The sequence below is a fragment of the Marinoscillum furvescens DSM 4134 genome (assembly GCF_003386095.1).
GTDB lineage: Bacteria > Bacteroidota > Bacteroidia > Cytophagales > Cyclobacteriaceae > Marinoscillum > Marinoscillum furvescens.
On record NZ_QREG01000004.1, the window covers coordinates 230,399 to 288,069 of the forward strand.

Consider the following 57,671-nt stretch of genomic DNA (forward strand, 5'->3'; position numbering starts at 1 on the left):
TCGATGAGACCGCCACGGTCATTCGTAAGCTGGAGGAGGCCGGGGCTGTGCTGGTGGCAAAGCTTTCACTCGGTGCGCTTGCCTGGGGTGATGTGTGGTTTGGTGGGGTGACTAAAAATCCATGGAATTTGGAGCAGGGAAGTAGCGGTTCGTCGGCCGGATCTGCATCCGCTACGGCTGCAGGGTTGGTGCCGTTTGCCATTGGTAGCGAAACCTGGGGATCTATCGTGTCACCCTCTACCAGATGTGGCACTTCCGGGCTGCGGCCTACCCACGGAAGGGTGAGTAAGTATGGAGCCATGGCGTTGAGCTGGACGATGGACAAGCTAGGGCCTATCACCCGAAGTGCTCAGGATCTGGCTATGGTGTTTGATGCGATATATGGTCCTGATGGGAAGGATATAGAAGTGCGACGTGATGTACCTTTTAATTATGTATACGATGAAGAAAAGGCTAAAAAATTACGAGTAGGGTATTTGAAATCATTTGAAACCAATGACTTTAACCCCAAAAATGACTCTACGGCCTTGAGTACGCTCCGTGCGAGTGGTGTGGAGCTGATTGAGAAGGAATTAAAAACAGGTGTGCCACCCTATGCCTTGAGTTTTATTCTTTCTGCGGAAGCTGCTGCCGCTTTTGATGACCTTACCCGTAGTAATCTGGATGATGACCTTACCCGCCAGATTATCAACTCCTGGCCTAATGTCTTTAGAAGTGCGCGGTTTATACCTGCAGTGGAGTATATACAGGCCAACAGGTTGCGGTATCAGCTGGTGCAGGATTTTAATGCCATGATGGCTGATGTAGATGTGTTGATTGCGCCGAGCTTTAGCGATCAGCTATTGATTACGAACCTGACAGGACACCCCTGTGTGGTAGTGCCCAATGGGTCCTATGCCGGTGGCACTCCGGGTTCCATTACCTTTCTCGGGAATCATTTTGATGAGGAGTCGGTTTTGCTATTTGCCAGGTACTTTCAGTCCATTACGGATTTTGATGAGGAGCATCCCGAGCTTTTTGTGAAGTAGGTCTAAAGTCCCAGGTAGATTCGGAGAGTGTGCTTGACGAGCAGAAGATCTTCGTTTGATAGGTTTCCGAGTAATCCTGATGCTATTGACTTACTAAGCGTAGCGATTTTCCCCACCCTTATGATGGATGGCTTTTTTAGTCCATTTTCAGTAGAAGGTGTGACTTTTAAGTCAAGTGTTGTGTTCCAGTGTGTTTTGGAAGAGATGAAACATACAGTGATGTCTGTGTTGTTGTTAGCTAAAACCAGGGCGGGTCTTTCTTTTACACCTGTAAGGTCAGTGAAAGGAAAAGGTATAAGTATTAAATCACCCGGCTTCATCTAGTAGCGTTCCTTTAGGTCATTTTTGGTGTAGATGTCTTCTTCATCGTTGAGAAACTCAAGGCTTTGTTCGCTTAGTTTCTCTATTCCCTTAGTTAGGATAACATTTTCTGATTTTCGAAGTAGGAAATCAGCGAAATCAGCAATTTCTTGCACTTTTTCCGGGGGCAATTGATGTAATGTGTTGAGGGTTTTATTTATTAGTTGCTCCTTTTCCATGAGACTAAATTTACTAAATAAACCATAAAAAAACCCAGCGCATTCGCACTGGGTTCGGTTTTACTGTTTTATATCAATCTTGCTTATGCAAGCTGCTTGTCAAGCTTTTCGCTAAGTGCAGTTTTAGGTACAGCACCTACTTGCTTGTCTACAATTTCTCCGTTTTTGAACACCAAAAGCGTAGGAATAGAACGAATGCCAAACTTCGCTGATACTTCAGGGTTTGAGTCTACATCTACTTTTGCGATCACTGCTTTGCCGTCATAATCTGCGGCCAATTCTTCTACTACAGGGGCGATCATCTTACAAGGTCCGCACCACTCTGCCCAAAAGTCTACAAGTACGGGTTTATCTGTGTTAATTACTTCCTCGAAGTTTTGATCAGTCAATTCTAATGGTTGTGCCATCGCTTATCTATCGTTTAAAAATTTACTTGTCAACAGAATAACGGCAAAGATACGTTTTTTGTTGATGCTCAGCCGCTATAGTGTTTCAATTGTTTGCTGAAGGACAAACCGCCGTTTTATGCCGTAAGTACGCGGTACTGTACCTCTTCTAGTAAGTCCAGTTCTTTGATCAGTTCATCAGTAAGTTCTATTTGGTGCTTACGGCTCATCATCTCTAGATTGATCATGCGATCTTCAAACGCACCTACCACGCTGATTTTGATCGGACACTTGCCTGGATATTTTCTACCAAAACCTTCGAGCTCGTTGATGAGTACTGGATTTACATCCGAAAGGCGCATCTGCAGCTCTATTCCCTTGGTCATTTTCTCACGGATTTCTCCGAGGGGCTCCATATTATTGATTTTGAGCTCCAGCTCGGTACCACTCCAGCGCTCTTGTACGATCCCAGAGATGTAGATAAACCAGCCGCTTTCGAGCATGGGCTTAAACTGAATGTAGTCCTGCCCAAACAAAAAGAAGCTGTGACTGTCTGAAAAGTCTTCCAATGTAAACTGCCCAAAAGGCTTGCCGCGCTTAGTCATCCGGTGGGCCACACTGCTGATTACACCGCCTATGCGCATCTCTCGTCCTTTGTGCTTTTCCAGGTCTTTGAGATCTGTGAGGGTAGCGTTGGTGAGGTAGTCCATCTCAAACTTATACTGATCCAGCGGGTGGCCAGAGATGTAAAGGCCTACCATCTCGCGCTCGATATTGAGCTCTTCAATTTTGCCGTAGGGCTCGATCTTGCCAATGCGCGGGCGCATCACCACCTGTCCGTCACCACCACCTCCAAAGAGTGAAGCCTGAGAGCTGTCTGCCTCCTGCTGCATTTTGTTGGCATAGCGGATGGATTTTTCAATGAGCGAAGCACCTTCTTCATCGGGCTCTACATACTGGCGTCTATGAAACTCATCAAAGCAATCAAAACCTCCAGCCTTGGCCAGACTTTCGAATGATTTCTTATTGACCGCTCGTAGGTTTACGCGTGTGGCAAAGTCGAAAATATCTTGAAAAGGCCCGTTTTCGTTTCGCTCCTCTATGATGGCAATCACTGCTGATTCGCCAGTACCTTTGATTGCACCAAGCCCAAATCGGATTTCTCCTTCTGCGTTTACCTCAAAGTTGAGCCCCGATTCGTTCACGTGAGGGCCCAATACCTTGATGCCCTGATTTCTACACTCTTCCATAAAGAAGCTGATCTTCTCTATGTTGTTTTGGTTGTGTGTAAGGACAGAGGCCATGTACTCGGCCGGGTAGTTGGCCTTAAGGTAGCCTGTATGATAGGCCACCACAGAGTAGCAGGTACTGTGCGATTTGTTGAAGGCATAGGCAGCAAAGGCTTCCCAGTCTTTCCAGATTTTCTCCAGTTTGTCCTGAGGGTGGCCCTTTTCCATGGCCTGCTCCACAAACTTGGGCTTCATCTTGTCTAGAACGTCCCGCTTTTTCTTACCCATGGCCTTACGGAGTACATCCGCTTCACCTTTGGTAAACCCGGCCAGTTTTTGCGAAAGCAACATCACCTGCTCCTGATAGACGGTGATGCCGTAGGTTTCTGCCAGGTATTCCTCCATGTCAGGGAGGTCATAGGTGATCTCTTTGCGGCCATGCTTTCGGTCGATAAACTCAGGAATGTACTCCATCGGCCCTGGTCGGTAGAGGGCGTTCATGGCGATGAGGTCTTCCAGCTTATCTGGCTTGAGTGCTCGCAAGTGCTTCTGCATACCCGGGGACTCAAACTGGAACGTACCGTTTGTGGCTCCTTTTTGATACAGCTCGTAAGTAACCGGATCGTCTAACGGAACTTCGTCTATGTCGATCTCAATGCCGTGGCGTTTTTTGACGTTTTCAATCGCTGTTTTGATGATGGATAGGGTTTTTAGTCCCAAAAAGTCCATCTTCAGCATGCCGGCATCCTCTACTACGCTGTTGTCAAACTGCGTGACGAGCAGGTCTGAGTCTTTAGCTCGGGCCAAAGGCACAAACTTCGTCATATCGTCTGGAGTGATGATCACCCCACAGGCATGTACGCCCGTGTTTCGCATGGACCCTTCCAGCACTACAGCCTGATTGAGTACCTGTGAGGGTAGGTCTCTGCCTCGACGCATTTGCTCCAGCTCGGGTACTTCACCCCAGATTTTCGAAAACTTCGCCCCCGGTTTTTCGGGGATCAGTTTGGCAATGGCATCTGTGTCAGGGAGAGGAAGCTCCATCACCCGTCCGGCATCACGAATGGCCGACTTGGGTGCCATGGTGCCGTAGGTAATGATCTGTGCTACCTGCGTTTCGCCGTATTTGTTTACTACGTAGTTGATCACGCGCTCGCGGCCTTCATTGTCAAAGTCTATATCAATATCGGGGAGTGATACCCGATCTGGATTTAGAAAACGCTCAAATAGGAGATCGTAGGCAATGGGGTCTACATTGGTGATACCTATGCAATAGGCCACTGCTGATCCAGCTGCCGACCCACGTCCTGGCCCTACAGATACGCCCATTTCCCGAGCCTTACTGGTGAAATCCTGTACAATGAGGAAATACCCCGGATAGCCCGTGTTTTCGATGGTGGCCAGCTCAAAGTCTAGCCGTTCGCGAATCTCGTCAGTTATTTCTTCATAGCGTTTTTTGGCCCCTTCGTAGGTGAGGTGACGCAGAAATGCATTTTCTCCGCGTTTACCTCCATCTTTTTCGTCATCAGGGTGTTTAAATTCATCCGGTATCTCAAAAGCGGGGAGCAATACATCGCGCTCAAGCTTATACTCCTCCACCTTGTCGATCACCTCCTGGATGTTTTCGATAGCCTCCGGCAGATCCGTAAAGGCTTCTTTCATCTCTTGCTGCGTCTTGAAGTAGTATTTGGCGTTTTTCAGACCAGGCCTAAAGCCCCTTCCACGCCCGATAGGAGTGCTTTTCTTTTCGTTTTCTTTGATGCATATGAGTACATCGTGAGCAGTCGAGTCTTTTTCATCGAGGTAAAAGAGCTCGTTCGCCGCGATCATTTTCACATTGTATTTTCGAGCAAAACCGATCAATACTTCGTTGAGGTGATTTTCCTCGTCCAGGCCGTGTCGGTTGATCTCAAGGTAAAAGTCCTCACCAAAGAGATCCAGCCACCATTGTAGGGCTTCCTCGGCCTGATGTTCGCCTACGTTTAGTACCAGGTTTGGTATTTCTCCGGCTAGTCCGCCACTTGTGGCGATTACGCCTTCCTTATATTGGGCAATAAGTTCTTTGTCGATACGTGGGTAGAGCCCATACAGTCCTTCGATGTATGCCAGCGAGCTCAGCTTGATCAGGTTGTGATATCCCGTTTTGTTTTTGGCCATCAGCACCTGCTGAAACCTGCGATCGGGGTTGTCTTTGGTAAACTGAAGCTTTTTACGCTCCTCAGCTACAAAATACTCACATCCCACGATGGGTTTGATGCCTTCGGCCAGGGCGGCACGCACAAACTTGAATGCCCCAAACATATTGCCCAGATCGGTGAGCGCCACTGCCGGCATGTCATATTCTTTGGCTTTCGCTACGATGGACTGTACATCTGGGGTTGCCTGTAAGATGGAGCACTGCGAGTGCACATGCAGGTGACAAAACGGGCCCTTGATGTCTTCTACAGCTACTTTTTCGCCACCAGTCCCTGTGGTGGACTTTTCTCGTGCCCAGGCAAAGTTGGCTGCTTCCAGGTCTGGGGCCTCATAGGTGATACTTCCCGGGTCTGTATCATCATGCGTTGGTATTACCTTTCTGCGCAGACACTCTATGAATGCCTGAGCCGTGGCATCTACATCATATGCTGCATCGTGCGCATCATCAAAGGGTTTGCCAAAGAGCTTTTCATAGAGCTCGATGAGTTTGGGCATCTTGATGCGCCCATTACCCATTACAATGTTGCAGTACTCTTTGGTGGCCTCACCAGTGTCTATATTGGCATAGCCATCGATGAGGTTTTCCTGACCCGTTCGGAGAAATTCCGCTCCGATGATCTTGTTGTCAAACTCAATGTTGTGACCCACAAGCACCTCGGCTTTTGTAACATCCTCATAGAAGATGTCCAGCACTTCGCGAAGGTCTTTTCCCACTTCGAGGGCCCTCTCTGTGGAGATGCCGTGTACTTTTTGTGAGTTAAACGGGATCGTGAATCCTTCGGGCTTTACGATGTGGTTGCCATTGGAGATCAGCTTACCATCCGGTCCATGGAGCTGCCAGGCGAGCTGAACTAGCCTGGGCCAGTTGTCAAAATCGGTAAGCGGAGCATTTTTATTCTTGGGTAAACCAGTGGTTTCCGTATCAAAGATTAAGTACATGCAGGGTGGTCTTTCTTAGCCAAACAAACTAACCTACAAAGTAACAAAAAAGGAGCTTTGATTGGTGCCCATTTTCCGGGCGTGTTCTAATAATTTTTTCCACAAGGCTGACGATCAGGAATGCAAATCAGCTATTCGTTGCGAAGTGAGTTTACGGGGTTTGCTCTGGCGGCTTTCCAGGATTGGACCCCCATGGTAAGCCAGGCGATAGTTGCTGCAGCTAGTCCAGCAGCCACAAATACCCACCAATGAATTTGCGTGCGGTATTCAAAATCCTGCAACCATCGATTCATGGCGATGTAGGCCAGCGGAGTAGCAATGAAAAATGATAAGCCCACCAGACGTATGAAGTTCCACGAAAGCTTATTGACAATGTGACTTACGGAAGCGCCCATTACTTTGCGAATCCCGATTTCTTTTTTGCGCTGCTCTGCAGTGAAGGCAGCCAGCCCAAATAGCCCGAGGCATGCGATGAATATGGCTAAAAAGGCAAATACGCCAAAGATTTTGCCAATCTGCTGCTCAGCCTTGTACAGGTTGTTGAAACGCTGGTTCAGGAAACTGTAAGCAAACGGTTGCCCTGGTGCGAAATCGTCCCACAAGGTGCGTAAGTAGTCGATAGTAGTAGCAGGGTTTTCGGCGGATACTTTGAAGGCGATGTAGCCAGTACTTTCCCCAAGGTGTAGTACCAGCGGTTCTATGTGGTCTCGAAGGGTCTTGTAGTGAAAATCTTCCACCACGCCTATGACTTTGTAGCTCGCAACTTCTACTGAGTCAAAGTTATTGCCAGCATAAGTGGAAACGTATTGCCCAGAGATGTCTGCTTCAAAACCCATCTGGCGTGCAGCCACTTCGTTGAGAATCACTGCGGTACTGTCGCTTGGGAAGTCTTTGGAAAACCAACGTCCTGTTTTCATCGTGAGTCCTAATGTGGACAGGTAGTCATGGTCCACCCAGTGATTGTTGATCACGTGTGAGTTGTCTCCGCTTACCGTTTTTCCAGGAAAGTAGATGTTGTTGTTATTCGAAGTGTTTACCGGTAGAAAACCTGAAACAGTGCCCTGTTGAATTCTCGAATCACGCAAGGCCTCTGCTTTGTATGCTTTTACTTTTTTGTCCAGTATCCAGGCATCATGAATCATGATGATATGGTCCTTATCAAAGCCGAGCTTTTTGTTTTGGATATAAGATAGCTGATCAAAAACAATAGCCGTACCTACGATCATCATAATCGAAACGGTAAACTGTAGCACCACCAGTGTGCTTCGTATACCTCCACTTTTTAGCCCTAGCGTAAGCTTTCCCTTGAGGGTTTGGGCAGGCTGAAAGGCTGACAGATAGAATGCCGGATAACTACCAGCCAGCAGCCCAACTACGATGAGTATGACAAGTGCTGTGATGCCAAAAGCAGGAGTAAGTAAATTTTGAAAGGCAAGTGTCTTGCCAGAGAGCTCATTAAAAGCAGGCAATAGCAGGTATACAAAGCCTATGGCTAAAACCGTGGATATGAAGGAAAGCAAGATGGCTTCACTAAGAAACTGTCGGATGAGCTGTGGGCGGATGGCACCAAGGACTTTTCGGATGCCCACTTCTTTTGCCCGGTTTGCAGAGCGGGCAGTGGCCAAATTCATAAAATTGATGCAGGCCAGTAGTAAAATGAAAAGAGCAATAGCTGTGAAGATGTAGACATATTTGATGTCTCCGTTTCCTGAAAGGTCACCCAGTTTGTCGGAGTGGAGGTGAATGTCAGTTAGTGGGATGAGGCTGATCCCGGCTTTGTTGCCGAGGCTTGAGAAATCCTCCAGGGACATGTTCATGTACTTTTGGATCTCAGGTCCCATTTTTGATTCGATCAGCTGTGGAAATTTAGCTTCTAAAGCTTGATGGTTTGCTTGCGGGTCTAGTTTCAGGTAAGTGTTGAAGTTGAAGCTCATCCATACTGGCGATTCTGCATCTTCCCGATCTAGCATGGTCAGGAGAATATTGTGCTGAAAGTGACTGTTATCAGGAAGGTCTTCATACACACCCGTTACTTCATAGTCGAGGTGGTTGTCAAGCACCACCATTTCACCTACAGGGTTAGTGTCACCAAAGATCTTGGTGGCAGTGGTGCGGTCCATGACCAGTGTGCGAGGACGCGACAGGCAGGTTTCAGGGTCGCCGTAGATTAGAGGGATGCCCCAAAAAGTGAAGAAGTTCGGATCTGCATTGATTACGTTTTCTTCTTTAAACGTAGTTTGTTCTCCTTGTCGTTTGACAAACCAGTTGCCCGTGGTTCTGAAGCGAAAGGCGTCTTCTACTTCCGGGTAGTCGGCTTTCATGGCGGCTGCACCCGGTGCACACATGAGGGCGGTGATGAATTCATTGCCATTGATGGTGCCGCTGAAGTCCATTCTGTAGATGCGTTCCGCATCGGCGTGATGTTGGTCATAGCTTACTTCGTGCGAGACAAAAAGCATAATGAGTAGAAAGCACGTAAGGCCTGTGGATAGGCCCAGGATATTGATGAGTGTATAGAACTTTTGCTTTCTAAGGTTGCGCAATGCGACGATCAGGTAGTTGGTGAGCATGGTTTCGGTAGGTTTTTAATTAGTAGATGCGTGCGTGACTTGAAGGGTTGCTTTATACACGTATTATCACTACCATATAATGACGAGTAGTAGGCAATGCAAGGTTGTGGTGTTTATTCTAAGCGGCGCTTTTTTGCTTTGACTGGCATTTTAGTTTTGGAGTCGGAGCTTTTGGCTTAGAAATTCCACCATTGATTTGATGGATTCTTCTTCCTTAGAGCGGGAGATTATGCTCAAAAACTTTTGTTTTTCCTTTCCTACCAAAAGATTAAAGGTGTAGATGAAATCTTGATAGCCATCCTTGAAAGGGCTGACATCACTTGTTACCACTGCTTCATCTACTTGCAAGCTGCTGATGTCGTTAAACCGGAGAGATTTATGAAAGGTGAGACCTCCGTTTAGCTCAATTTTATCTTCATTTTGATCAATTGTGATTTTGGAGGGGTATTTCCAGCGTTCATAGATAAAGGGAACTCCTATGAAGAACAGCCCTGAAATTACTGTGGCGTAGTGAAGACCGAAGTACATTCCAAACGTAAGGATGAGAATGCCAATGACTATCAGAATGATGGAGAAAGTTTTGCCGGATTGTACGCTTTTACGCAGTACCAGCTGGTTAGGGCGTTCTTCCAGTGCATAGCCATTGTCCGATAGGAGAGGCCATGTTGGGGTTTTAGATGAGGCAGACATGAATTTTAGGCGACAGTTAATCTTTCGTTAAAATAAAAAATCCCGACGTAAATCGGGATTTTTTTCGTTGAAAGCTGTCGGAAGGAATTATTCCAGGGTGACTTTTCTGGTAACTCTGTTGAACGGACCAGGAATAAAATTCCCGTCAGCGTCGACTAATTCCAATTCAATGGTGACTACTCCTTTGTCTAGTCCCTCTATATAGTAAGGCGCCCATTCAGTAATCAAATGTGTTTCACCGTTGATAGTAGCCTTTACTTTATTGCCATCAGGACTGATGGATGTGTTTACCAAAAAGAAGTCCAACATGAGCTTTTCAGTATCTGCACCTTTATAGGTTCCTTTTGGGCGGCTATAAAACAGGTGCTGTCCATTTGGGTCAAACTCAAGTGGGTTTTCTGGACTTCCTACCGTAAACTGCTGTACCACATGAGACTTGCCGTTTTTCACAGATTCGTGGTAGGACCTTGACAAGAAGGCTAGCACCACATGATTCCCTACAGGAAGGTTTTTGGTGAAAGTAGGCTCATAGTGTGCGCTGTAGGGGTCATTGTTAAGGATAAAATGAATGTGCTGTCCTTTGCCGGAGTTCGCAATGCCTCGTTCTGCTGCATCCGCGGTTTGTGCACCCAGTTCATAATTGGCCACCTCAAATTCAAACTGGGTATCTCCAGTGTCAAGTAGGGTTTGGGGTGCGGTTAGTTTTAAGGAAGCATCTGCATACTCAGGAGATGGAGGTGCTTTGTAAACAGTATATTTTTTCTCACCTAAAGCTTGTGCTGCTTCATCGATTTTTTCTTCGGCATTTTCATTATTTCCACTTTTTGGTGAGTTGCATGCAGCTATGCATAGAATTAAACTCAGGGGAATAATAAGTTTGAACGTGTGGTTTTTCATGGTTTAGAATTTTTGTGAGTGTATGTCAAAGTTAGCCTTTTGGTATGATTTACAAAGTGCATTGTAAGCTAACTGTTGTGAACAACAACACGCATTCAGGAAGGTTTTTTCTTAAAAGATGGTCGGGGTTTTAATTGCTAACATTGGGTAAAAAAATTTTTTTAATATATTCATAATTATGTGATCGTATGTGAATTCAATTTTAAGATTTGATAAAATAATCCTTCAGTTTTTGTGAACTGCATATTTTATTTTGTGAATACCCAAAATTGGGTATAGGCTTCGGTTTAGATTTTTCATAGGTTTGATGTAAGGTTAATGTAACCGCTTAAAATTTTACTAACCAAATTATGATTACTATGAAACAACTTACCATGGTTTTGGTGGGAGTTTTCCTATCAGTTGGTACGCTGTATGCTCAGGATGATGACCTGGGTAGCGGTGGTTCGCTGGATGGAGGAGACTTACTCATTGAGATCACAGCTAGTCCATTCAATGGAGATGGATGGGGAGACCAGCTACTGCATTTCGGGGCATTTCGAGCTCGCTATGCGGTGACTGACGTATTGGTGCCCAGATTAGGGGTTACCATGGATTTGAACAATACGCAGAGCACACCGGACGAGGTGTTGACTTACGGTCAATACGAGGTGATGCCGGGTTTGGAGTACCATTTGCGTATTGATGGAGCATTTCGCTCTTATGCAGCGCTAGATCTGATTTTTGGTCAGCGTAATGTTAGTTTAGAGTCTTCTACGGGCTCTTCTGTAGATGGTGCCAGCGAGGTGCCTACTTCTGCGAATTATAACTTTTCTGACAGAGGCTTTCTACGGTATGGTGTAAATCTCGGCTTTGGTGCTGAGTATCATTTAGGTTCCAGATTTTACATCGGTACCGAAATTGGATTCAAGCTCTACCAGGACAATATGGTAGAAGTGATGGTAGATGGTGAGAAGTTTCAGGATAGCGTAAAAGACAGCTATGCTAAGCTTAATACCATGAATGCTATTCGAATTGGATTCAAGCTACTCTAATTTAATTCCGCTAACAATGAAAAATATTTACATGAAATCACTAATGCTAAACATTAGAGCGATGATGCTGGCCATGATGGCGGGCTTTTTCGCGTTTACAGCAAGTGGGCAATCGTTAACAAAGGAAATATATCCTAATACCTTGACCACCAAATATGTAGGTGAAGACACACTCTACACTTTCAATGCCACAGGTTTTGATGCAGGTACAAAGTTTTTACTTTACAATGCAGCCAGTGGAAATTTTGACGTAAATGACTCTCAAAGTGAAGATAATGTGCTTGGAAGCTCGACTACCCAGGACGCTGATGTTACCTTTAATTTTGAATGGTCTACTTCAGGAACTTATAACCTGAATTTCCTAGCAATTACAGGGGATAACTATTCTGACTTACTGGAGACTATTGATGTAGCCAATAATGAGACGGTACAAATCGGATCCAGTGGGTCTGGTACTTTCAACCGAGCTGGAGCTCGTTCATTAACTACAAACTCTATTGATCTGGATAAATCAGATACTGTAACTCTTCAGTTGTGGTTCAATGAATATGATGGATTAGATATTGATTCTTCCAGAGTAGTAAAGGTTTATTATTCAACTGATGGTAGTTCCTATACCTCATTAGAGTCATCCTCCGGTTCTGATACTATTTCTTTTTCTAATGGATGGAAATATTTTGGTTTACCGGATGCAGCAAAAACTGCATCTACCAAATTTAAAATAGAACAAACAGGTGCTGATACACTCGATCTAAATGAGCGTTATTGGGCTGTTTCGAATATTTCATTTTCTGTGGGAGAATCTTATTCTGTAGTAGCAGATTCGGTTTATACCTACACAGTAATGAATCCATCTATCACCATAGATAGTGTGGAAAATGCAGGAGGGGACAATGTTACAATGCTTTATCCTGGAGATGATATTACAGTTTATGCAACTGTGAATGGTCCTGCAAACCTGGACGACTATAATTATGGCGCTGCTTTGTTTGATGGGCCAGATGTATTCACCAATTTGTCAAGCCAAGTAATTACAACAACAGGTTCAGCACTTAGTATTTCTGCTACTATTCCATTAGATGTTGAGTATGGAAACACCGATGAGTTGAGGGTATATGCTTATGAGTCAGCTGATGCTGCCTTGTTTAAATCAGGCGGATACAAACCTAATTTTAGTGATGACGATGACATGATGGAAATCACGCTGGCAGGTGGAATGGAAACTGGAGGCTATTTGCAGTTTGATGAAAGTGGAGATCGTAGTGTTACTTTTCCGGAAATGGATTTCACCTCATTTTCTAGTGATGCAATCTATTTTACCATGGCCAGAAAAAACGATGCGTTAAGTCTCGATGCCACAGGTGTAGTTTTCGAATACTCTACCGGAGGTGATTACATGCCTATTGACACGATCATGCTGAATGAGCTGCCAGTTTATGGGTCTACCCAATCGTATGAATTAGAAGAGGCGAATTATGGAGGTTTGGTGAGTGCCAATACCACACTTCGTTTTAGACAACTTTCAAACAATGGAGTGAACTTAGATGCCTGGATATTAACTGCTTTTGAAGTTTCCAGTGATGACAACTCAATAGATTTTATTGATTATGGAAGCGTAGGGTTTTCCGTGCCAAGACCTTCGATTACATCCAATCCTTTGTCTATTTCGACAAGTAATTTGCCTTACCCGATGACTGAGCTCACTTTCACTTATTCTATTGATGAAGGAGCGTTTCCGACAGGAGTAGAGGCTGCATTGATGATGGATAGGCCAAATAATTATGATTTGATCTTAGCCAGCATTGCAGATGTAACAGCTGGATCAGTGACCTTTAAGGTGCCTCCAATAGAAGCAGGAGATTACAATATTTTCCTTGAAATTAATGGAGAATCTTATACCAACGTTTCACTTCCGGTTTATGATCTGGATTTGAGCATTACGAATGTGTCATACGAAAACCCTGTGAGTGTACTGGGAGAGGACCATGGTATCATTGGTTCTAGCATTACCGCGGAGTATACGATAGCAGGAACTCCCGGCACGGGGGCAGAACTCATTCTAAGTGTATATGATAATGATGAATCTGAATATGTCCAGATTGGAGCTACAGAGACCTTTGATGGGTCCATTACTGCGACCCTCCCAACAGAGATCAATTATGGAGCTAGCCCTTCATTGCAGCTTACCATAGGTTCGGGTACTGTCTTCGATAATGGAGGCATTTACGGGCAAGAACTCTTAAACAATACTTTTAGTTCTACTGAAAAACTCGATGAATACATTGTAAGCTCTGAGGGACTTGGTGATTATGGTAGCTATGTGCAGGCGTTCACGGGTTCAGGAGCTAGAAATATTGTATCTAATGCATACGATTTTTCACTGGGTGGTCGACTTTACATTCGTCTACAATCTACACTATCGTATGATGAAGACTATGATGTAATCATTGATTTTAGTACCGACAATGGAGCCACTTTTGAAGAATACTCAACGCAGAGTATTACGTCTTCAGGTTGGTATACAATTCTTTTGGAAGAAGTCCCAAGCGAATATTGGTCCAATGAATTTAAGTGGAGATTGCGGTATGCGGAAGATCAGCCAGCTAATTACAACGTATCTAAACTGTATTATTTGCAAGTTCATACCCCGAGCGTACTTTCTGCAACTGGAGATACTGAGAATTTTAAGCTTGTTACGCCGCAGTTGAATGTTCAGGATATTGAGAATCGACATGTAATAGGGCAGGATATCACGGTTAATTACAATGCACTGTATTGGCCTTCAAATGTGGAATTTGCCCTGGTGGTCAAGCAAAATTCGGAGTATGAAGTACTTGGTACTAGTGCTACCCATGGTAGTGCAAGTATTACAGGTACTTTGCCTATCATGGAGTTGGATGAAGATGGAACAGGACATACCATTGAGGTGATTCCTTTTGTTCCAGGAAATTCAGGCACCATTGAGCTTGGAGAACACATTGATCTGGATACTGAAGAAGACTTTGAGTTGATCGAAGGCGATGGACAATCTAGTAGTTACGTCAATTTCGATATGGAGCTTTCCGGTAACAGAGAAATACTCACTCGCGTAATTGACTTTACTGGAGTGGATACAGCATATGTTGGCTTTGGTTTTAACAAAGTCTACGGATATGGTTCCTTTGATATTTCAGATAATAAAAACACCATTCCAAGGTTTGAGGTGACTACTGACGGTGGAGCTACATATACGGTACTTCCTGTATATGAACTTGCTGAAGGAGAGGAGCAAATCTATGACGATGGATTGTTGTATACCAGTGGCAATTATCAGGTTGGCATTCCTTCAGAGTATTTGACAAGCACCACTCAGTTTAGATGGAGCCAGTCATTAAATCTGGGGGCTAATCAAAACCAATGGGTAATTCAGGATATTGACATCATCAATGAGAGTGATAATTCTGTAGATACGGACTTATATGCCAAAACAGGTGCAAGTGTTTCCGTAGATATTGAAAAACCAGCATTGAGCAATTACGATTGGAGACAGTCAGATCTAAATGATGCTGTATTTAATGGAGAAGAGTTTGATTTTTACTGGGGTATAGAGGATGAACTTATTGAGTTTGATTCGTTCCCTGCAGGTACTCAATTCATATTCTCTGTTAGTGGAGTTACTGATCCTGAGACCAGTTCAGATCTTCTCTTAGGTGAAGTGGATGCTGTTGGCGAGTATACTGCAGAAATTCCTGTGTATGTTGAAAGTGGAACCTATGATATCAATGTTTGGGCATACGTCATGATTGACGATGAACCGTATTTCATCTACGAAGATGAGACTGTAGGTGAGCTATCTGTGTTCATGAGAACCGTTCGTACAGTTTACACAGGCAATGAGCTTGCAACCCTTTATGCAGGTAGTACTGTGCAATTTGCAATTGATGTTGAAAATGATGAATCTGCAGCAGATCTTGATACATTGTACGCCAACCTCATAGTGGAATACAGCGGCAAAGATTGGTTAATAGCTGCACAGCAAGGATTGGATACTATAACAGTGGATCTTCCTCCATTTATCCGTTCTAGCTCCGACTTTAGAGTAGAGCTTTCTCAAAGCGGTCCTCTAGGTGAAGTGGGCGAAGAATTGGAGGACGAAAGTTTGTCAGATCTTGAAAATGACTCTGATAACTTCATTAATGGAAGTGTTGATTTGAACGATGATGTGTCATTTTCTACTAGTACTGGAAGGAGAGTAATCACCACTCGTGATTTCGAAGCGGGAGAGCTTGAAAATGCTCTTTTGTTTGAGTTCGATGTGGATTTCAATCAGACTCCAGAGGACTTGACTGATGATCAGTACATCATTTTCGAATATTCGATCGATGGAGGAGCTACATACACTGCGTTGGAAACTTACCCAGATGCAGATGAACCAGAGGAGTCTACTGATGATTGGTTTAGCTATGAACTGACAGATGAAATGAGGACTAATGATGTTCGTTTCAGATGGAGACAAGAGGAGTCTAAAGGCTATTTAGAGTTGGAGGATCTTAGATTTTCTTACGCAGAGTCGCTTCCTTTTGATTACATAGAAGTTCGGCCTACTATTTCAAGTCAGGCATTACTCATTTCGTCAATTGAATCTGAAGAGGCTTGTAATGGGGATGATATCGTACTTAACTACGAGATCAGAGGCCGATTTGGGGCAGACGCAGAAGTTGATGTGTACTACAGATCTGATGTGGCGAGCAACTGGATTCAGACGAATCTCAACATTACCGAAGGTACTGGTGAGATCACGGTTCAGTTACCTAGTGATGTGTTGGATGAAGGTGACTACAATGAGACCTTTAAGTTCGAATTGTACGCTTACGATAACACTAATTCAGATTATGCATTTGGAATGTGGGGTAGTCAGTCAGAGCAGCAAGTAGAAGTAGTAGCTCCAATTGATCAGGATGCAGAGCTTTCTGTTCCGTCATACAGAGTTTGCGAAGGTGGAGACCTAATCGTGGAGTTGGATGATACTCAGGATTATTTCATGTATGAAATCTTGAATAAGTCAGATGGCTCTGTATTGGGTAGTCTTACTTATGATTCTGAGGAAGATGAGACTGAAATCAATTTGGGTGAAATCTCATCAGAGCTCACATTGCAATTGAGAATTACATCTATGTCTTCAGAGGGCACTACTTGTAATACGCTCATTTCTACTGAAGAATATGATGTAGAGCCACTGCAGCAGTATGATCTACATAATGGGTATGGTACTGTGGGATATGTTGAGACTGGAGATTCTATTATAGTTTGCGATATGTCTACTACAGATTATTTGTTTGGCCTAAGACTCAGACGACTTGATGATCAGAATAGCTACCTCAGTGCTAATAGCAGCAATGTAGAGTGGTTCCGTGATAATTTGAATACTCCTGTGACCGCTTCGGGTACCTACCTGGGTGATACGGAAGATTTAGTTGCGGGTACCTACTTTGCAAGAGTGTCTGATGGAGATTGTTCTTATCTGACATCATCTTTCAAGATTGTAGCGAATGATCTTCCTGATGTTCCGGAAATCACGGTAACTGGAAATGAATCTTTCTGCGAAGGAGACGGGGAAGCTACGCTGACTGCTCCAGACGGATATAAGTATTACAAATGGAGCAATGGAGAGGTTACTCAATCAATCACTGTGGATTCTGATGGTTCTTACAGAGTGCAAGTTTCCAATGTACCGTTTGAAGCTAGCTGCTCTGTCTACTCTGAATATGTGGATATCGAGGTTTATAACAATCCTGGTTTTAGCATTCAGTCGAATACTTTAGGAGTATTTTTAGTTGGCAGTGAAACTATAAATTCTTGTGATTCGGAAAGAATTTATTTTTACAATGTCAATGAAACTGGTACTCAAAATGGAAGTACAGCAGGTGGAGTTTATGTGATTTATAAGGATGGAGTTGAATACGCTACGACCAGTAGTTACTATTTTGATTTGAAGGAATCTGGTCAATATTATGTGGAACTAACAAATGATGAGTTAGTATCTACGTGTGTTTCTACCTCAGTAACTTTCACAATAGATATTACTGAAGGTGTAGACGAAAAGCCTACCATTTCTGCTGACGGGCCACTTTCTTTCTGTGAAGGAGGAAGCGTGACACTTACAGCAAATACAGTCGGTACGTACACGAACTACAGATGGTATAATGGCACTACAGGTGATTACCTAGGGGTGAATAGTCAGACTGTAACTGTAGAAGAGTCTGGTAACTATACGGTTCAAGTAGCTAATGTACCTTTCACTAATACGGGTGGTTGCGTGAGCTCTTCGTCAAATGCTAAGGTGGTGACTGTTTATCAGGATCAGGAACCAGCGCTTGACTGGGATATCAGTACAAGTACTCAGGTTTCTAATTTGAAGGATGGAGAGATTATAGAGCTTTGTTCTTCTAATAGTAACTACCTTGATGTAGATGGAGCTTCTGGCTATTATACATGGTATTTAGATGGTTCTGAGATTGGGACAATTGGTTCTAGCACTGATAGACTCAAGATCACTCAAAGTGGAACTTACTATGCTGAGGTATCTCAGATATACGGTGGTGCTAACACAAATGCTTGTGTTTCTACCACAAACTCAGTTGTAGTTATGTTTTATGATCAGCCCGATGCAGTTACAATTAGTGCATCTAATTCTACGACTTTTTGCGAAGATGAAGTAGATGTTACGCTTACAGCTGATGCTGGCGCTGCTTTCTATCAGTGGAGAAGAAATGGTGCCGATTTAGGAGAGCCTGTAACTTCCAATACTTTGCATGTGACTCGAGAGGGTGAATATTCGGTATTCGCGATAGCCTATGACGATGGCTGTTACAGTGAGGAGTCAAATGTGATACTTATTGAGGATATTGACAATCCGAATGCAACCTCTTTGAGTTATAACTATGAGGCATCATGTGATGGCGGGGTTGTTATTGAGCTTTTTAATACCCAACCTGAATTTAGTTACCAACTTGTAGATGAAGTGTCTGCTCAGCCTATAGGTAGTGCTGTGATTGGTGCTTCTGGGTCTGTGTTTATTAACGTAGCAGATGCGAAAGAGGAGTTTGATTTCGATATAGAAATCACATATGCTGATGGTAGTTCTACATGTAGCTACTACTATGATGTTTCTTGGAATGTCGAGCCAAATGCGGTTGTTCTTGAACTAGAGGGAATTGAGCTGACTGCAGTTATTTCGGGTTCCAATACCGGTGAAATTCGTTGGTACAGAAATGATGTGGAATTGGTCAATAAGAGAGGTGATCGATCTATCGTAGTATTGGATGCTGCTACATATCAAGTAGAAGTTGAGTATTACGAAGGATGCGTTGTTACTTCTAATGCGATCGATATTTCTTCTGAAGGACGTAAGGGTGCATCACTAGCAGGCAACCAAATAGTGGCCAACACCTATCCAAATCCATCAACTAAAGTTGTGAATCTGGATATACCTGGTGATGAGTTAGGAACTGTGAATGTTCAAATTTTCACCCTTTCAGGTCAAATGGTTCTTTCAGGGAATTTTGAGAAAAACTCAGACCAGTTTGTTCAGTCTATTGATATTTCTGAGCTTGGCGCGGGTATTTATAACATGACCGTGAGTCAGGGAAACAATATTGAAAACATCAGAATCGTTAAACAATAACAATCATGAAAAGCATATTAAATTATCTAATCATAGCAGGGATGGCAGTATTTGCCATCTCCTGTGCAGAAGTAGCAGATCCCTCTCCAACTAATATGTCATATGGAGATTGGGAAGTAGAGGAAGTTTATGTCAACGGACAGGCTGACCCTAATGGGTACAGTGGATCTACTTTCGAAAGACTTACGTTGGAGCGTGATGGTAGTTTTATTCTTGTTGATAACAATGAGTTAATCTTTGTTGGAAACTGGGTTGCGACTGAAACTAGCCTTACGTTGACCTCTGACGATGGTTCAGTATTTGACTACCAGATAGTGTACCAAACTTATGAGAAGCTTCACTTACTGCAGACGATATCTAGTCCTACAGCAGGTGAGATAACGATTCGTTATTTAATGAATAAAGACGGTAATGCGACTACTTATTGACAACTGATTATTCAAGTCAGAAATAGATAAAGTAATATTTTAAGCAATACTCACACAAAAAAACCCGATGGAATCCCATCGGGTTTTTTTAGGTCTTATCGTTAGTTAATTCAGTCTTTCAGGAAGTTTCTCAGTACGTAGTGAAGGATGCCTCCATGCTTGTAGTACTCCACATCCACACCAGAGTCGAGTCTCACTTTTGCCTTGAATTCGATCTGATCTCCACCGGGCTTAGTAGCTGTTACATCTACTTCTTTGCCAGGAGTTAGATCACCTAGCCCTGTGATATCAAAGGTTTCATTCCCTTCCAGGCCTAAAGTGTCCTGACTTTCACCTTCCATAAACTGCAAGGGCAATACACCCATTCCTACCAGATTGGACCGGTGGATACGCTCGTAACTTTCGGTAATTACCGCCTTTACGCCGAGCAATGTGGTGCCCTTAGCTGCCCAGTCTCTGGACGAACCCGAACCATATTCTTTACCACCTATCACCACAAGAGGGGTGTTGTCTTGCTGGTACTTCATGGCCGCATCAAATACAGTCATTTCCTCACCGGTAGGATGATAGAGGGTCCATCCGCCTTCTTTGCTGGCCAGTTTGTTTTTGATCCGCACGTTGGCAAAGGTTCCACGCATCATCACCTCATGATTTCCGCGTCGCGAACCATAAGAATTAAAATCCTTTTGTGCTACACCATGCTCGGTCAGGTACTGTCCGGCAGGGTGCTCAGGTAAAAACTTGCCTGCAGGCGAAATGTGGTCTGTAGTCACCATGTCGCCAAGCTGGAGCAATACTTTTGCTCCTTTGATATCTTCAGGCTCGGGTACTTCTTCAGAGATGTTTTTAAAGAATGGTGCCTCTTGGATATATGTGCTGTTTTCGTCCCATTCATAAATATTTCCTTTTGGCGCTTCGAGGGTCTGCCAGGCTTCATCTCCATCAAAAATGGTCTCGTAGGTGCGTTTGTAGTCTTCTGGAGTTACCACCACATCCATAATTTCATTGATTTCCGCTTGAGAAGGCCAGATGTCTTTGAGGTAGACATTTTCACCATTCGAATCCATACCTAATGGCTCATTATTCATGTCAAAATCCATGCGACCAGCAATAGCATAGGCTACTACCAGCATAGGAGAGGCAAGGAAATTCATTTTGATGTTTGGGTGGATTCGAGCTTCGAAATTTCTGTTTCCAGACAATGCAGAGCAAACCACCAAATCATTCTCAATTACGGCTTTTTGAACCTCGGGCATCATGTCTCCGGAGTTACCGATACATGTGGTACATCCATAGCCCACAGTATGAAATTTCAATGCCTCCAAATAGGGCAGTAGTTGTGACTTGGTGAGGTAGTCGGTCACCACACGTGAGCCAGGTGCCAGCGAGGTTTTCACCCATGGTTTTACATTGAGTCCACGTTCTATAGCCTTTTTGGCTACAAGTCCAGCGCCTATCATCACACTGGGGTTGGAGGTGTTGGTGCATGACGTGATGGCAGCAATCACCACGGCACCATCAGAAAGGTTGTACTGCAGGTCGCCACGTTTCATCGGAATGCTCTTGATACCGGTTTCCACCTTTACTTCCTCAGCGGGCTGGCCACCTTCGTATGCCCAGCTACCTGTACGGTCTTGTATGGGGATGTAGGTGCGGCTGTGAGATTCTTTTAATAGAGATATCACCTGCTCCTTAGCATCTCGCAGCAAGATTTTGTCTTGTGGGCGCTTTGGTCCGGAGATGGTAGGCTCCACAGTAGACAAGTCGAGCTCTATGACATCAGTGTAGGCGATCTCATCTTCTGGATTTCTCCAAAACAAGTTTTCCTTAGCATAAGCTTCTACCATGTCTACGTGCTCCTTAGGTCTGTTGGTCTTGAGCATGTAGGCCAAAGTCTGATCATCGATAGGCCAGTGCGTATCCGTACAGCCAAACTCTGGTGACATATTGCTGATCGTACCTCTATCTGGTACTGTAAGGTGCTCCAACCCCGGGCCAAATATTTCTACCATTTTCCCTACTACTCCGTAATCCCTAAGGAGCCTGGTTACCGTCAAAACCAAATCCGTAGAGGTGGCTCCTTCGCGCATTTTGCCGGTGAGCTTCAAGCCAATGACCTGTGGCAAAATCATATAGATAGGTTGACCCAGCATAGCGGCTTCCGCTTCTATACCGCCTACGCCCCAGCCAAGCACGCCAATTCCGTTGACCATGGGTGTATGTGAGTCGGTACCCACCAGCGTATCAGGAAACAGGTAGCCATCTCGCTCTATTACACCTTTGGCCAAATACTCAAGGTTTACCTGATGGCAAATTCCCATGCCTGGAGGTACTACGCCAAAGTTTGAAAATGCTTGCTGACCCCATTTTAGGAGTTTGTAGCGCTCTTCATTGCGTTCGTATTCCAGATCTACATTTTTACGATAGGAGGATTGGGTGCCAAAAAACTCAACCATAACGGAGTGATCGATGACCATATCCGCAGGCACTACGGGATTGGTTTTTGCGGTGTCTTTACCTTTACGAGCTACCTCAGACCGAATGGAGGCAATGTCTACCACGGCAGGCACACCAGTAAAGTCCTGCATGAGGACACGCGCTGGTGTGTAGGGAATGTCTTTTTCGCCGGCTGTCTGATGCCAGTTGAGCAGTGTTTCCAGATGCTCTTCAGTGACCGCAAAATCATCATAATTTCGGATGGCGTTTTCCAGCAATATGCGAACGGCATATGGGAGTTTTTTTACTTCAGGTCGTTTCTTGGACAACTCCCTCAGTGAGAAGTATTTGTGAGTGCCAAGCGGTGTGTTTAGTTCTTTTTCGATGTTAAAAAAATCCTGTGGCATGGTTTCTTCAGTTAATGTGGTTGAAATATTGCTAAGTAACCGGTTTTGGTGTTTTTCATTTATGCTTACTGATATAAACCGATCATAGCGCATTGTGTTCCATAGAATTAGGATATTCTTGAGCAGCCTCCAAAACGACCAATAGTCCATAGAAATTGATTTTAACGAAATGCTCAAACATTTTTAAGATTTAAATAACTTTGGCCACCGTATCTAGATGGCCTTAAACAGGCGCGTCAGTAAAGACTTACCATCCAATTACAAATGAGAAGCCAGTATATGGAGCAGCTGGTTTTCAATTTTTTTGCGTTCCTACGTGGACTGCATTGGGTTTGGGTCAATTACTGAGGGATGATAGATACGACAATTGAGGTAAATTTGCCTTTAATACTGAAATGACTTCCTAATATGAGCATGTACAACGACTACATCAAAGAGATTGAAGAACGAAAAGGTCAGGGGCTTCACCCGAAACCGATTGATAGTGCCGAACTACTAAGTGAGATCATTGAGCAAATCAAAGCCACCGATCATGAGCATCGGGAAGATTCGCTGAAATTTTTCATTTATAACACGCTACCAGGTACAACACCTGCGGCCGGAGCTAAGGCCAGGTTCTTAAAAGAAATCATCTTAGGTGAGTCTGTTGTAGAGGAAATCACACCTGAGTTTGCCTTTGAGCTGCTATCTCATATGAAAGGTGGGCCATCTATAGAGGTTCTGCTAGACCTTGCACTTGGTGAGGACGAAGCAATCGCCAGAGATGCTGCCGAGGTACTGAAGACACAGGTGTTTTTGTATGATGCAGATTATGATCGTTTAAAAACTGCCTTTGAGAATGGCAACGCCATAGCTAAGGAGTTGTTGGAAAGCTATGCCAAAGCAGAGTTTTTCACCAACCTACCTGAAGTACAGGAAGAAATCAAAGTGGTTACTTTCATAGCTGGCGAGGGGGATATTTCTACAGACCTCTTGTCTCCAGGAGCTGATGCGCATTCGCGATCGGATCGTGAGCTTCATGGTCAGTGCATCTTTGAGCACAACAAAGAAAAACAGGCAGAACTTAAAGCTCTGAAAGAGCAACACCCAGACAAGCGCGTGATGCTCATTGCTGAGAAAGGCACCATGGGTGTCGGTTCGTCTAGAATGTCAGGAGTAAACAACGTAGCACTTTGGACGGGTATTCAGGCAAGTCCTTATGTGCCTTTTATCAACATAGCACCGATCATCGCAGGTACAAACGGTATTTCTCCAATCTTTCTCACTACTGTGGGTGTGACCGGAGGTATCGGTATCGACCTCAAAAACTGGGTGAAAAAGACCGACGCGGACGGAAATGTGGTAGTGGATGAAAATGGCGAACCGGTGCTGGAAGAAGCTTACTCAGTAGCGACTGGTACAGTGCTAACGATCAATACCAAAAAGAAGAAACTATACAATGGAGATCAGGAGTTGATAGATATTTCGGCTTCTCTCACTCCGCAAAAATTAGAGTTTATCAAAGCTGGAGGCTCTTATGCCGTGGTATTTGGTAAAAAACTGCAAACTTTTGCGGCCAGCACACTAGGCATCGAGGCTCCGGTAGTGTTTGCACCGTCTAAAGAGGTGTCCCACGAAGACCAGGGGCTAACAGCTGTAGAAAAAATCTTCAATAAGAATGCCGTAGGAACTACTCCTGGCAAAACATTGCATGCCGGATCTGATGTGCGCGTGGAAGTAAACATTGTGGGATCTCAGGATACTACAGGCCTCATGACCGCCCAAGAGCTTGAGTCTATGGCTGCCACGGTGATTTCGCCAATCGTAGATGCGGGCTATCAGTCGGGTTGTCATACTGCGTCAGTTTGGGATAAAAAAGCACAGGCCAATATTCCAAAGTTGATGAAGTTTATGAACGACTTTGGCATGATCACTGGTCGTGATCCTAAGGGCGTATATCCTGCCATGACCGATGTGATCCACAAAGTACTAAATGATATAACGGTAGATGATTGGGATATCATAATCGGAGGGGATTCGCACACGCGTATGTCCAAAGGTGTGGCCTTTGGTGCTGATTCGGGTACCGTGGCATTGGCGCTCGCTACAGGTGAAGCTTCTATGCCGATCCCTGAGTCAGTAAAGGTGACGTTTAAAGGTGAAATGAAGCCATACATGGATTTCCGTGATGTGGTGCATGCCACACAGCAGCAAATGCTGAAGCAGTTTAGCGGTGAGAATGTCTTTCAAGGTAGAGTGATCGAAGTACACATAGGTACGCTTACTGCTGATCAGGCCTTTACATTTACCGACTGGACGGCTGAGATGAAAGCCAAAGCTTCGATTTGTATTTCTGAAGATGAAACACTCATTCAATCACTGGAGATAGCAAAAGGCAGAATCCAGATTATGATTGACAAGGGGATGGACAATGAGCAGCAAGTGCTTCAAGGGCTCATCGATAAGGCTAACAAGCGAATTGCAGAAATCAAATCTGGAGACAAGCCGGCCCTTACACCTGATGCCAGTGCCAAATACTTTGCTGAAGTAGTGGTAGACCTGGACGTGGTAGGTGAGCCTATGATTGCCGATCCGGATGTAAACAATGAAGATGTATCTAAACGATATACACACGATACCATCCGACCGCTCTCTTATTATGGAGGTAAGAAAAAAGTAGATCTAGGTTTCGTAGGTTCTTGTATGGTGCACAAAGGTGATATGAAGATTTTGGCACAAATGCTGAAAAACATCGAAGCTCAGCACGGTAAGGTGGAATTTAAAGCGCCATTGGTGGTAGCTCCTCCTACTTACAACATCGTGGATGAGCTGAAAGCCGAAGGAGACTGGGAAGTATTGCAAAAATACTCAGGCTTTGAGTTTGATGACAATGCCCCCAAAGCTGCAGCTCGTACCAAGTACGAAAACATGCTTTATCTGGAGCGTCCTGGATGTAACCTATGTATGGGTAACCAGGAGAAAGCGGAGCCTGGAGATACCGTGATGGCTACTTCTACTCGTCTATTCCAGGGACGTGTGGTGAAAGATTCAGATGAGAAAAAGGGTGAATCATTGCTTTCATCTACACCTGTGGTGGTGCTGTCCACCATATTGGGTAGAACTCCTACTATGGAGGAATATGAAGCAGCTGTGCAGGGTATAGACCTGACCAAGTTTGCTCCTTCAAAGCGTAAGCTTGTTGCTTAATTAGTAGATGCTTTCTCCGAAAAGCCATTGGCTTTTCGGAATAATATACAATCAAAAAAGCCTGATGAATTTCATCAGGCTTTTTTGTTATAACTCGGTTAGAAACTTCATAGTGTCCACATTGTCGGCATAGTCTGTCACCTCAGGGAGCTGTGCCGTGCCAAATGGGATGTGATCTTTGCCTACGATGCACTGGATTTTGTTTTCATAGCCGGCAATAACATCACGTAGCTGGTTGGTGTCAGAGTACTCCTGAGCATAAAGCACAGAAATGGGGGAGACCAGTTCATCTGTTTGTGTAAAGAGTAAAAACCCATTATCAAGATGGTCTTTGCCATTCACCAGGTAGATGGATTTGTGGTAGTCGTAATTGTTGCGGTATTTGAAGTGGTCACCTACAGATTTGTAAGACTCTATCGCTTCAAAAAAATCCTGAGGATTATAGCCTTTGGGTACGAATAGTTTAGATACGTTTCGGCAACCAAGTCCAAAATACCAGAAGATGTCTTTGCCTAAGGCCTCTAGTTCTTCGCTGGTTTCACTTCCGTCAAGAATCGCTATGGAGGTGCGGTTTTTGCGTATGATTTTTGGGTGGTCTTTGAAGTAATACTCAAAATAACGTGCCGTATTGTCACTGCCGGTGGCTATCAACGCTTCCACATCATTGAGACGCTCGCGTATTTCTAGTTGAGCAGCCAGGTCTGGGGAGATCTCCGTGAGCCAGTTGATCAATAGTTTCATCAGGTACTCGTCCTGACTACTTAGTTTTATTGCGGCTTTGTGTCCGGATATAAGTACACACAGCAGATCATGAAACCCCACCAGCGGGATGTTTCCCGCCATGATGATGCCCACTACTTTGGCAGTTTTCGGCGTAAGGTTGTTATAGTTGGCTACCCAGCTTTCTAGTTTGGGTTTTTCCAATAGATAAGCAACTCCATCCAGCGCACGCTTCACATTGTCTTCAGTAAACCACTGGTTATGGTTTTTCGCCCTGAAGGCGTGATCTTCAAGAGATTCTCTTGAGATATTTTTGATTTTATCACCTAAAATTGAAAAAGCTTCAATTCTTTCTGCAAGTGTCATGGAATTGTTACGTTAATATTTGCACGCAAACTTATTGTAGATAATTTTGTTAGCTGTTGTTGTACAACATAAATAAATAGAGTAATGGCAATAATGATCACAGATGAATGCATCAACTGCGGTGCATGCGAGCCGGAATGCCCAAACACTGCTATCTATGAAGGTGGCGAAGAGTGGAAATGGTCTGACGGTACAGATCTGACAGAAGTGGAAATGGAGGACGGATCCGTGGTAAGCGGTGATGAATCCCAGGAACCCGTGTCTGACGAGTTTTACTACATCGTGGCTGGAAAATGTACCGAGTGTACAGGTTTTCACGAGGAGCCACAGTGTGCTGCTGTCTGTCCGGTAGATTGTTGTGTGCCAGATCCTGATTACGAAGAGACCGAAGAAGAGCTGACAGCCAAGAAAGATTGGCTTCACGTTTGACAAAATATCAAAAGCGGGCTCTGGCCCGCTTTTTTTGTATTAAGGTCTGGTAGATCAACACAAAGGAGCTGCGGCTCCTTTGCTTATTTCATTCGCTTGCGTTTGATCAGATAGGCTCCCAGAATTTTTTCAAATGGCTCCTGCACGTCAGCTTCTACCAAATCTATCTTATAGGTGCCACACCGGATTTTTAGCTCGTGGTATAGTTTTTTCATTTGCTCCTGGTATGCCGACTTCACTTCCCCGGGGTTTAGCTTTATTCGCTCTTTGGTTTCCAGATCTATAAACTGATGTGGTCGGTCTTCAAACTCAAAACCCAGTTCGGTTTTTTGGTCTGTTACATGAAAGATGAGCACTTCATGTTTGTTGTGTTTGAGGTGTTGCAATGCTGCAAAAATGGCTTCCAGGTCATTGGCCTGCTGAAACATGTCACTGAATATGATTACCAGCGATCGTTTATGAATCCGGTCAGCAATTTCGTGAAGCACTTTGGCTACATCCGTTTGGGGCACACCCTGATTATCTAATGTCTGACCGAGCGATGTGAGCAATTGATTGAGGTGAGTCTTTGTGGATTTGAGGGCACTCTGATATACCACTTTATCAGCAAAAGTGGTGAGACCTACTGCATCACGCTGCTTGGTGAGTAGGTATGCCAGGGCCGCTGCACAGACTGCCGAAAATCGGATTTTAGACTGTGAATGAGCCGGGTAGTACATGGACGAAGAGACGTCAATCAGCAAATGAGCGCGCAGATTTGTTTCTTCTTCATATCGTTTGGTATAGAGCCGATCGGTTCGGCCATATACTTTCCAGTCTACATGGCGAGTGCTTTCGCCAAAGTTGTAAAGCTTGTGTTCGGCAAATTCTACGGAAAACCCATGGTATGGGGATTTGTGTAATCCAGTGATAAAACCCTCAACGAGTTGTTTGGCAAGCAAGTCCAGGTGTTCAAATTGACGAATGTCCGAAAGTCGAATGTTCATTAAATAATTGTTAAGCAAATTGACTTAAAGCATTTAATCACACTAATGTAAGACTATTTTTCCCGGTAATGTTGCAATATCACGTTTGCATTTGTCAATTTTAAAATGCTATATTTAATTACTTTTTAAATAACATTGTAACGATAACACTTTTAGCTAACATCAAACCTTAAGTACTGTGGAAGAGAATAAGGATAAAGGGAGAGACGAAATATATTCTAAAAGGGTAAGGGCTGGCAAGAGGACTTACTTTTTCGATGTGAAGTCTACTCGGTCAAACGACTACTACCTGACCATCACTGAAAGTAAGAGAAGGTTTAAAGATGACGGGTTTTTCTACGAAAAGCATAAAATCTTCCTTTATAAAGAAGACTTCCACAAGTTTGTAGAAGCACTCAACGATACTGTGGAGCATGTGAAGACAGAATTACTCCCTGAAGTAGATTTTTCAGAATACGAAAACCGCGAAGAAGAGCCTGCACTGAATCTAGCTAGTGATGATTCAGAACTAAAGTGGGACTAACTGCCGGTTTCTAAAGAAATGGAGGCTCTCTGATAGGAGGGCTTTTTTTGTTTGAGCTAATCCCTATGCTGCGTGAAGATAAACAGAACACTTACTGGCATTCTGACTGTAGTGATCTTATTGGCAGTGGCCATCTGGTACTTCTCCAATATTTTTGCATATATCACCATTTCTGTGGTTTTGGCTACTGTACTCAGACCACTCACTAATCAGATCAATAGAATACATGTTTTTGGTGGGCGCATCCCCCGATCACTGGCCATTGTTAGTTCTTATCTGGTAGTAGTTGCTGTGTTGTCCTTATTTGTGGTGTTATTTATCCCCTTGATTTCTGATCAAATAGAGGTGTTGTCGTCTTTAGAGTTTAACCGTGTGTTCGATTCGCTTGTGCAGCCCATTCGGTGGTTAGAAAATTTTATGATTACCAATCACGTCACAGAGCGTGAGCCGGGATTTATGGTAGAGTCTGTCAGGGCAGGGATCGTTTCATTTATACAGGGTATCAACTTTACGGAAATACTCAATCAACTCATCTCCTTCACCGGAAGTTTTTTTGTGGGGTTGCTCGCCGTTACTTTCATTACATTTTTCCTGCTGTATGAAAATGGCATTATCCGAAGACAAATTATTTCAATCGTACCAAATCAATATTTTGAAGTATTTATTTCAGCACTTTATAAGATTGAGCGTCTGCTCTCCAACTTCCTGCTAGGTATACTTTTTCAAATGTTTTCGATCTTCTCGATTGCTGGCATAGGGCTTACGATCGTAGGGGTCAATTATGCACTTACAATAGCAGTTTTCGCAGCCTTTGCCAATTTGATTCCTTACTTGGGCCCCATACTGGGAGGCACCTTCGGAGTTTTGGTAGCACTGAGTACATCGGGTGATTTTGCACTTACCAATGATACCATCATCTTGATTGTTAAAGTTTTCTCCGTTTTTGCTGTGGTACAGGCTACTGATAACATTGTATTACAGCCGCTTATTTTTTCGAAAAGTGTAAAAGCGCATCCTTTAGAAATTTTTGTCATTATTTTTGTGGGCGCAACCATAGCGGGTATTCCCGGTATGATAACGGCAATTCCAGTTTATACAGTTGTAAGGGTTTCATTTACAGAAATTTACGCTGGATTTAATCAGTATAAAGTATTTAAAAGCACCAATTAAGTATGGGTTTAAAATGTGGGATAGTAGGGCTTCCGAATGTTGGGAAATCCACTTTATTTAATGCACTATCCAATGCGAAAGCAGAAGCAGCCAATTTTCCTTTTTGTACCATAGAGCCAAATGTGGGCGTTATCACCGTTCCCGATGAGCGTTTAGATGTACTCAAAGAGCTGGTAAACCCCGAAAAAGTGGTGCCTACCGTGATTGAGTTCGTGGATATTGCCGGCCTGGTCAAAGGTGCCAGTAAAGGTGAAGGACTAGGTAATCAGTTTTTGGCCAATATCCGAGAAGTAGACGCTATCATCCACGTTATCCGTTGCTTTGATAACGACAATATTGTCCATGTGGAGGGAAAAGTAGATCCTGCCGATGATAAGAGTGTGATAGATACGGAACTTCAGCTCCGAGACCTGGACTCTATAGATAAGCGTATCCAGCGCGTGGAGAAAATAGCCAAGTCTGGTGATGCCAAGGCGAAGAAGGAGATGGAAGTGCTGAAGGCATTTAAAGCACATATAGAGTCTGGTCAAAATGCTCGTGCGCTGGAGATGGATAAAGAAGATCGAATAGTGATCAAAGAGCTTCAGTTGCTCACTGATAAGCCGATCATCTATGTGGCTAACGTGGAGGAGGAAAATGTAAATAGCGGAAACGCTTACAGCAAAGTGCTTGGAAAAATCGCGGAAGAGGAGCACGCTCAGATGGTGCGCGTGTCTGCAGCACTGGAAGCACAGATTGCGGAGTTTGACGATCCCGATGACAAGGCGATGTTCCTGGAGGAATATGGTTTGAAGGAGTCTGGGCTCAATCGACTGATTTTCGCAGCATATTCGTTACTCGATCTAATCACCTATTTCACCGCTGGTGTACAAGAGGTACGTGCCTGGACCATCAAACGTGGATGGAAAGCTCCACAGGCGGCTGGAGTGATTCATACTGACTTTGAGCGAGGCTTTATTAAAGCTGAAGTGATTAAATTAGAAGATTATAAACAATATGGCTCAGAGCAGGCCTGTAAAGAAGCTGGGAAATTGTCCATCGAAGGAAAAGACTATGTCGTCCATGATGGTGATGTGATGCATTTTAGGTTTAATGTCTAGTTATTTTACCCGACATCTAAACAAATAAGAATGTAGCTCGGTTTTTTTAGCGTAACCATTTTTTAATTGCTAAGAAGGTGAGGATTCGTATTACATTCAAGGTGAAGAACCGCGGCGGACTTGTGCCGTTTCATCACCAGTATCTGATTGCGCAAGTGTTTAAGGGACTACTCCTGGCAGAAGGCGATTCAGCATACAAAAACTATGCATTTTTTAGTTTTTCGGGCATCAAAGGCCAGACGAAACTAAGCAGGAATGGTCTGCACTATAATTCACGAAAAGTAACCATAGTGGTCTCATCTGCCAGTAGGGAGTTTATGGACCATTTGGTGAAGCTGGTACTCCGGGCCGATGAACTGTCAATAGGGAATCTTACCATCATACCGGAAATAGCTGAAGAAGAACAAGCAGTGGTTTTTAAACGGGAAACGAAATATGTCTGTATTTCACCGCTCGTACTTCTACCTCCGGCCTTTAATGATGATTCGGCCAAGGCGTTTATCCCCCCAGAAACGGATGAGTTTTCTGACTTGCTCTATGACTCTACAATTACACGAATGACAGAGTTTGGTATAGACACTTCCAAAATCGATGAGGTGCAAAAATTTCAGCTGGTGCCGGATGCAGGTTATTTACAAAAGATCAAATCTTCAGGTAAAAAGTTTGCACGGATCTATCCTGTGTATGATCAGGATGTGAAATGCGAAGCACGAGGGTATACGTTCCCATTTACTTTGTTCGCGGCTCCAGAAGTGCAGGATTTTATTTTCACTTGTGGCCTGGGAAGTCATTGTTATAAAGGATTTGGGATGCTGGACCTGGCTCATTCAGATCCCACAGCAAGAGCTGTGTTGTATGCTACTAAGGAGCAGTTAGTTACCGCTTAACAACTGTCTGTACCCCACCACCTCGTCGTAATTATTCGCTGGATCCCTATAATATACCAGTACTTCATAAGAATTCTCCGTTTGGTAGTGACTACCTTCCAAAGCGTCTACAGGGAGGTTGTCAGCCAAAACCCAATAACAATAATTATAGTAGCCCTGCTTTAGAAGTAGCTGACCTTCGTAGGTCCGTGTGTTTGGGTTGTAATGCATCTGATTTTGTGGTGTGAGGTTCCAGTTGTTAAATTTCCCCCGTATATATACCTCTCCAGACAATGGCTCCGACTCCAGCCGGAAATTTACCTTCACATATTCGCTTTCCAGATACGTGTCGTTCGGGTCATGGTTTTGAAGGAAAAAGTCCCCATTGATATCCTCATTTAGCTGGGTGTAGGCAAGGGAGTGTCGAGATTTATCCAGCATTAGCTGCGCAGAAATACCCTTTTCCTCCTTGATAATATGTGCCACATTCATTCCCCGGTAGTCTACAGATCGCAGATCAAAAAAACGAAATTCCTTCAAGCCGGGAAACTCGTTTTCGCCTGTTAGGTGGTGATACTCCAGATAGCCCTGATCGGGGCGTGTTAGAGTAGGTTGTAGGTCTCGGATGGCGGTGTTCCAGTCGTGGTTTTGGAGTATGACCATGTGGAGGTCCTGCATTGGCCTGAGGTTTGTCTGAGGGTCATATTTTACACTAAAATTTATCTGGTGATTGGCTCTTCTATTTACTACGGCATTGCTTGATTTGATCGAGGCGCTAACGGTAGTACGGTTTTCATACACGACCAGTCTCCGGGTAAGTACCAGATCTTGTTCGTTACCGTCTCGATAAACTTTCAATAAATAGTTTCCCGAGATCGTTGGGAGTGGGAGTGATGCCTGGTAGTGTACATAAAGCTCACGTGTATTGGCAGAAAAGTCATAGGTGTCCAGATCAAATTCATTGTATTGATTCATATACTGGATGTCGCTGAGTGTAGATCTGGTCCAGTCAGCATTGCAGTGAACATATTTTGCTTTGAGGTATTCTGCGTCTGCTATGAGCAAGTCAAACTTGCAGGTAAACCCTTGGGAGCCAAGTGGAGTGATAGGATCTTCCAGGCTTGCTTGTGGGTCAGCAGAGGTGGGGTAAACCTGCACCATCCCAACATATGGTTCATAATCCCAGTTGTTAAAAGTGAGCTGCTTGGTGGAGTTGTTGCTCGTGGTGGAAGCTGGTACACAGCTACTTAATGTTGTAGCAATGATGATGGTAAATAATGGTATATATTTCATAGCTTTGTTTAACGTCTCGCAGTTCCAACCATTTGGCTGCGGCTTGGGTCTCTAAATTATAAAACTGTACTGAATGGCTTTCAGTGATCAAGAGTTAATTGACGGCTGCTGCAAAGGAGAACGTAAAGCACAGCGCGAACTGTATAATAAATACAGCTCGCAAATGTATGCTGTGGCCATGCGCTACTCGAAAATGCAGCAAGAGGCAGAAGACATCCTTCAGGAATCTTTTCTAAAGGTTTTTCAGAACATTGAAAAATTTAGAAAGGACTCCTCATTGCCGTATTGGATCAAACGCATCGTTGTGAATACGGCTCTGAATCATCAAAGGAGCAAATTGTATTTGTACCCGATGGTGGATATAAGTGATCTGAATAATCAGTCGGACACTGAACTCACCCTTTCGAGTTTTGGTCATAAGGAACTGATGGAGATGATCAGAAGGTTGCCAACAGGCTGTCAGGTGATTTTTAACCTTTATGCTATTGAAGGTTACAAGCATCATGAGATTGCTAAAATGCTAGAGATTAGCGAAGGGACCAGTAAGTCACAGTACGCGCGGGCTAAAAGCCTGCTGAAAGAATGGATAGTGGAGAGCAACACAGTGAACTATGGCAGGGCGGGAGAATTCTGAAGATTTTGAGCGAGAATGGCAACAGGCCTTTGAGGGTTTCGAGCAGGAACCACCAACTGGTGTGTGGGGGCAGATAGATAGTCAGCTTACCTACCAGCAGATGAAGGCTTACCGTGCTAAAGCAGCTATGTATCGTTGGGTGGCTGCTGCCGTTATACTATTGGCTGTAGGTGTTACGGCCTGGCAGTACCACTACCTGAGCAGTAAAGAAGTGATTCGCTACAGTGCTGCTGTAAATGCAGACGCTCCAGACCAGGAAGAGCAAACTTTTAGCTGGAACATCCCATTGTGGTTTGCCGATGAAGAAAAGAAGACTACAAATTTTGTAAAGCAAAATCTGGTAGCGGGATCCACAGGAGATCGTGAGATGTACCTCCAGTCTGGAGTATATGGTAATATAGAAGGATCCACATCAGTTCGAGAAGAACTATCATTGGAGCGCCTGGGTGTTGCAGGGGCACTAGCCGTTCCTACTAACCTCACACCAGATCATTTGCGCATACTTCCAGTATATAATTTTGAGAAGCAAAAACTCAAAGCAGACCCCTCCAGGTATTGGGCAGGTCTCAACGTAGGGTCTGCAGGCTTCAAACCTAATTATCAGTCTTTTGACAACCAGCTGGTGTCAGGAAATAACAGAAGTCAGGCGGCTTTTAGTCTGGCAAGCAATGACGCTGTAGATACCAATTCACCTCCAGTTCGTGAGGATATGTCTGCAGGGGAGACGGTTTCCTTTGGTGTCAATTTCGGCGTGAAGCTTAGCGATCGGTGGGTGTTGGAAAGCGGACTGCAATATGCACGTGCGGAAGCAACAACGGTGACGAATATAGCCATACAGACCAGTGCTTATCAGGAGGTAATACCGGCTACTAGTCAAGTGCAAAGTGTAGAAAAAGTAAATAGCACACTTCGTCGTGACAAAGTAGTGGAGTATGAATATCGGGATATCGATTTGAATAATCAGTTTGAATTTGCTGCTGTGCCTGTGAAAGCAGGCTACCGATTATTGGATGATCGGCTCAGTCTCGAGCTAAATGCTGGTGTAATCGCCAATGTATACCTGGGCAATAAGCTCAGTGGCTCAGATGATGTGGCTAGTATCACCATAGGGCCCGGCAACGAGTCGCCGTACCGTGATTTGAGCTTTAGCGGCTTGGCAGGAGTAGAAATGGGCTATCAGCTTTTTAGAAATTTTGACGTTGTAGTGGAGCCCAATTACCGTCGGGCACTGAGTCCATTGACCAAACAAAATAGTGGTTTTAGAGCTAACCCGGCTGGTTTTGGACTGATGACAGGAATTCGTTACAATTTTAACTAAGAATAGTCCAACCATTTTATACAAGCTTGTGTCTTAATAATCCTAACATCAAATGCTGTAGTGATTATGGAAAAAATCGAGACGAAAAACCCCGAAAACGCGAGTGAAAAACAAGATTTTCTAAAGTTGTCTACATTGACTCTGCTAATCTTGATTATACTTTCGCTCCTCTACACTGGCTGATCAATGCCAGTGTTATCAAAATTTATCTTCCAAAATTATTAATGCTTTAAAGTGATTATCGGCACCTCTGGGTGCCGATAATCACTTTAATTTGCCGAGTACTTAATTTTTGTAACTTCTTGTCGCAGGTAGAGTATCTCTTTACACCAATCTATTCCTGCGATATGTTTTTTCGACCACTATTTGCCTTTACACTATTGGTGTGCTGTTGCCTCATTGCAGGTGCTCAGTCCCCCAGAAAAACTTATGAAACTGAAATGGTTTCAGGGGAGCCTCCCCTTATAGATGGTTATCTGGATGATGAGTCGTGGGGACAGGTAGAGTGGGGTGAAGACTTTATTCAGCGGATGCCAGATGATGGCGCTGCTCCCTCCCAGCAAACACGCTTTAAACTCTTATACGATACTAAATACCTCTATGTAGCTATTCAGGCTTTAGATGTTGAGCCTGAGAAAATTGTTCGTAGAATGTCACGCCGTGATGGTTTTGAAGGTGATTTTGTGGAAATTAATATCGATAGCTATAGCGATAAACGCACCGCTTTTAGTTTTTCAGCCTCTGCTTCCGGTGTGAAAGGAGAGGAGTATGTCTCCAATAATGGTGACAACTGGGACTCTACGTGGGATCCTATTTGGTACCTAAAGACTTCTCTCAATAAAGATGGATGGATAGCCGAGTTTAAAATTCCTTTGTCGCAATTACGGTTTGCCGACAAGGAAAAGCATGTGTGGGGGGTGCAGGTGATGCGCTATATCTTTCGAAAGGATGAGCGTTCATACTGGCAGCCAATAGCTCGGGATGCTCCAGGTTGGGTTCATCTGTTTGGTGAGTTGCACGGTATCAAGGGCATAGAGCCTCAGCAGCAGTTGGAAATTCAACCTTATGTGCTCGGGCAGACTGAACACTCTGAAAAGGAAGAAGGAAACCCCTATGCCACTGGCGTACACAATTCTCTTGATTTTGGTGTAGATGCTAAAATTGGCCTGACAAGTGACATAACGTTAGACCTAAGTATCAATCCCGATTTTGGGCAGGTAGAGGCTGATCCATCCAGGGTAAACCTGTCAGCCTTTCAGTTGTTTTTTCGTGAACGCAGGCCCTTTTTTCTGGAAGGAAACAATATCCTCAATTTTGACTTAACCAACTCGCAGGCTGGTGGCTGGTACAACAATGACAACCTGTTTTATTCGAGGAGGATAGGTAGGCGCCCCAGTTATTACCCACGAGATGAAGATATTCAGTATGTAGATCGTATTGGCAATACACGAATTTTAGGTGCGGCTAAGCTTACCGGGAAAAATAAAAATGGTTTTTCATGGGGAGTATTGGAGTCTGTCACTGCTGAGGAAAAAGTGGAAGTGCAGGATACTTTGGGAGGAAGACGTAAGGTGGCAGTGGAGCCTATGACCAATTATGCGGTGGCTAGAGTACAGCAAGATATCAATGAGGGCAATGCATTGATAGGAGGTATGATTACTTCTACCAATCGGTTTATCAATGATCCCCAGTTTAATTACCTCCACGACAATGCGTATTCTGCAGGAGTGGATTTCACCCAAAACTTCAATGATCGCAACTACTACATCTCTCTGAATGGCTTTTATAGTCATGTGAATGGCAGTGCAGAAGCCATTGAGCGTACTCAACGATCATCGGTGAGGTATTTTCAGCGACCTGACAACAGGCATCATCAGGTGGATACCAGCAAGGTGCAGCTGAATGGGACGGGCGCTACAGTAAATATTGGAAAGCGTAACGGAAATATAGTTTTTCAAACTGGTATGACTACCCGATCACCCGAAGTATCTCTCAATGATGTGGGCTTTTTGCGGCAGGCAGACTATATCGCTCAGTATACCTGGGTGGGATTCCGTACGCTTAATCCGGTAGGACCTCTTCGGTCATACAGGCTCAATGGAAACCAATACCTTAATTGGGACTATGACGGTGTGCTGTTATTTAAAGGACTCAATTTTAATCAGCATCTTCGTTTTAATAACCTCATGGAACTGGGGTCGGGTTTCGATATATCTGGAGATAATGTGTCCAATGCGGACTTGCGCGGTGGACCAGCTATACGGTACCCAGGTCGACATGAGTTTTGGGTGTATGGCGGTACCAATGATCAGAAAAAGTTTTCTGTGAGTGGTTTTTACTGGAAAGGAGCAGGCTCTGAGCATTTTTATAATGGTCATGGATTTGGTGTGAACATAAATTACCAGCCCACAGATGCACTTCGTCTTTCTGTAGAACCTGATTTTAGCTTTAATGATAACCGGCTGCAATACGTTACTACCTACGAAGATGATGAGCAGGCGTATCTGCTAGGCAGAATACAGCAAACCACTTACTCTGCATCTGTAAGGCTAAACTATATCATCACACCAAACCTCAGCGTAGAGTATTGGGGGCAGCCATTTATTTCTTCAGGAGAGTATAGCGAATTTAAAACCGCGGTGCGACCAGGCGCAGAGCAGTATGAAAGCAGGTTTCATCAGCTCGGGCCGGATGAGATCCGGTATTCATCTGAGAACAACACCTATAGTATTCTGCGCACTGATATGGAACCGTTTGAACTAAACAATCCCAATTTCAATGTGATGGAGTTTCGGTCCAATTTTGTGATTCGCTGGGAGTATGTGCCTGGTTCTACGCTGTTTTTGGTTTGGACCAGCAATGAAAATGAATTTCACCGATCAGAGAAAAACAGATTTACCAATTTGACGAAGGACCTGTTTTCCAATAAAGCCTCCAATATCTTCCTGATTAAGTACACCTACAGGTTCATTTTGTAATGTGAGATTTTTCCGCTTTTTTCGGAATTGAATGTGTGTATGTTTTCGTTACAAAGCCGTGAACTGCATGTAGCTTTGCGGTCTATATAACAACAATGACTATGTCTGAAAAACCAATAACCTCCTTTATAGAGAAGCATTTTCTCCACTTCAATTCTGCGGCACTGGTAGATGCTGCAAAGGGTTATAAAAGCCATTTGGAAAGTGGTAAGAAGATGTTGATTTCACTGGCTGGAGCTATGAGCACCGGAGAGCTGGGGATTTCATTGGCAGAGATGATTCGAAACGACAAGGTGCAGATCATCTCATGTACGGGTGCCAATCTGGAAGAAGATATTATGAATCTGGTGGCACATAGCCACTACAAGCGTATTCCTAATTACAGAGATCTGACGCCTGAGCAGGAGCGAGAGCTACTGGATCAGGGCCTCAACAGAGTGACTGATACCTGCATTCCTGAGGAGGAGGCCTTTCGCAGGTTACAAGAGCATATTTTCAAAATCTGGAAAGATGCTGAGGCAAACGGTGAGCGCTATTTCCCGCATGAATTTATGTACAAACTTCTCAAGTCGGGCGTGCTGGAGCAGTACTATGAAATAGATCCCAAAAACAGCTGGATGCTGGCGGCGATGGAGAAAAACCTGCCAATGGTTGTGCCTGGATGGGAGGACTCTACCATGGGAAATATTTTTGCTTCTTACTGCGTGAAAGGCGAATTGAATCCGAGTACTATGAAGTCAGGAATCGAGTATATGACCTTCCTGGCAGACTGGTACCTGAAAGAGGCTGGTACAGAAGGAGTTGGTTTTTTTCAAATTGGTGGCGGTATAGCCGGAGACTTCCCTATTTGTGTGGTTCCTATGCTTTATCAGGATTTGGAAAAAGAAGATGTGCCGTTTTGGAGCTACTTCTGCCAAATATCAGATAGTACTACCAGCTACGGGTCTTATAGTGGTGCTGTGCCAAATGAAAAGATTACGTGGGGCAAATTAGATGCCGATACGCCAAAGTTTATCGTAGAGTCTGATGCCACCATTGTGGCGCCGCTGATTTTTGCCTATGTGCTCGGCTGGTAAGCTTATTTCGATTTGGGCTCTAGTTCGCCACGCATAAAAGCATTGTACTCTTCGCAGGTGAGGTAAGCCTCACCTGCCGAATAGGGGCAGGTTTGGTAGATAAAATCAAACGCTCCTTTTTTGATCACCACGCCCTCTCCACGACACACTGGGCAGATCATTTTTTCCAGACCACCACAGTCAAATTCACCACTGGCCAGCTCATCTTTGAGTTGTTGTTCGTCTTTTTGCATGAGTTTCAGGTAGGCATCTTCTGACTGCTCCAGTAGACTCGAGGCTTCTTCATAAAACCGTCCAGATGTACCCTTAAGCTGTAGGTATTTGTTGAGCCAGTTGATGCTTTGCTTGTATTTGCCAAGGTAAAAGCTGTTTTTGCCAAAATAAAAGGCCAGATTGGAAGGAAGTACGGTCATATTATTGAGAACGTAGACAAATTCCTTGTTGGCTCCCTCATAGTTGCCAAGGTTCATTAGCTCCACGGCATCATCCATTTTTTTGTTGAGGGCAGTTTCTGCCAGGTTTTGCGCTGTGCTGCTCAGGCCAATGAGTATACCAATTGCGATAAGAGTACTTTTCATCTATTAATTTTCGAAAACGTAAATATGGACAAATTAATCGGACGGTGTGAAGCTTGCAGATTGCAAAAGCTGTGCCGTCCTGGTTTGACATAGCGCGCGAATCACATTAACTTCGTGCAAAACCCCAATATAAACATGGAAAACACATTAACACCAAACCCAGTGGTGCCTAGTGAAGCGGATTTCTTGCCGATCAATGGTACCGATTACATAGAATTATACGTAAGCAACTGCAAGCAGGCTGCACATTACTACAAAACAGCATTTGGCTTTCAGGATTTGGCGTATGCCGGACTAGAGACCGGGCAGCGTGATCAGGAATCTTATGTGCTGGTTCAGGACAAAATCAGACTGGTTTTGACGTCTCCACTAAAGTCAGGGACCAAAATAGGTGAACACATCGATAAGCATGGCGATGGAGTGAAAGTAGTGGCCTTATGGGTAGATGACGCTCGTAAGTCTTATGAAGAAACCACAAAGCGTGGTGCCAAATCATATATGGAGCCGGTAGTGGAACAAGATGATCAGGGTGAAGTAGTGCGAGCAGGTATTTATACTTATGGAGAGACTGTCCACATGTTCGTGGAGCGCAAAAACTATAAGGGAGTTTTTCTGCCTGGATTCAAATCATTGGAGACCAGCTATCAGCCAGCACCCATAGGTCTGAAGTATGTAGACCACATGGTGGGCAATGTAGGCTGGGGAGAAATGAATACCTGGGTGAAATTTTACGCCGAGGTTTTGGGCTTTTCACAGTTGGTGTCTTTTGATGACAAAGACATATCCACCGAATATACCGCACTCATGAGTAAGGTGATGAGCAATGGCAATGGCCGGATCAAGTTTCCTATCAATGAGCCTGCTGAAGGGAAAAAGAAATCTCAGATCGAAGAATACCTGGATTTTTATGAAGGAGCTGGCGTGCAGCACATTGCGGTAGCCACGGACAACATTATCGAGACTGTGACTGCCCTGCGTGATCGCGGAGTGGAGTTTTTGAGAGTGCCAGGCACTTATTATGATGATCTGCTGGATCGTGTAGGAGAGATCGATGAGGACCTCACACCACTAAAAGAGCTGGGGATATTGGTAGACCGTGACGATGAAGGATATCTCTTGCAGATATTTACCAAGCCAATAGAGCCAAGACCTACGATGTTCTTCGAGATTATCCAGCGGAAAGGGGCCAAATCTTTCGGGAAAGGAAATTTTAAAGCGTTGTTTGAAGCGATAGAACGCGAGCAAGAGATTAGAGGTACCCTATAATATTCTCGTGATTTAGCGTTTAGAAAGGAAAAAGCCAGGTATGCGAATAGTAGGAGTTTTAATTGCAGGCGTGTTGATAATGGTGCTTTCAGGTACAGCTTTTGGTCAATCTACCAGAGAAGTGACCACACCCAAGCCTCCAGCACCTCAATATCAGGCAAGTAAAAAATCTTCGAAAGGCTTTTTCCTTTTCAATCTTTTTAAAAAGAAAAACAAGCCTGTAACCACACAAGAGGAGGTGGCAGACTTTCGAAAGCGGATGAAGAAAACTGCTCGGAAGAATGCGAAGGTGGAGAAAAAAATGCAAGATCCACAATACAGTAATCCGCTGTATTTTGGGCATAAAAAGCCTCCGAAGCGCAGGCCTCCGGGCAAAAAGAAATTTTGTAAAGAATGTGGCTTAGTGCACTGATCCATGAAATCCATCGCCAGATTTATTGAATCTACCAATTTATCTCCAACCCTCACAGGCAAAGATGTGGATGCTCTGGTGGCAGAGGCCAAAGCTCTGGAGGTGTTAGGTGTATGCGTGCCTCCCTTTTGGGTAAAGCGTGCAGCTAGAGAAATAGCTGAGGACGACCTGCAGCTGGTGACGGTAGTTGGTTTTCCGCTAGGCTACCAGATGACAGAAACCAAAATAGAAGAAGCCCGATTAGCCATTCGCGATGGAGCTAATGAATTAGACATTGTGTGGAGTATTTCGGCTTTTAAAGATGGAATGCCCTGGCCCAAAATAGAACTCGCTAAACTATCGAAAGTAGCTCATGACGAGGAGGTGCTTTTAAAAGTTATCATCGAAGTGGCGTATCTTAGTAGTCAGGAGATAGAAATGGCTTGTCGGATTTGTGCTGATGCTGGTGTTGATTTTGTAAAAACCTCTACTGGTTTTGCTAAGGGGGGGGAAGTTACTCCAGATCACATAGCAGCTTTGAGGGGATGTCTGCCTTCCAATGTAGGCATTAAGGCCTCTGGTGGCATACGCACCAAAGAGCAAGCATTGAATCTCATCACTGCAGGAGCTGACCGTATTGGCACCTCTAGTGCAAGGGCGATCATAACGGATTAAAAATGGCGCGAGTAATTCATTGTCATGGTAAAGTGCAGGGCGTTTTCTTCAGAGCGTCTACCAAAAGTGAAGCAGATAGGCTTGGCTTGAATGGCTGGGTGCGTAATGAGGCTGATGGTACGGTGATGATACATGCAGAAGGTGACTCACAGGCTTTGGATGCGCTTGCTAGCTGGGCACAGCAAGGGCCAGAATATGCTCGGGTAGATGACGTACAACAGGTAGAAGTACCTGATAAAAATTATCAAACTTTTGAGATCAGGCGCTAAGCGGCCTTTAGCATCTTATTGCGAGTGATTTTGAGCTTGAAGTGGCTTAGGATCGTCCGCCGTACTCCATAATACAAAAACTTACTGTTTGTCCCTTGTTTGAGGATACAAGCCTTGATGATGGCTCGGTAAATTTCCGGTTTCAAACAGAAATACTTCATCCACTCTTCAAAGGTTTCCGACCAGGCTTCTGCATATACTTCGTAGTGGCTACGCCCGTCCCAGATGATTTCCAGCTGATTGTTTCCGCGCTCGTAGCGATAGATAGCAGACACGATTTCATAAAGCTCCTGCAAAAAAGTAGTGTCGAACACTTCTACGCTTTTCAGCTTCAGGATAAAATCGTCTACCAGGCCCATCGGGTTTTCCATCTGCATGTATCCGTCAAAGGCTATCTCTACCCATCGCTGCAGTAGCTGAGGCTCCACAAAGCCCTGTGCGGCGCGGAGGATCGAGTTTTTGTCCTGATCGAAATATTTGTCCTGATACTGATGCATCTATGTGCTGGCTGCTTAGGTAATCCGTGTTGTGATGTGGAATTTTAACAATAAAAAAGGGAACGGCAAAAACCGTTCCCCAAAGATATTGAATATTGTGATATTCTCTTCCTGAATTACAGGCTGAATACAAAAGTCCAGCTTCCATCAAATCCAGCTACACGGCTTCCAGAACCTGTTACATCAAAGGTAAGAGTTGCACTTGTAGGGTTTTCTTCACTGTCTGTAACTATCGTCACATTAGAAAGTCCTCCACCTCTTTCGATGGAAGAAGTGCCCTCTCCAGCAAAGCTCCATGTAACAGATGTGCCGTTTTCACCAAACACATCAGCAGCACCAGCATTGTCAGGCACTCCTGAAGGAGTGTATGTGCCAGTTTTAGTTTCAGTGTCAAATGTCCAGTTCAGGGTGAGTCCGCTCCATTCGGTGCGATCTCCATCACTAGAGTGCGTAGCGCTCTGAAGGGTCCAGGAGCCAACTAAGGCTGCACCAAAATCCGCTTGCGGATCCGGGTCTTCTCCTCCAGAATCTTTTTTACATGATACAAAAACAATCAGTGAACAAAATACTAAGGCAGTTAGTAGTTGAGTGATTTTTTTCATAAGTAAGTTTAAGAAGTAATTTGTATTACACGTGCAAACTATTCAAAATTAAGCTTTTCCTTGCATTTTATCTAGAAAGAATTTGCTTATGTAATGAGTAAGTATGGTTTTAAGTATGATTTAATGTATTGGTAACGGGAGTAGAATAGCTTTAGTATATGGGTTTGTAGTTTTCAATGAAAATTTTTTGGGATGCTAGTCGGTACTCATCAGGTTGGTTGGAAGCGATGATCAGGCTTCGGTTTTGCTGCCAGTCTGCCAGTAACTGGTGGTACCATTTCACTCCACTTTCGTCCAGATTGGAGGTGGGCTCATCCAAAAACACCGCGCTGCCTTCATAGAAAAATGCCAATGCAAGTTTTACCCGCTGTTTCATACCTGACGAAAATTCGCGAATGGGTTTGTCGTGTGCGGGTGAAAGCTGTGCGGCCTCCATCATCTCAGGTATACCAATCAGTGGGTTTTTAAAACCTGCATGAAATTTTAAGTGCTCTGCCAGTGTAAACTCTTCGATGAGGTTTTGATATGGAGCCGCAAACCCAAAGCTCAGCTGAGGATGCTCTGTTTTATCACCAAAATGTATGGCACCTTCTGAAGGTGTAAGGTACCCGCTGAGGATTTTCAACAGGGTAGACTTACCTGAGCCGTTGTGCCCTGTGAGGGCTACAATTTCACCTGCTTTTAGCTCGGCATTCAATTTTCTAAATATCCAGTTTCGGTGGTATTTCTTACCGATATCCTCAAGTGTAATAGTCATAATAATCGTTCGTTTCCACGCACCAGGCCGCGGCTGGAATCTTCGATGAATTTGATAATGTCGTCTCGCTCAGGAGTAGGAGGTTGCTCTAGTTTGATCTTGTCCAGGGCTTCGGTGTTGTTGAGGCCACTCAGGTAAAAAATCCGGAAGATGTCCTGTATCTCTCTGATTTTCTCATTGCTAAAGCCTCGTCTGCGAAGCCCGGTGGAGTTTACACCAGCATACGCCAAAGGGTCACGTGCAGCTGTGATATATGGAGGTACGTCTTTGCGCACCAGCGACCCGCCTGATATCATGGTATGTGCACCTATTTTTACAAACTGATGAATGGCTGTGGTGCCTCCCACGAAAGCATGTTTGCCCAGATGAACGTGCCCAGCCATCTGCACACTATTGGCCAGGATGACATGATCACTGATCACACAATCGTGAGCTATGTGGGTATACGCCATAAGTACGCAGTGAGCACCCACCGCAGTATTGCCACGATCCAGTGCAGTGCCTTTATTTACAGTGACGCATTCGCGAATGGTGGTATCATTGCCGATGGTCACGGTGGTTTCTTCACCTCGGTATTTCAAATCCTGTGGCTCTGCAGCAATCACCGCTCCGGGAAAAATCCTGCAACGCTCACCTATGCGTGCGCCATCCATGATGGTGACGTTTGGGCCGATCCAGGTGTTGTCACCAATGGTAACGTCATCGGCTATGTAGCTAAATGGGCCTATGGTCACATTTTGGCCTATGTGTGCCTGTGTGCTGACGTGTGCTTCGTGAATCATAAATCTTTTCGTACGATGCTGGCGGTCATGATGCCTTCACAAACCAGGTTGTTACCGACGTAAGCTGCACCTTTCATTTTAGCAAATCCCCTGCGGATCGGCTGCATAAGTTCCAGTTTCATCACTAGCGTATCGCCGGGTACTACCATCTTTCTAAACTTGAAATTTTCGATCCCCAGGAAGTAGGTCCAGTAGTTTTCTGGGTCAGGCACAGTATTGAGCACGAGGATACCGCCGATTTGCGCCATGGCTTCCACTTGCAATACGCCCGGCATTACGGGGTTGCCAGGGAAATGGCCTGCGAAAAAGGGCTCGTTCATCGTGACGTTTTTGATGCCAGCAACTTGCTGATCGTCCAGGTGGAAGATCTTATCGATGAGCAAAAAAGGATACCGGTGAGGCAGCAGTTTGGTGATTTTGTTGATGTCCAATACCGCGGGCACCTTGGGGTCATACTGCGGGATATTGGAGTGGCTTTCACCGGCCATTATTTTTTTAAGCTTGCGAGCAAAAGCGATGTTGGTGCTGTGGCCTGGGCGGGCAGCGAGAATCTGTGCTTTAATGGGGCGGCCTACCAGAGCCAGGTCACCCATTACGTCCATGAGTTTATGACGTGCAGGTTCGTTGCTATAGTGGAGTTGTTCTTTGTTGAGAATCCCTTCCTCAAAGTGCTCGATGTGCTCCTTGCCGAGCATTTTACATAGCTCTGCTACCTCAGATGGTTCCACTTTGCGGTCTACCACTACTACGGCATTGCTCAGGTCACCGCCTTTGATGAGGTTTTGCTTGTGGAGCTCTTCTATTTCGTGCAAAAAGCAAAAAGTCCTGCTTTTGGCTATATCTCGTTCGAAATCTTGCAGCTTGTTGAGTGAAGCATGCTGGCTGCCCAGCACCTGCGAGTTGTAGTCTACCATCACGGTGATGCGGTAGTCATCAAGTGGGAGTGCAGCTATTTCTACCCCCAGGTTTTTGTCCTGCAGAAATATGCTTTCGGGTATTTCATAGAAGTTTCGCTGGGCATTTTGCTCTTTGATGCCTGCAGAGGTGAGTGCCTCCACGAAGGGCTGAGCGCTACCGTCCATGATCGGTATCTCTACGCCTGTGACTTCTATGGTGATGTTGTCTATCTCAAGCCCCACCAATGCCGCAAGCACGTGCTCTACGGTGTGGATCACTGCTCCGTCTTTTTCCAGTGTAGTACCGCGCGTCACTCCAGTGACAAAATCCACATCCGCAGGGATAATGGGCTGCCCCTCCAGGTCCATACGCTGAAAACGAATTCCCTGATTGGGTCGGGCAGGCGCAAACGTAAGCTCACATGGAGCCCCTGTGTGGAGTCCATGTCCCTTTATGCTGATCGGCTTGCTGATGGTCTGCTGATAGAGTTTCATTTGGAGGTTTTGCCTGAAGTCAAATTTAGGAGTTTTTGTTCAAGATGCTCAATTCGGCTCATGAGTTCTGGGAGCTTCTTGTATACGGCGTAGGACTTCAGGTAGTTGTGGCGATCGATGGCGGGTACGCCAAAAAGGATCTGGTCTGATTTGGTGTTTTTGGTGACGCCTGACCGTGCGCCCACTGTGGTATGGTCGGCAATGGTGATATGGCCTACTGTGCCCACCTGGCCACCGATTTTCACGTATTTTCCTACTTTGGCTGAGCCTGAAATGCCCGTTTGGGCGGCAATCACGGTATGCATGTCTATGGAGACATTGTGAGCGACCTGAACCAGGTTGTCAATTTTTACTCCGTCCGCAATGACTGTAGACCCCACCGTAGCACAATCGATGGTGGTGTTGGCTCCAATGTCTACATGGTTGCCGAGCACCACATTGCCCGTCTGGGGGATGTTTTGGTACGAACCATCTGGCTGTGGGGCAAACCCAAATCCATGAGAACCGATGACCGCTCCGGCGTGTATGTTGCAGTAGCTACCTACATGTGTGCCGGGGTAGAGCTTTGCGCCGGGGTAGATGATGCTATGGTCACCTATGACACAGCCATCACCAATATATGCCTGCGGGTGGATTTTGACATGATTGCCCAGTGCTACATCATCACCCAGATAGGCCATGGCTCCAATGTATACCTCCGCGCCCCATTTCACATTTTTACCGACAGAATGTGGTGTTTCCAGGCCTGACTTTGCCTGACCTGCTGCACGCTGAAAGTGTGCCAGAAGCGTGGAAAACGCCAGGTAGGGGTCATCTACGGTGATAAAGTCCAGGTTAGGATAGTCCGCAGTGTGGAAATCCTTTGCTACCAGAATGCCTCCGGCAGTAGAGTGCTCCAGAAATTTGAGGTATTTGGGGTTGGCCAAAAACGTAAGCTCGTCCTTTGTAGCCGCTTCTATTTTGCCCAGGCCAGTAATCGTTTTTTTGGCATTGCCAGCGCAATGTCCGTCCAACAGTTGTGCTATTTGACCGAGTGTCATCATACGGGAGACTCTTCCTGTGGGAGTTCTGGTAGTGTGAGGTTTTTCGGATAGCAGAGGTAGTATTTTTTCACGATTTTGCTCATCGCTTTGATGTTTGGAAGGTCAGTAGCCTGTGCTACGTCTACTACTTCACCGGTTTTCATCAATATATTGATACTGCCACCCCTGGCAATGTATGCGGAGTTGCTGATGCTTCCTTTCTGTATGAAATGCTTCGTTTCGGCCTGAGTAAGGCCTTCCTCCTGAAGCTGCTGCTGTAGTGAGTCGGTGAGCTCCGAAGGGAACTTTTCGTTGGAAAGCTTGATGGCCCACAGTCGGCGGTTGAGCAGGGCATGACTGAGCCGCGCCAGTACCACATCATCGTGAGACTGCCACATCTTGATGCACCCCCAGATGTCTGTGTCGTCTAGCATGGTGAAGATGTCTAGCAGGTCTTTGTCATCAAAAAACTCCTGACGGCTAATGTCGCGCTCCAGAAAGATGCGAAAGGCAGGAGTGGCTGGCACATCTTTGCCTTTTTGCGTCAGCTTTTTTGCGCGCTTGATCAGGGAGATGAGCATGGCTTCTGCTGCTACAGAGGTTTTGTGCAGGTAGACCTGCCAGTACATGAGCCTTCTCGCACTGAGAAAATTTTCTATGCTGTAGATTCCTTTTTCCTCTACTACCAGCTGATCGTTTTCCACATTGATCATTTTGATGATGCGCTCTGCGCCGATGGTGCCTTCGTATACGCCCGTGAAAAAGCTATCACGCTTCAGGTAATCCAGCCGGTCTACATCCAGTTGGCTGGATACGAGCTGATGCAAAAACTTGCGGTGATAGGTGCCGGTAAATATCTGCTTGGCCATCTCCAGGCGGCCGCCAAATTCTTTGTTGAGCTTGTCAAATATCCACAGGGAAATCTGCTCGTGCTGTACATCCTGAAACAGGCTAAACTCCAGTGTGTGAGAAAAAGGACCATGGCCCACGTCGTGCAGGAGGATGGCTATGAGTGCTGCTTCATACTCTGCATCGAAGATCATCACACCTTTGGTGCGCAGTGTATCCAACGTTTTTTGCATCAGATACGTAGCACCTATAGCATGGTGAAACCGTGTATGCAGTGCGCCGGGATACACCAGATCGGTAAGGCCGAGCTGCTTGATCCTGCGCAGCCTTTGAAAATATGAATGCTCAATAATATCAAATACCAATTCGTTGGGTATATTGATGAATCCGTAAACAGGATCATTGAGTATTTTCTTTTTATTCAAAGCAAAAACGGTTTAATATTTGTTTTTCGAACGCCAAAAATAGCTGAATGCAGAAATATAGAATTTTATGGGCTGATGATGAAATAGACCTTCTCAAGCCACACATACTTTTTTTGAGTAACAAGGGCTTTGAGGTGACACCCGTAAACAGTGGTGCGGATGCACTGGAAGAAATCGATCATCAAACGTTCGATATCGTATTTTTAGATGAAAATATGCCCGGCATGACCGGCCTGGAGACGCTCAACTACATCAAGTCTACCCATCCCAACTTACCCGTGGTGATGATCACCAAAAGTGAGGAGGAGCACATCATGGAAGAGGCCATTGGCGCGAAGATCGCAGATTATTTGATCAAGCCCCTCAATCCTAACCAGATTTTGCTGTCGGTAAAGAAAATTTTGGACAACAAGCGCATTGTCTCGGAGCATACCAATCAGGGCTACTTGCAGGAGTTTCAGAAGCTGAGCATGGACGTGCAGGATTTGGAAGATTTTGAGGGGTGGGCAGAGCTCTATCGCAAGCTGGTTTACTGGGACCTGGAAATAGACGATACCGATGATAAGAGCATGCTGGAAGTGCTCAACAATCAGCGCTCTGAGGCCAATCAGCGTTTTTCGGATTTTTTGGAAGAAAACTATAAAGACTGGATCACGGATCCGGACGTGGACCGCCCGCTGATGTCGCATCAGGTGCTGAAAAAGAAAGTCTTTCCGCTCCTAAAGCAAGAAAAGCCGGTGTTTTTGATTGTGATCGACAACCTGAGGTATGACCAATGGGAAATCTTGCAGCCCGAAATAGCGGAGCTCTTTGATGTGTCTAACAAGGAATATTATTACTCCATATTGCCGACTACTACGGCTTATGCCAGAAATGCACTGTTTGCGGGTATGATGCCTTTGGATATTTCCAAAAATCACCCGAAGCTATGGGTAGGTGAGGATGTGGAAGAGGGCAAAAACCTGCATGAGTCGAAGCTTTTGGGTGAAAACCTAAAGAAAGAGCGACTGGATGTAAAGTACAGCTACCACAAAATAGTAAAGATGCAGGATGGAAAGAATCTGGTGGATGGAGCCAAAAACCTGCTGAAGAATCAGCTCAATGCGATCGTATTCAACTTTGTGGACATGCTGAGCCATGCACGCACCGACATGCAGATGATCCGCGAGCTGGCGCCAGACGAGTCGGCCTACCGCTCACTCACCCGGTCTTGGTTTAACCACTCATCGCTGTATGACCTGCTGAAGTTTCTCAGCGAACAAGACGTGAAAGTGGTGGTGACTACCGATCATGGCACGATAAGGGTGAAGAAGCCCTGCAAGATCATAGGCGATAGAAATACCAACACCAACCTGCGCTACAAAGCAGGCAAAAACCTGGCTTTCGATGAGGGCGATGTGTTTTTTACACGAAACCCTGAAGAACTACGCCTTCCTAAAGTGAATGTGAGCACGAGCTTTGCTTTTGCACGGGAAGACTTTTTCTTTGCGTATCCAAACAATTTTAACCACTACGTGAACTTCTACAGGGATACTTTCCAGCATGGGGGAGTGAGTATGGAAGAGGTGATCGTGCCATTGGTGGAGCTAAGTCCGAAATGAAAACACTAACGATTGCTTACGAGTCTGAGCTGGCAGATGTAGCCCGCGAGCTATTGCCACTGATACAGCGCCAACCTATCGTATGCTTCCATGGTGAGATGGGAGCCGGCAAAACCACACTGATCAAAGTGATATGCGAGCAGCTGGGTGTGCAAGATGCGATGAGTTCTCCCACGTTTTCGATAGTCAATGAATACCGCGATGCGGAAGATGCGCCCATCTATCATTTCGATTTTTATCGGGTGGAGAAGCTACAGGAGGCGTTGGATATTGGGGCGGATGAGTACTTCTACTCGGGAGATGTGTGTCTGATAGAGTGGCCTGAGATGATAAAGGAGCTGATTCCAGAGTCTCACCTTGAAATAAATATTAAATTAGTGGGAGCGAACCAACGTGAAATAACCATCCTTTCGCATGGCGGATAAAATGAAATCAGGATTTGCAGAGCTGGCCCGTGAGCAGCGATTATATACACAGGAGGCTCCCGCCAAAGTGCAAAAGCAGTCGCGTGCTTTGTTTATAGGAGTGCCTCGCGAGGTGTCTTTGCAGGAGAGCAGGGTATCGCTAAAACCGGAGTCTGTAGAGGTACTCACCAGCAATGGCCATGAGGTATGGGTAGAAGCTGGTGCTGGCAAGTCTGCCAACTATACAGATAACGAGTATAGCGAGGCTGGTGCCAAAATAGTAGAAGCGCGCAAGGAGGTTTTTCAGGCCAATATCGTACTGAAGGTGGAGCCACCCACCATGAAGGAAATCGACCTGCTCAATGAGGGGGCTACGATCATTTCGGCTTTTCAGTCTGGCCGGCAGTCGGTAGATTTTATCCATGCCCTCAATAAGAAGAAAATTACGGCCATCGGCTATGAGTTTATCGAAGACAAAGTAGGGGGCTTGCCACTGGTGCGGGCCATGAGCGAAATAGCCGGGAGTACGGTGATGCTCATAGCTGCTGAGCTGCTGAGCAATACCAGTGGCGGACAAGGGGTGATCCTTGGCGGTATTACCGGAGTGCCACCTACTCAGGTGGTGATAGTGGGTGCAGGTACCGTGGCGGAGTATGCTGCGCGAGCGTCTATAGGACTGGGCGTAGACATCCGTATCTTTGACAATCACATCTACAAGCTGCGCCGCATCAAGCATGCCCTGGGGCAGCAGATCCATACTTCTACCATAGACAATGCCACGCTTTCGCACGCTTTGGCGAATGCCGATGTAGTGATCGGAGCAATACGAGCAGAAAAGGGTAGAAACAAGTGTGTCATCACCGAGGAAATGGTGAGTCAGATGAAGCCAGGATCAGTGATCATAGACGTGACGATAGATCAGGGCGGCTGTATAGCTACCAGTGAGATGACCAGCCACAACAAGCCTACATTTACACGGCATGGTGTAGTGCACTACTGCGTGCCCAATATAGCTTCTCGTGTGGCGCGCACGGCTTCTATAGCCATATCCAACATATTTACTCCCATACTCCTGCATGTGGCGGATGCTGGAGGTATCGATGAGATGATCTTTAATCATCCGTGGTTTATGCGCGGGGTGTATACCTATAGAGGGAGTGTGTGCAACATCCACCTGGCCCGAAAGTACAATCTGGGCTATAAGGACCTCAACTTGCTGATGGCGGCCCGGTTTTAGAGGTTGTTGGGTGTCGCTTTCTTGATTTAAAAACTTACAAGTTCGCCCATGCCTCATCTTCTTCTGGGGTGTTCCAATCTTTTGACAGTACCTGTTCGCTGGCATAGGTAGTTGCTATGCGTTCCTGCTGCTTTTGTTTAAACTTCAAGAATTTCATGTACTGATAGAGGTCGGCTAATAACCTGTCTGGGATTTCATTGATCTCTTTTTGTATTTTCTCTCTGATCAGCATAAGTACTACTTTAATACAAAATAACGATTTCCATCCAACTTTTGATTGCGGTAACCGGTGATGTTTTCCTATAGATGGTTTAAAGTACAACGTTGACTGTTTTTGTATTGTTCTTGCAAAGCGTTGCATGCGTTTATTTGCGTCTTTGTGAGCTCCCTCGGACGGGTGATGCGTTTTTCTGCGTGTTTATGGGCTCCCCCGGCTGGGTGATGCGTTTTTCCGTGATGGTGGTGCGTTCCCCTTCGCCGGCATGGATTCCCCAAGACAGATCGTGCGTTCCCCTAGGGAGGTGATGCGTTTTTCGCTGGCGGCATGCGTTCCCCTCAGAAGAAGATGCGTTTTATTGGCTGGATGGTGCATTCCCCCGTGTGGGCATGGACTGCCCAGGGGTGGTGATGCGTTTTTTGAGTGAGCTAAAACCTTGGAGGTTTTCAAAACCTCCAAGGTTTACAGCGGGCCCTTGTTGGTCTTATGATCAACGAGGGAGTGGAGAGAGCTGCAGGTGATAACACCTACAGCGGCAGGGGGTAGCGTGGTGCCCCTAACAATTTTAACGATCACGAGCAGAGCGGACTCAGGAGGGGTGTATTATAGGCTTTACAGCTGCTAATTCATAGATATTTTGCGAAAAATGGTTTGTTGGGGCTGCTCAATCTGTTAGATTAGTAAAAGGTACAAGTCCATTAGGGGCATTTATGTGTATTATTTTCGGTATTACGAGCAGTTAAAGTATTTCCATGAACAGTAATAAGCTAATACTTATACCAGGAGCCTGGTCTGATAAAACTATTTGGGAACCTCTTGAAACAGAATTAGAAAAATTAGGCATTGAGTCGAATGCGCTAACTCTGGATGGATTGAAAAAGAAGGATCATTCAAAAGGGGTTGATTTAAAGGGACATGTGGATTCTGTTGTTGCGTTTCTTGACTCTCAAGATCACAAGCAAAACTACTTAGTTGGACATAGTTATTCTGGATTGGTAGCATCAATGGTGGCTGATCAAGTTCCTGAAAAAGTAATTGGGCTGGTTTTTATAGAAGCTTTTCTGCCCGAAGATGGAAAATCACTACTTGAAATAGCAGGATTAGACATTGTAGAGGAAACGACTGAAATAGAAGAAAATGGTGGTTTTTGGTTACCTCCCACAAGTGATGAATTGTCATCTCAACCATTTCTTACAGAGAAGCATATAGATTACCTAACCAATAATATGGTAGGTCATCCTGGAAAAACCGTCACAGATAAGGCTGAATTGGTAGGCAAAAACCTCCAAAGTATTGCTTCATTTTATATAGGCGGGAACCTTTCAGCTAGTGTGAAAAATAATCCTAATTTTCCTCAGATTGATTTTCATAAAATAGAAGGAGGTCATTGGCCGATGTTGACAATGCCTCGAAAACTATCCGAAATACTTAGAAATATAATGCATACGAATAGCTAAGGGCTCTTGTAGTCTGATGGTCTGGGACTCTAGTCTTAGATAGGTTAACGGTTTCCTTAAAAAGTCAAACAAGGACTATGTCAAGGCAATAAAAAGGGCCGAACGAATTCTTGAAGAGTATTTGAATGAAAATGAGTGACTATGAAAGCTAAAAGCGCGAAGGAGCTATTGAACGATCGCTATGGTGAACGAGGGACTGAACAACGCCAACAATTCAGAGAGGAAGCGTTTTCATATTATTTTGGTGAGATCATTAAGAACAGAAGGAAGGAACTCAAACTAAGTCAGAGTGAACTTGCAGAACGAATTGGGAAGCAAAGGCCTTACATTTCCAGAATTGAGAATGGTGAAGATATCCGAATTTCGAACCTAGCTTTAGTTGCAAACGCCTTGGATCTCTCAATCGAAGTAACAGCGAAATAACGGAATACTGTAATTACTATCGATTTTGTCCTGAACTGCCTCGAATACCATTTAATCAAGCATCGATCGTTTAAAAATTAAAACCTTGGAGGTTTTCAAAACCTCCAAGGTTTACAGCTTGCCCTTGTTGGTCTTGTGACCAACGTGGGAGAGGAGACAGCTGCCGGTGACAACATCTTTGGTACAAGTTTGACCGCATGGTTTTGTCCTATGCTTCGAGGCTAGGCGCCCCCCCAAGACTCAACATGACCAAAACAACGAAGGTCTGATATACTGATGCCCTCCCCTAAAACAAAAAAGCACTGACTCCCAAAAGGTTTGCCAGTGCTTTTTTTAATTTTATCTATCCTCAGTGCTTATCCCAAAGCTGCCAGGCTCGCTTCTAGTGAAGCAATCTTGGCTTCTGCGTCGGCTTGCTTTTTCTTTTCCATCTCCACTACTTTCTCGGGAGCATTGTTGACGAAGCGCTCGTTGCTGAGCTTTTTGGCTACCGATTTTAAGAAGCCTTTGGTGTATTCCAGCTCTTCGGTGAGCTTTTTCTTTTCGGCTTCTACGTCGATCTCCTCAGATACGGGCACAAACAGCTCATGGCTCTGGATCACAAAGCTAAAGCAGTTTTCGGGCTTGGTATCAGTGAAGTTTACTGCCGACACGTTGGCCATTTTCTGAATGGAAGTAGCGATTTTCTCCACCAGCTCCTTTTGGTCCGTTTTGATGGTGAGCTCCAGCGCTTCTTTTGGCGAAAGCCCTTTGCTATTGCGCAGATTTCGGATGTTTGACGTGATTTCAAACAGCAGCTCTGCAGCGCTCAGCACTTCCTTGTCGAATGGCTTTGCTTCTGGCCAGCTGGCCACTATGAGGTCATCGCCTGCATTGCGCTCGGCTATACCGTGCCAGATTTCCTCCGTGATAAACGGCATGAAGGGATGCAGAAGCTTTACTACCTGCTCGTAAAACCCGATGGTCTTGTCATAAGTAGCCTGATCGATAGGTTGCTCAAAACCCGGCTTGATCCACTCCAGATACCAGCTGCAGAAGTCATTCCACACAAGCTTGTACACGGTCATGAGTGCATCAGACAGTCGGTATTTGCTAAAGTGATCTTCCAGTTCGGCTTTGGCCTCCTGAAAACGGCTCTCGAACCACTCTACAGCGAGCTTGTTTTCGGCACTGGTCTCCGTAGCTTCCGTTTTCCAGCCTTTTACCAGACGGAAGGCATTCCAGATTTTATTGGCAAAGTTTCGGCCTTGCTCCACAAGTTTTTCATCAAAAAGCAGGTCGTTGCCCGCAGGTGACGAAAAGAGCATTCCCGTACGCACACCGTCAGCCCCGTACTGCGCGATCAGGTCCAGTGGATCTGGCGAGTTGCCCAGTGATTTGGACATCTTGCGGCGCTGCTTGTCGCGCACGATACCGGTTAGGTATACGTTTTTAAACGGTTTGTCGCCTTTGTATTCGTATCCGGCTATGATCATACGTGCGACCCAGAAAAACAATATCTCCGGTGCTGTTACGAGCGTATCCGTAGGGTAGAAGTAGTCCAACGCGGGGTTGGAGCCTTCTTTGATCTTGCCATTTTCCGCATCAAAGTGCTCGTCATCAAAGCCATCAAATACCGCAAGTGGAAACAACCACGAAGATGCCCATGTGTCGAGCACGTCTTCGTCTTGCTTGAGGTCTGCGGCAGTCAGGGCGCTGTTGCCAGACTTTTCTTGAGCCAGGGTGAGGGCTTCTTCTGCGCTGGCAGCCACCACATAGTCGTCATCACCTTCACCGTAGTAGTAGGCTGGTATGCGTTGGCCCCACCAGAGCTGACGTGAGATACACCAGTCGCGCACGTTTTCCATCCAGTGGTTGTACGTGTTTTTAAACTTTGGAGGGTGTAGTAAAATCTCGTCTTCCATCACCACCTGGTGTGCAGTGCGGCTGATTTCTTTCATTTTGATGAACCACTGCAGCGAGAGCTTTGGCTCTACTACGGTATTGGTTCGTTCTGATCTACCGATGCGGGTTTCAAATTCCTCTTCTTTTACCAGAATATCGGCAGCTTTCAGGTCTTTTACGATTTGCTTACGTACAGCAAATCGGTCCATACAAACATACTTGTCTATGCCGCAGTTTTCATTGAGGGTGCCGTCCAGGTTGATGGTGTCGATCACCTCCAGGTTGTGGCGTTGGCCTATTTCATAGTCATTGGGGTCGTGTGCAGGAGTTACCTTAAGACAGCCCGTACCAAAGTCTAGCTCTACATAAGTATCCCCAATGATCGGGATCTCACGGTTTACGAAAGGCACGATGGCTTTTTTGCCGATCAGGTGTGCATGGCGTTCGTCGTTCGGGTTTACGGCAATGGCCGAATCTCCAAGGATTGTTTCCGGACGCACCGTAGCGATGGTCACAAACTCATCACTGTCTTTGATCTGGTATTTTACGTGGTAGAGTTTGGCCATTTCTCCACCCTCCTTATAGATCACCTCTTCATTAGAGAGTGCTGTTTTGGCTTCACAGTCCCAGTTGATCATGCGCAGGCCACGGTAGATGTAGCCTTTTTTGTACAGGTCGATAAACACCTTGATGACCCCATTGTAGTAGTTGTCATCCATGGTAAAGGCCGTACGGTCCCAGTCGCACGAAGCACCCAGCTTTTTGAGCTGTTCCAGGATGATGCCGCCATATTTTTCTTTCCACTCCCAGGCGTATTTTAGGAATTCGTCACGGGAGAGGTTACTTTTTTTGATGCCTCTTTCGCGGAGCATGGCCACTACTTTGGCTTCTGTAGCAATAGACGCGTGATCCGTGCCCGGTACCCAGCATGCCTCTTTGCCTTCCATACGTGCTTTACGGATGAGTACGTCCTGTATGGTGTTGTTGAGCATGTGACCCATGTGGAGTACTCCGGTGACGTTTGGAGGGGGGATGACGATCGAGTAAGGCTCCTTATCAGGATTGACTTTTGCTTTGAAAAGTCCCTTGTCCATCCAGTGTTGATACCATTTATCCTCCGTTTGTGCCGGGTCGTATTTAGTAGAAAGCTCCATTGAAATAATGAGATTTTACTCCGTATATTGATTAGTGGGCAGCAAAGGTAGTTTTTTGAAGCCAATGTGCATGTGATTGGTCTTAAAGAAAATTTTCGGATATTAAATCCAAAGGGAAACCTGTGTACGTACTTGTATTAGTTCGATCATCAACTTTTTGAAATTATGAATTCTCAATCAACAGCAATTACAGCTCCAGCAAGTGCTGGTAGCACCAGCCAGGTACTTTGGAAACAACTTTTAAGCCTTACGCTGCTTTATGCCTCGGTCATCATCGGCTGGATCGCGTATTACAACTACCAGCCAAAGCTTTTAGAGGCATACAACTTTACTGACCTTACCCTGTTTTTATTTGTGACTCAGGGGATAATAATGGTGATTACGCCTCCTATAGCAGGGAGGCTGGGTGACCGCTTTCGCAAAAAGGCAGGCAAACGTCTTCCGATCATCTCGGCAGGAGTCAGCTTTGCAGCCATGATTTTTATGGCTACAGCCTTTACCTTATTTACAGAGCCCGGACCTATTTTTCGATGGATACTGCCAGGCCTTATCACACTGTGGTTGTTTTCCATGGCTTTGTTCACCAGTCCTGCTATCTCCACCATCGAGTTGTTTGTGCCCGTGAAGCGTCTGCCTACTGCTATGGCATTATTGACCATTGTATATGGGTTGCTATACTCTGTAGAGCCGGTTATTGTAGATA

45 protein-coding genes (2 of these 45 running past the window's edge) are annotated in these 57,671 nt (G+C 45.1%); 24 read left to right on the forward strand and 21 right to left on the reverse strand.

What is annotated here, in order from left to right:
- Positions 1 to 1,028 carry the 3' portion of an amidase gene (locus C7460_RS06525; protein WP_221409467.1) on the forward strand. Its footprint begins 607 nt before the window's first position, so the window shows 1,028 of its 1,635 coding nt (coding positions 608–1,635); the start codon falls outside the window, past its left edge; its stop codon occupies positions 1,026 to 1,028.
- A 2-nt stretch (positions 1,029 to 1,030) separates the two neighbouring features.
- Here the strand turns inward: C7460_RS06525 and C7460_RS06530 are convergent, their stop codons facing one another.
- The 7 genes from C7460_RS06530 to C7460_RS06560 form a co-directional block, all read right to left on the reverse strand.
- On the reverse strand, positions 1,031 to 1,348 hold the full coding sequence (locus tag C7460_RS06530) for a type II toxin-antitoxin system PemK/MazF family toxin (RefSeq protein WP_115867283.1): 318 nt from the start codon (positions 1,346 to 1,348) through the stop codon (positions 1,031 to 1,033).
- A complete protein-coding gene (locus C7460_RS06535; protein ID WP_115867284.1) occupies positions 1,349 to 1,567 on the reverse strand; it encodes a DUF2281 domain-containing protein in 219 nt (72 codons plus the stop codon). It abuts the gene before it with no gap.
- 83 nt (positions 1,568 to 1,650) lie between these two features.
- A complete protein-coding gene (gene trxA, locus C7460_RS06540; protein ID WP_115867285.1) occupies positions 1,651 to 1,974 on the reverse strand; it encodes a thioredoxin in 324 nt (107 codons plus the stop codon).
- 116 nt (positions 1,975 to 2,090) lie between these two features.
- Complete coding sequence (gene dnaE, locus C7460_RS06545; RefSeq protein ID WP_115867286.1) at positions 2,091 to 6,317, reverse strand: DNA polymerase III subunit alpha; 4,227 nt, start codon at positions 6,315 to 6,317, stop codon at positions 2,091 to 2,093.
- 131 nt (positions 6,318 to 6,448) lie between these two features.
- Positions 6,449 to 8,887 carry an ABC transporter permease gene (locus C7460_RS06550; protein WP_115867287.1) on the reverse strand — a complete coding sequence of 813 codons (2,439 nt, stop codon included), beginning with the start codon at positions 8,885 to 8,887 and terminating at the stop codon, positions 6,449 to 6,451.
- 150 nt (positions 8,888 to 9,037) lie between these two features.
- On the reverse strand, positions 9,038 to 9,577 hold the full coding sequence (locus C7460_RS06555) for a hypothetical protein (RefSeq protein ID WP_115867288.1): 540 nt from the start codon (positions 9,575 to 9,577) through the stop codon (positions 9,038 to 9,040).
- Between the two features lie 87 nt (positions 9,578 to 9,664).
- Positions 9,665 to 10,474, reverse strand: a complete 810-nt coding sequence (locus C7460_RS06560) for an outer membrane protein assembly factor BamD (RefSeq protein WP_115867289.1) — start codon at positions 10,472 to 10,474, stop codon at positions 9,665 to 9,667.
- A 359-nt stretch (positions 10,475 to 10,833) separates the two neighbouring features.
- On the opposite strand from C7460_RS06560, the gene C7460_RS06565 reads away from it, so the two are divergent.
- From C7460_RS06565 to C7460_RS06575, 3 genes are read left to right on the forward strand one after another with little or no spacing between them, the layout of a single operon-like run.
- Positions 10,834 to 11,508 (forward strand): outer membrane beta-barrel protein, encoded by a 675-nt coding sequence (locus tag C7460_RS06565; protein ID WP_115867290.1) that lies wholly within the window; start codon positions 10,834 to 10,836, stop codon positions 11,506 to 11,508.
- A 16-nt stretch (positions 11,509 to 11,524) separates the two neighbouring features.
- Positions 11,525 to 19,171, forward strand: coding sequence for a T9SS type A sorting domain-containing protein (locus C7460_RS06570; RefSeq protein WP_170147913.1), 7,647 nt, complete (start codon positions 11,525 to 11,527; stop codon positions 19,169 to 19,171).
- Between the two features lie 5 nt (positions 19,172 to 19,176).
- Positions 19,177 to 19,599, forward strand: coding sequence for a hypothetical protein (locus tag C7460_RS06575; protein ID WP_115867292.1), 423 nt, complete (start codon positions 19,177 to 19,179; stop codon positions 19,597 to 19,599).
- A 110-nt stretch (positions 19,600 to 19,709) separates the two neighbouring features.
- On the opposite strand, the gene acnA is transcribed toward C7460_RS06575, so the two are convergent.
- A complete protein-coding gene (gene acnA / locus C7460_RS06580) occupies positions 19,710 to 22,442 on the reverse strand; it encodes an aconitate hydratase AcnA (RefSeq protein WP_115867387.1) in 2,733 nt (910 codons plus the stop codon).
- Positions 22,443 to 22,850: 408 nt separating this feature from the next.
- Between acnA and C7460_RS06585 the strand changes: the two genes are divergently transcribed.
- A complete protein-coding gene (locus C7460_RS06585; protein WP_115867293.1) occupies positions 22,851 to 25,628 on the forward strand; it encodes a bifunctional aconitate hydratase 2/2-methylisocitrate dehydratase in 2,778 nt (925 codons plus the stop codon).
- An 87-nt stretch (positions 25,629 to 25,715) separates the two neighbouring features.
- Here C7460_RS06585 and C7460_RS06590 read toward each other — a convergent pair whose 3' ends face one another.
- Complete coding sequence (locus tag C7460_RS06590) at positions 25,716 to 26,714, reverse strand: acyl-CoA reductase (RefSeq protein WP_115867294.1); 999 nt, start codon at positions 26,712 to 26,714, stop codon at positions 25,716 to 25,718.
- An 84-nt stretch (positions 26,715 to 26,798) separates the two neighbouring features.
- Between C7460_RS06590 and C7460_RS06595 the strand changes: the two genes are divergently transcribed.
- Positions 26,799 to 27,143 (forward strand): 4Fe-4S binding protein, encoded by a 345-nt coding sequence (locus C7460_RS06595; RefSeq protein ID WP_115867295.1) that lies wholly within the window; start codon positions 26,799 to 26,801, stop codon positions 27,141 to 27,143.
- Positions 27,144 to 27,226: 83 nt separating this feature from the next.
- On the opposite strand, the gene C7460_RS06600 is transcribed toward C7460_RS06595, so the two are convergent.
- Entirely contained in the window at positions 27,227 to 28,129 is a 903-nt protein-coding gene (locus C7460_RS06600; protein ID WP_115867296.1) for a DUF58 domain-containing protein, read from the reverse strand.
- A 178-nt stretch (positions 28,130 to 28,307) separates the two neighbouring features.
- On the opposite strand from C7460_RS06600, the gene C7460_RS06605 reads away from it, so the two are divergent.
- The 4 genes from C7460_RS06605 to cas6 all read left to right on the forward strand — a co-directional run bounded on the left by C7460_RS06605 (position 28,308) and on the right by cas6 (position 31,809).
- The gene (locus tag C7460_RS06605; RefSeq protein ID WP_115867297.1) at positions 28,308 to 28,652 is read left to right on the forward strand and encodes a DUF3276 family protein; all 345 of its coding nucleotides are present in this window, start codon (positions 28,308 to 28,310) and stop codon (positions 28,650 to 28,652) included.
- Between the two features lie 72 nt (positions 28,653 to 28,724).
- Positions 28,725 to 29,822, forward strand: coding sequence for an AI-2E family transporter (locus C7460_RS06610; protein ID WP_317127688.1), 1,098 nt, complete (start codon positions 28,725 to 28,727; stop codon positions 29,820 to 29,822).
- A gap of 2 nt (positions 29,823 to 29,824) precedes the next feature.
- The gene (gene ychF, locus C7460_RS06615; protein ID WP_115867298.1) at positions 29,825 to 30,922 is read left to right on the forward strand and encodes a redox-regulated ATPase YchF; all 1,098 of its coding nucleotides are present in this window, start codon (positions 29,825 to 29,827) and stop codon (positions 30,920 to 30,922) included.
- 77 nt (positions 30,923 to 30,999) lie between these two features.
- Positions 31,000 to 31,809, forward strand: a complete 810-nt coding sequence (gene cas6 / locus C7460_RS06620) for a CRISPR-associated endoribonuclease Cas6 (RefSeq protein ID WP_170147914.1) — start codon at positions 31,000 to 31,002, stop codon at positions 31,807 to 31,809.
- Here cas6 and C7460_RS06625 read toward each other — a convergent pair.
- The gene (locus tag C7460_RS06625; RefSeq protein ID WP_115867300.1) at positions 31,795 to 33,081 is read right to left on the reverse strand and encodes a type IX secretion system plug protein; all 1,287 of its coding nucleotides are present in this window, start codon (positions 33,079 to 33,081) and stop codon (positions 31,795 to 31,797) included. The genes cas6 and C7460_RS06625 overlap by 15 nt on opposite strands.
- A gap of 73 nt (positions 33,082 to 33,154) precedes the next feature.
- Here C7460_RS06625 and C7460_RS06630 point away from each other — a divergent pair, with 73 nt between their 5' ends.
- The 4 genes from C7460_RS06630 (at position 33,155) to C7460_RS06645 (ending at position 39,087) form a co-directional block, all read left to right on the forward strand.
- Entirely contained in the window at positions 33,155 to 33,715 is a 561-nt protein-coding gene (locus C7460_RS06630; protein ID WP_115867301.1) for an RNA polymerase sigma factor, read from the forward strand.
- Positions 33,693 to 35,033: a hypothetical protein gene (locus C7460_RS06635; protein ID WP_115867302.1), complete on the forward strand. Its 1,341-nt coding sequence runs from the start codon at positions 33,693 to 33,695 to the stop codon at positions 35,031 to 35,033. The genes C7460_RS06630 and C7460_RS06635 overlap by 23 nt, the downstream gene beginning before the upstream one ends.
- A 440-nt stretch (positions 35,034 to 35,473) precedes the next feature.
- Complete coding sequence (locus C7460_RS06640) at positions 35,474 to 38,011, forward strand: DUF5916 domain-containing protein (RefSeq protein WP_245986207.1); 2,538 nt, start codon at positions 35,474 to 35,476, stop codon at positions 38,009 to 38,011.
- 101 nt (positions 38,012 to 38,112) lie between these two features.
- The gene (locus C7460_RS06645; RefSeq protein WP_185148289.1) at positions 38,113 to 39,087 is read left to right on the forward strand and encodes a deoxyhypusine synthase family protein; all 975 of its coding nucleotides are present in this window, start codon (positions 38,113 to 38,115) and stop codon (positions 39,085 to 39,087) included.
- Between the two features lie 2 nt (positions 39,088 to 39,089).
- Here the strand turns inward: C7460_RS06645 and C7460_RS06650 are convergent, their stop codons facing one another.
- Complete coding sequence (locus C7460_RS06650) at positions 39,090 to 39,665, reverse strand: hypothetical protein (protein WP_115867305.1); 576 nt, start codon at positions 39,663 to 39,665, stop codon at positions 39,090 to 39,092.
- Between the two features lie 135 nt (positions 39,666 to 39,800).
- On the opposite strand from C7460_RS06650, the gene hppD reads away from it, so the two are divergent.
- Genes hppD through C7460_RS06670 form a run of 4 tightly spaced genes read left to right on the forward strand, consistent with a single transcriptional unit; the run spans position 39,801 to position 42,266 of the window.
- Positions 39,801 to 40,931 (forward strand): 4-hydroxyphenylpyruvate dioxygenase, encoded by a 1,131-nt coding sequence (gene hppD / locus C7460_RS06655; RefSeq protein WP_115867306.1) that lies wholly within the window; start codon positions 39,801 to 39,803, stop codon positions 40,929 to 40,931.
- A gap of 40 nt (positions 40,932 to 40,971) precedes the next feature.
- On the forward strand, positions 40,972 to 41,343 hold the full coding sequence (locus C7460_RS06660) for a hypothetical protein (RefSeq protein ID WP_147302873.1): 372 nt from the start codon (positions 40,972 to 40,974) through the stop codon (positions 41,341 to 41,343).
- A gap of 3 nt (positions 41,344 to 41,346) precedes the next feature.
- Positions 41,347 to 41,997 (forward strand): deoxyribose-phosphate aldolase, encoded by a 651-nt coding sequence (gene deoC, locus C7460_RS06665; RefSeq protein ID WP_115867308.1) that lies wholly within the window; start codon positions 41,347 to 41,349, stop codon positions 41,995 to 41,997.
- 2 nt (positions 41,998 to 41,999) lie between these two features.
- Positions 42,000 to 42,266: an acylphosphatase gene (locus C7460_RS06670; protein WP_115867309.1), complete on the forward strand. Its 267-nt coding sequence runs from the start codon at positions 42,000 to 42,002 to the stop codon at positions 42,264 to 42,266.
- Here C7460_RS06670 and C7460_RS06675 read toward each other — a convergent pair.
- From C7460_RS06675 to C7460_RS06705, 7 genes are all read right to left on the reverse strand, one after another.
- Positions 42,263 to 42,763 (reverse strand): hypothetical protein, encoded by a 501-nt coding sequence (locus C7460_RS06675; protein ID WP_115867310.1) that lies wholly within the window; start codon positions 42,761 to 42,763, stop codon positions 42,263 to 42,265. The genes C7460_RS06670 and C7460_RS06675 overlap by 4 nt on opposite strands.
- Before the next feature lie 116 nt (positions 42,764 to 42,879).
- Entirely contained in the window at positions 42,880 to 43,365 is a 486-nt protein-coding gene (locus tag C7460_RS06680) for a hypothetical protein (RefSeq protein ID WP_115867311.1), read from the reverse strand.
- 151 nt (positions 43,366 to 43,516) lie between these two features.
- Entirely contained in the window at positions 43,517 to 44,122 is a 606-nt protein-coding gene (locus tag C7460_RS06685; protein ID WP_115867312.1) for an ABC transporter ATP-binding protein, read from the reverse strand.
- Complete coding sequence (gene lpxA, locus C7460_RS06690) at positions 44,119 to 44,904, reverse strand: acyl-ACP--UDP-N-acetylglucosamine O-acyltransferase (protein ID WP_115867313.1); 786 nt, start codon at positions 44,902 to 44,904, stop codon at positions 44,119 to 44,121. The genes C7460_RS06685 and lpxA overlap by 4 nt, the downstream gene beginning before the upstream one ends.
- Positions 44,901 to 46,295 (reverse strand): bifunctional UDP-3-O-[3-hydroxymyristoyl] N-acetylglucosamine deacetylase/3-hydroxyacyl-ACP dehydratase, encoded by a 1,395-nt coding sequence (locus C7460_RS06695; RefSeq protein WP_115867314.1) that lies wholly within the window; start codon positions 46,293 to 46,295, stop codon positions 44,901 to 44,903. Before C7460_RS06695 ends, lpxA begins: the two co-directional genes overlap by 4 nt.
- The gene (gene lpxD, locus C7460_RS06700; RefSeq protein WP_115867315.1) at positions 46,292 to 47,338 is read right to left on the reverse strand and encodes a UDP-3-O-(3-hydroxymyristoyl)glucosamine N-acyltransferase; all 1,047 of its coding nucleotides are present in this window, start codon (positions 47,336 to 47,338) and stop codon (positions 46,292 to 46,294) included. Before lpxD ends, C7460_RS06695 begins: the two co-directional genes overlap by 4 nt.
- Positions 47,335 to 48,591: an HD domain-containing protein gene (locus C7460_RS06705; protein ID WP_115867316.1), complete on the reverse strand. Its 1,257-nt coding sequence runs from the start codon at positions 48,589 to 48,591 to the stop codon at positions 47,335 to 47,337. The genes lpxD and C7460_RS06705 overlap by 4 nt, the downstream gene beginning before the upstream one ends.
- Before the next feature lie 47 nt (positions 48,592 to 48,638).
- On the opposite strand from C7460_RS06705, the gene porX reads away from it, so the two are divergent.
- The 3 genes from porX to C7460_RS06720 are packed head-to-tail and all read left to right on the forward strand — an operon-like array spanning position 48,639 to position 51,833.
- A complete protein-coding gene (porX, locus tag C7460_RS06710) occupies positions 48,639 to 50,192 on the forward strand; it encodes a T9SS response regulator signal transducer PorX (RefSeq protein ID WP_115867317.1) in 1,554 nt (517 codons plus the stop codon).
- Positions 50,189 to 50,617: a tRNA (adenosine(37)-N6)-threonylcarbamoyltransferase complex ATPase subunit type 1 TsaE gene (gene tsaE, locus C7460_RS06715; protein ID WP_115867318.1), complete on the forward strand. Its 429-nt coding sequence runs from the start codon at positions 50,189 to 50,191 to the stop codon at positions 50,615 to 50,617. The genes porX and tsaE overlap by 4 nt, the downstream gene beginning before the upstream one ends.
- Positions 50,607 to 51,833: an alanine dehydrogenase gene (locus tag C7460_RS06720; protein ID WP_245986210.1), complete on the forward strand. Its 1,227-nt coding sequence runs from the start codon at positions 50,607 to 50,609 to the stop codon at positions 51,831 to 51,833. The genes tsaE and C7460_RS06720 overlap by 11 nt, the downstream gene beginning before the upstream one ends.
- Before the next feature lie 34 nt (positions 51,834 to 51,867).
- Here the strand turns inward: C7460_RS06720 and C7460_RS06725 are convergent, their stop codons facing one another.
- Positions 51,868 to 52,065 (reverse strand): DUF2281 domain-containing protein, encoded by a 198-nt coding sequence (locus tag C7460_RS06725; protein ID WP_115867319.1) that lies wholly within the window; start codon positions 52,063 to 52,065, stop codon positions 51,868 to 51,870.
- A gap of 737 nt (positions 52,066 to 52,802) precedes the next feature.
- Here C7460_RS06725 and C7460_RS06730 point away from each other — a divergent pair.
- Both C7460_RS06730 and C7460_RS06735 read left to right on the forward strand, forming a co-directional pair.
- Positions 52,803 to 53,507: an alpha/beta fold hydrolase gene (locus tag C7460_RS06730; protein WP_115867320.1), complete on the forward strand. Its 705-nt coding sequence runs from the start codon at positions 52,803 to 52,805 to the stop codon at positions 53,505 to 53,507.
- A gap of 141 nt (positions 53,508 to 53,648) precedes the next feature.
- Positions 53,649 to 53,930, forward strand: a complete 282-nt coding sequence (locus C7460_RS06735) for a helix-turn-helix domain-containing protein (RefSeq protein ID WP_115867321.1) — start codon at positions 53,649 to 53,651, stop codon at positions 53,928 to 53,930.
- A gap of 356 nt (positions 53,931 to 54,286) precedes the next feature.
- Here C7460_RS06735 and C7460_RS06740 read toward each other — a convergent pair whose 3' ends face one another.
- Positions 54,287 to 56,968: a valine--tRNA ligase gene (locus C7460_RS06740; RefSeq protein ID WP_115867322.1), complete on the reverse strand. Its 2,682-nt coding sequence runs from the start codon at positions 56,966 to 56,968 to the stop codon at positions 54,287 to 54,289.
- 165 nt (positions 56,969 to 57,133) lie between these two features.
- On the opposite strand from C7460_RS06740, the gene C7460_RS06745 reads away from it, so the two are divergent.
- Positions 57,134 to 57,671, forward strand: partial view of an MFS transporter gene (locus C7460_RS06745; RefSeq protein ID WP_115867323.1) — the 5' end (the start) only. Its footprint extends 590 nt past the window's final position; only the first 538 of its 1,128 coding nucleotides appear in the window; the start codon lies at positions 57,134 to 57,136; its stop codon lies off the right edge, out of view.

What these genes read in the sequence shown, in the direction of transcription:
- C7460_RS06590 (WP_115867294.1), bottom strand. Translation starts at nt 26,714, where the DNA reads ATGACACTTGCAGAAAGAATTGAAGCTTTTTCAATTTTAGGTGATAAA.
- trxA (WP_115867285.1), bottom strand. Translation starts at nt 1,974, where the DNA reads ATGGCACAACCATTAGAATTGACTGATCAAAACTTCGAGGAAGTAATT.
- C7460_RS06535 (WP_115867284.1), bottom strand. Translation starts at nt 1,567, where the DNA reads ATGGAAAAGGAGCAACTAATAAATAAAACCCTCAACACATTACATCAA.
- C7460_RS06740 (WP_115867322.1), bottom strand. Translation starts at nt 56,968, where the DNA reads ATGGAGCTTTCTACTAAATACGACCCGGCACAAACGGAGGATAAATGG.
- C7460_RS06530 (WP_115867283.1), bottom strand. Translation starts at nt 1,348, where the DNA reads ATGAAGCCGGGTGATTTAATACTTATACCTTTTCCTTTCACTGACCTT.
- C7460_RS06640 (WP_245986207.1), top strand. Translation starts at nt 35,474, where the DNA reads ATGGTTTCAGGGGAGCCTCCCCTTATAGATGGTTATCTGGATGATGAG.
- C7460_RS06680 (WP_115867311.1), bottom strand. Translation starts at nt 43,365, where the DNA reads ATGAAAAAAATCACTCAACTACTAACTGCCTTAGTATTTTGTTCACTG.
- C7460_RS06565 (WP_115867290.1), top strand. Translation starts at nt 10,834, where the DNA reads ATGAAACAACTTACCATGGTTTTGGTGGGAGTTTTCCTATCAGTTGGT.
- C7460_RS06575 (WP_115867292.1), top strand. Translation starts at nt 19,177, where the DNA reads ATGAAAAGCATATTAAATTATCTAATCATAGCAGGGATGGCAGTATTT.
- lpxD (WP_115867315.1), bottom strand. Translation starts at nt 47,338, where the DNA reads ATGATGACACTCGGTCAAATAGCACAACTGTTGGACGGACATTGCGCT.
- C7460_RS06660 (WP_147302873.1), top strand. Translation starts at nt 40,972, where the DNA reads ATGCGAATAGTAGGAGTTTTAATTGCAGGCGTGTTGATAATGGTGCTT.
- C7460_RS06675 (WP_115867310.1), bottom strand. Translation starts at nt 42,763, where the DNA reads ATGCATCAGTATCAGGACAAATATTTCGATCAGGACAAAAACTCGATC.
- C7460_RS06630 (WP_115867301.1), top strand. Translation starts at nt 33,155, where the DNA reads ATGGCTTTCAGTGATCAAGAGTTAATTGACGGCTGCTGCAAAGGAGAA.
- C7460_RS06625 (WP_115867300.1), bottom strand. Translation starts at nt 33,081, where the DNA reads ATGAAATATATACCATTATTTACCATCATCATTGCTACAACATTAAGT.
- dnaE (WP_115867286.1), bottom strand. Translation starts at nt 6,317, where the DNA reads ATGTACTTAATCTTTGATACGGAAACCACTGGTTTACCCAAGAATAAA.
- porX (WP_115867317.1), top strand. Translation starts at nt 48,639, where the DNA reads ATGCAGAAATATAGAATTTTATGGGCTGATGATGAAATAGACCTTCTC.
- C7460_RS06735 (WP_115867321.1), top strand. Translation starts at nt 53,649, where the DNA reads ATGAAAGCTAAAAGCGCGAAGGAGCTATTGAACGATCGCTATGGTGAA.
- C7460_RS06570 (WP_170147913.1), top strand. Translation starts at nt 11,525, where the DNA reads ATGAAAAATATTTACATGAAATCACTAATGCTAAACATTAGAGCGATG.
- C7460_RS06720 (WP_245986210.1), top strand. Translation starts at nt 50,607, where the DNA reads ATGGCGGATAAAATGAAATCAGGATTTGCAGAGCTGGCCCGTGAGCAG.
- C7460_RS06550 (WP_115867287.1), bottom strand. Translation starts at nt 8,887, where the DNA reads ATGCTCACCAACTACCTGATCGTCGCATTGCGCAACCTTAGAAAGCAA.
- C7460_RS06730 (WP_115867320.1), top strand. Translation starts at nt 52,803, where the DNA reads ATGAACAGTAATAAGCTAATACTTATACCAGGAGCCTGGTCTGATAAA.
- C7460_RS06555 (WP_115867288.1), bottom strand. Translation starts at nt 9,577, where the DNA reads ATGTCTGCCTCATCTAAAACCCCAACATGGCCTCTCCTATCGGACAAT.
- C7460_RS06560 (WP_115867289.1), bottom strand. Translation starts at nt 10,474, where the DNA reads ATGAAAAACCACACGTTCAAACTTATTATTCCCCTGAGTTTAATTCTA.
- C7460_RS06725 (WP_115867319.1), bottom strand. Translation starts at nt 52,065, where the DNA reads ATGCTGATCAGAGAGAAAATACAAAAAGAGATCAATGAAATCCCAGAC.
- C7460_RS06650 (WP_115867305.1), bottom strand. Translation starts at nt 39,665, where the DNA reads ATGAAAAGTACTCTTATCGCAATTGGTATACTCATTGGCCTGAGCAGC.
- C7460_RS06585 (WP_115867293.1), top strand. Translation starts at nt 22,851, where the DNA reads ATGAGCATGTACAACGACTACATCAAAGAGATTGAAGAACGAAAAGGT.
- acnA (WP_115867387.1), bottom strand. Translation starts at nt 22,442, where the DNA reads ATGCCACAGGATTTTTTTAACATCGAAAAAGAACTAAACACACCGCTT.
- C7460_RS06645 (WP_185148289.1), top strand. Translation starts at nt 38,113, where the DNA reads ATGTCTGAAAAACCAATAACCTCCTTTATAGAGAAGCATTTTCTCCAC.
- lpxA (WP_115867313.1), bottom strand. Translation starts at nt 44,904, where the DNA reads ATGATTCACGAAGCACACGTCAGCACACAGGCACACATAGGCCAAAAT.
- C7460_RS06695 (WP_115867314.1), bottom strand. Translation starts at nt 46,295, where the DNA reads ATGAAACTCTATCAGCAGACCATCAGCAAGCCGATCAGCATAAAGGGA.
- C7460_RS06600 (WP_115867296.1), bottom strand. Translation starts at nt 28,129, where the DNA reads ATGAACATTCGACTTTCGGACATTCGTCAATTTGAACACCTGGACTTG.
- C7460_RS06685 (WP_115867312.1), bottom strand. Translation starts at nt 44,122, where the DNA reads ATGACTATTACACTTGAGGATATCGGTAAGAAATACCACCGAAACTGG.
- tsaE (WP_115867318.1), top strand. Translation starts at nt 50,189, where the DNA reads ATGAAAACACTAACGATTGCTTACGAGTCTGAGCTGGCAGATGTAGCC.
- ychF (WP_115867298.1), top strand. Translation starts at nt 29,825, where the DNA reads ATGGGTTTAAAATGTGGGATAGTAGGGCTTCCGAATGTTGGGAAATCC.
- C7460_RS06595 (WP_115867295.1), top strand. Translation starts at nt 26,799, where the DNA reads ATGGCAATAATGATCACAGATGAATGCATCAACTGCGGTGCATGCGAG.
- hppD (WP_115867306.1), top strand. Translation starts at nt 39,801, where the DNA reads ATGGAAAACACATTAACACCAAACCCAGTGGTGCCTAGTGAAGCGGAT.
- C7460_RS06635 (WP_115867302.1), top strand. Translation starts at nt 33,693, where the DNA reads ATGGCAGGGCGGGAGAATTCTGAAGATTTTGAGCGAGAATGGCAACAG.
- C7460_RS06670 (WP_115867309.1), top strand. Translation starts at nt 42,000, where the DNA reads ATGGCGCGAGTAATTCATTGTCATGGTAAAGTGCAGGGCGTTTTCTTC.
- deoC (WP_115867308.1), top strand. Translation starts at nt 41,347, where the DNA reads ATGAAATCCATCGCCAGATTTATTGAATCTACCAATTTATCTCCAACC.